Source organism: Caballeronia sp. ATUFL_M2_KS44 (assembly GCF_023630965.1).
GTDB lineage: Bacteria > Pseudomonadota > Gammaproteobacteria > Burkholderiales > Burkholderiaceae > Caballeronia > Caballeronia concitans.
Genome location: NZ_JALQEA010000062.1, coordinates 227,017 through 284,048 on the forward strand (window position 1 = coordinate 227,017; position 57,032 = coordinate 284,048).

The following is a 57,032-nucleotide window of genomic DNA, read 5'->3' on the forward strand; positions in this document are numbered from 1 at the left end:
CCTTAGCGATGAGCCGATGCCCTTCGCTGCATGTGCCGCGCATGCCGAGCGTGTCCCACGTCCCGCGCTGTTCCAGCGTGCAAGTCTCGCGCGGAGCCACGATCAACACCTGATCGGACGCCGGTGCATCGGGATGGCGGCGCGCCGTCACCAGAATGCAGTCCGCGTAATTGCCGTACGAGATGGTGGTCGCGAGCTTTTCGATGGTGAACGCATCATCGACGAGATCGACGGCGCAGGCGCTCGTGCGCATGTTGCCGCCAATCGTCTCTTCGGACGTCGCCGATGCGAGCAGCAACTGCTCGCTCACCATGCGCGCGAGAAAGTCGCGTTGCCACGGCACGTTCACGCCATGATCGACGATGCATACGACCTGGCTCTGATGCATCGCGTAGATCATGGCGGCGGAAGCGCAGCCTCTTGCAAGCGTCTCGCACAGGCGCGCGACGCCGCTGAGCGTCAGGCCATCGCCGCCATGAACGGCCGGGACCATGGCGGAGAAGAGCCGCTCGGCGCGCATGGCGGCTATCGCTTCGGCAGGAAAGCGTGCATCCTTGTCGACTGCATCCGCATGCTTGGCCGCGATTGCCGCAACGCGATGCGCGGCTTCCAGCAACTCGGCTTCGCTGCGCGGGGCTGCGCTGCGATCGGCTTGCGCGAGTTGCGACGCTTCCAGTTCCTGCGTCGCGGCGTTCATGCTGCCGCCTGCGAACGACGCAGTTCGTCGACGGCTGCGGCGAGCGAATCGACGCTGGAAAACAGCCGGCGCGTGAGCATGTGATCGGGAATCTCGACGCCGAACTCATCTTCGATTGCGAGCATCACGTGAACCGTGGCGAGCGATGAGAGACCGGCGGCGTAGAGATCGTCGTTGTCGGAGAGTGTGTCGACGGGCACGTCGAGGCGTGCGGACTCGGAAAGGATGCGGCGCAATTCAGTTTTCATTTGTGTCGGTTTCCCTTGTACCTGGCCAAAGCGTTTCTGGCCAATCGGGTTCGAAACGGGTCTACGTTTCAAGGGCCCTTTAAGGTTATTTAGGCCGGGGTGTACAGGTGGTGGTGATTCGCTCAAAGAATTGTTTAGGCTCGAAGAGCCCTCGCACGCACCGTCGAGGTAGTTTTATCGTATTTAACGAATTAAAAGGGGTAGCCGTCCGTGCGATGGCGCACGGTGGTCCTTCATGAGCGCTGCGTCTTGCCGGACGGACTTCTTCGCAACGCTTTGACGGAAATCGCCTTGGCTTCGAGTCGGTTATTGCACTGCGCTTTTTTCCGCTGCGCTTGGAGTAAGTTGCAATTCTGATATGCGCATTGAAGGTAAAATGAAATGTGCGAGAAACAAACACTAAAGGAAGATTATCGACGCGCGAATAACGGCGAATGACTCTCGCTAGCTATTCAAAGACGGCGTCTGAATTTTCTGTACGATGAACCACACAGGGAAAGAACAATTGATGAACCGACTCATTCAAGCCATTGCGTTCGCCGCGGCCAGGCATTGCAACCAACGACGCAAGGATGCGCAGGCATCGCCCTACATCAATCACCCGATTGCACTCGCAAACGTGCTGGCCAATGAAGCCGGCGTGACGGACGAGGCCGTGCTGATCGCGGCGATTCTTCATGACACGGTCGAAGACACCGACACCTCTGCCGCCGAACTCGCGGAGATTTTCGGGGAAGACGTCGCGCGGATCGTGATGGAAGTGACCGACGACAAGTCCTTGCCGAAGGCCGAACGCAAGCGCCTGCAAATCGAGCACGCGGCGCATGTCAGCGATCAGGCCAAGCTCGTCAAGCTCGCCGACAAGATCTGCAACCTGCGCGACATCGTCGCCATGCCGCCTGCGGATTGGGATTCAGAGAGGAAGCAGGACTACTTCAACTGGGCCAGGCGCGTGGTCGATCCAATGCGCGGCGTTCATCCCGTGCTCGAAGCGATCTTCGATGCAGCCTACGGCGAAGGCAACGTTCTCGTCTGAACGAAGGTCCGGGAGGGTCACGAAGGAACGCGCACGAAACCTGCTGAGGAGAACTCGCGGCGGCGGGACCGTGCGAAGCAGGACGCCCGCTGGCTGAACCGCCGCGCGCGAACCATTTGCATGCGGCATTTTGCACGCTGCATGCAGAATGCCATGAGTTCGCGGCGACTGACCTTATCGATCAAGAGAGGAGTGAAATGAGGAAAAACAGACTGACGTGGCTCGTTGTACTGGCGGCAGGCGCAACGCTGTCTTCGGGTGTCGCAATGGCACAGGCTGGCGGCGGGAACGGCAATGGCGGCGCGGGCGGTGGTAATGCGCACGGCGCCGCGACCGCCGCACCGACGGTCGGCGGGGACAATACGTCGACGCCGGGAAGCACGCATAAGGGCGGCTTCCACTTCAAGCACAAGAAGAAAGCGAAGCCGGCGGAGACGGCGCCGCAGTAAGCGCGTGTTTGACAGCCCGATGGTTCAGGCTACCGGGCTTTCCACGTCGATGTCGTCGGTGCCGAGTCGCGAGAAGATGTCGCAGACAGCGCGCATCTCGGCATCGTCGCGGATGCTGACGATCACTCGCGTGATGCCGGCGCCGCTGCAGTCGTCGGAATCGTGCAAGCCGTCGCGTGCGAAGGAGGGAAGAATGTCGTCGCCCGACGATTCGACATCGAAAGGCGCGTCATACGGATCGGCAACGCCGAGGTGCTCCGCGACGATCCATTGCGTCGGCGAACTGGCGCTCAGTGCAATCGACATTTGGAAGTCGGCGAAGCCGCTCATGCTCGCCACGCGGATTCGGTCGGTCGCTATGCCTTCCGCCCGCAGATCTTCGAGTGCTTCGTCCAGTCTGCGTGAACCGCAGAACGCCCCGGTTACTTCTCGCATCATTGCTCGTCTCCTTCCAGGCCAGGGGCGTCCGCGCTGTGCTCGGCCCGCGTGGCTTCTTACGAAATCTCTGCTGCTGTCTTGCTGTATTGCTTCAGGCATGCCGCTTCGGCATTAAGTCAAAACGAGCCGACTATTGCCGTTTTCAAAACGGCTGCGAACACGACTTCATGCGGTACTTGAACTCTACGCCGCACCGCGTCGTGTATCAACGAATTGTTCTTTGCATGCAATCGTGTGATCAATAAAAGACCGGGTATACGATGCAAGCAAGGGCCACGCATCGATAGTCGTCGTACAAGCTTCGTCGCGCCCTATAATGGGCCATCAGCATTCAACCCATCGGCTCTTCAATGTCTCCAGCACCCGCAACCGGCGCGCTTCGCCGTTCCCGAAACCTGACCGAAGAGGTCGTCGCCGAACTGTCCGAGCGCATTCGCTCCGGCGCGCTGCAGCCCGGCGACAAGCTGCCGACGGAATCGGAAATCATGGCCCAGCTCGGCGTCAGCCGAACCGTCGTGCGCGAGTCGATCTCGCGGCTGCAGGCGGCGCGGCTCGTGCAGACGCGTCATGGCATCGGCACCTTCGTGCTCGAAGCAAGCGATCAGGACCGATTCCAGATCGATGCCGCCGGCGATCTCACCGTGCGCGACGTCATGGCGATCCTCGAACTGCGCATCAGCCTCGAAGCCGAAGCGGCGGGCCTGGCCGCGATGCGCCGCACCGACGACAACCTCGCGCACATGCGCCGCGCGCTCGACGAGTTCGAGCGGCACATCGCGGAAGGCACCGGCAACGCGGTGGCGGCCGACGTCGCGTTCCACCTCGAACTGGCGAAGGCGACCGGTAATCGCTATTTCCACAGCATTCTGAGTCAGCTCGGCAACACCATCATCCCGCGCACGCGCGTCAATTCGGCCGCGCTCGCGCATAACGATCCGGGCAGCTATCTGGACCGCGTAAATCGCGAACACGAAGATATCTACGACGCGATCGAGCGCCGGGACGCCGAAGCCGCGCGTGCGGCGATGCGCATGCATCTGTCGAACAGCCGCGAGCGGCTGCGGCGGGCGCAAGAGGCATCGTCGAAGGCGTCGGACGCAACCTGATCCGCGCCGTTCTCCGCTTGTAAGGCGAGGCATTTGCTAAGTGCATTTTGCATGCAGCATGCTGCGTGCAAAATGCGTAGCGACCCTTGGCCCAACAAAGGAGAACACCGGATGCACTGGATCGACCCCGACTGTCTGCCCGAAACGCGTGGCGCCGTCACGCATTTCCTGATGAACCCGCATGGCGAACTCGACGGTTTCGTCTTCGGCCAGTCGCGGCAAGTACATTTCCCGCCGCATCTTTCGAAGCAGGTCGCGCGTCGTATCGCAATCGGCGATACCGTCACGGTGCGCGGGATCAAGCCACGCGGCGTGGACATGATCGCGGCCGTTGCCGTGACCACGAAAGATGGCCGCGCGATTATCGATGAAGGTCCGGACCACGATGCGAAGCATCGCCATGCGGAAGTCGTGCAGCGGGCGATGGAAGCATTCGGCGAAGTACGGCTTTCGTTATACGGTCCCAAAGGCAAACTGCGCGGCGCCTTGCTCGACGATGGCACGTCGCTGCGCATGCCGCCTCATGCGGCGGAAGCGCTTGCCGACTATCTCGTGCCCGGCGCGCATGTGCATGCGTGGGGGTACGGCGTCAAGAATCGGCATGGGCGGTGTATCGAAGTCGATGAGATTGCGCATCTCGTCGACGAAAGCGAAGTCGAGGAGTGAGTTGAAACGGCGTGACGTCGATTCTAAAGATGAAACGATCACGCCGGTTGATTCAGAATTTGAATAAAAAAGAATCGAAGTAGGTTCCGAGGGACACATGGCCATGCACACCGGCCACGTTTCAAGCCAATAATTTTGAAGTCGTCTAGCATTTCACCTGCGCAACGCAACGTTGCATATGGCGCTATTTCGCCAGAATTCTGATATCCGTATTCTTCTCCCGTCGCTTCCCGCAGTTCGCCGTAGACGTCACTCGCCACGAAGGTGGCGGCTGTAACAATCGCGCCGGATGATGATGGCCGGCTCTGCCGTATTGCCCGATACCGTCGAAAAAGGAGAATTCCATGCCGTACGTCACAACGAAGGACAACGTCGAGATCTTCTACAAGGACTGGGGCCCGAAGGATGGCCAGCCCATTGTCTTCCATCATGGCTGGCCATTGTCCTCCGATGATTGGGACACGCAGATGCTCTTCTTCGTTCAGAAGGGATATCGCGTGATCGCGCATGATCGACGCGGTCATGGCCGTTCGTCGCAAGTCTCCGATGGTCATGACATGGACCACTATGCAGCCGATGCTTTCGCTGTCGTCGAAGCGCTCGATCTGCGCAATGCGGTGCATATCGGTCATTCCACCGGCGGCGGCGAAGTGGCGCGCTACGTGGCCAAGCATGGCGAGCCGTCCGGACGTACCGCGAAGGCCGTGCTCGTCAGCGCGGTGCCGCCGCTCATGCTGAAGACCGAGGCGAATCCGGAAGGTCTTCCCATGGAAGTCTTCGACGGTTTCCGTAAGTCCGTTGCCGATAATCGCGCGCAGTTTTTTATCGATGTTCCGGCGGGTCCGTTCTACGGCTTCAATCGTCCGGGCGCGACCGTGCATCAAGGCGTGATTCAAAACTGGTGGCGACAAGGCATGATGGGCAGTGCTAAGGCGCACCACGACGGCGTCACGGCATTCTCGCAAACCGATCAGACGGAAGACCTCAAGTCGATCACGGTGCCGACGCTGGTTCTCCACGGCGAGGACGACCAGATCGTACCGATCGCCGATTCGGCACTCAAATCCGTCAAGCTGCTCAAGAACGGGACGCTCAAAACTTACCCCGGCTTTTCGCACGGCATGTTGACGATCAATGCGGATGTGCTTAACGCCGACTTACTCGCATTCGTGCAGTCGTAGGTTTTTCAAATAAAAACGCCGATGGACATCACTCACGCGATGTCTATCGGCGATTCTCTCCGGCGCGCCATGCGTCAAGCCACGAGCCTAAAAAAATTGCTCACGCCAGGAAACTCACGAATGCGGGCGATGCGTTTCCTGTCCCTTGCCGATGACAGGCAGCGCGTCACTGCTTGCTTGAGCGAAGAAGATCGTCATTGCAACGTACTCGGCGTCTTCCGCGCCACACACGGGGCATGTCTTGACTTTGCGATCCTCGCTATCGAGAAAATACAGCTTGCCGCAATGGACACAGTTGATGACCATGATCGTTACTCTCGACTACACCATCATTTATAGGCCCTTTAGCTGACGGGAAAGGCGTACGCTAAGGATGGGTTCTGTCTTGTCGTAACGCAAAGAAGCGGCTTGAAAGAGAACAACATTGCCGGGGCTAGCGTGAAAAGAGCCGCTTGAAACTGGCGACGACGCCATGAGAGGAGCAATTCTTGTGCATGCTTTCGCGCTTCGTCCAACGTTTCGTGCGGCCGTCGTCGCGGCAGGGCTATTCGTGCTCAGTGCATGTCAATCGTCTGCACAAATGTCGGCGGCGCGCGCGTATCAGTTGTGTGAGTTGCGCGAACTGGAAAGCGTGGGCTATCAACCCTGGGAAGAGGACTTTTATTATCCGCGCAACCTGCAGGCTGCCGAGGCTCGACTAGAGGCGGCCAAGCGTGCGCGCGGACTCGAAGGCGTCGATACGTGCGCCGGTGCTCATTGACGTCGAGTGACATCGCTCACGCATGAACCGCGAGATAAGCGTGAATCTGTGCGACGACAGCCGCGCCTTCGCCTACAGCCGACGCCACGCGCTTGATCGATCCGGAACGCACATCGCCAATTGCATATACGCCGGGAATACTCGTTTGCAATGACATTGCGCGGGCGTCGCTGCCGGGAACATCGGCACCGGTCAGTACGAAGCCCTTAGCGTCGAGCGCGACGCCGCATGTCTTGAGCCAGTGCGCCCTCGGCTGCGCGCCGATAAAGACGAACAGATGATGCGTATCCAGTGCGTTTTCGATGCCATCTTTACCGCGATATCGCACACGTTCGAGACGGGCATCGCCATCCAGCGAAGTCAGCGCCGTGCCCGCATGCAGCGTCACGTTCGGCAATCCCGCGATGCGTTCGATCAGATAGTGCGACATGCTGTGCTTCAAACTCGGACCGCGAAAAAACATGTGAACATGCTCCGCGTGCGACGCCAGAAAGACCACGGCCTGTCCCGCCGAATTGCCGCCGCCGACGAGCGCGACCGGCTCCTTGCGGCAAAGCCGCGCTTCGATCGGCGTGGCCCAGTAATAAACGCCGCTGCCTTCGAAACGCGCGAGGCCATCGACATCCGGACGCCGATAATCCGCGCCGCTCGCAATGACCACGGTGCGCGTGGCGACGCGCCGGCCATCGCGCAGTTCGACGGCGAGCGGACCGGCATCGCAATGCAAGGCGTCGGCTTCACATGGAATGCCGATATGCGCGCCGAATTTTTGCGCCTGCACGAAGGCGCGGCCCGCAAGCGCGAGTCCCGTGATGCCGGTCGGAAAGCCGAGATAGTTTTCGATGCGTGAACTGCTGCCCGCCTGTCCGCCGGGCGCGCGGCAATCGATGCCCGCCACCGACAATCCCTCGGACGCCGCATACACGGCCGCAGCGAGTCCCGCCGGACCCGCGCCGACGATCAGCGTGTCGTACACATGCGCCGGATCGAACTCGGGAACGAGCCCGAGACACGACGCCAGTTGTCCTTCATCCGGATTGCGCAGCACCGTCCCGCTCGGGCAGACGACGAGCGGAAAGTCGTCGGGCTGCGGCGTGAGGCGTTCGAGCAGCGCGAGGGCGTCCGCGTTGTGTTCGGCATCCAGCGTGATGCTCGGAAAGACATTGCGGCTCAGAAAGTTTTGCAGCGACCGCAACCGCGCACTGCCCGATGCGCCCACCAGCACCACGCCATGTCCGCGTTCGAAGACGAGCACGCGCCGCAGGATGAGCGCACGCATGATGCGCTCGCCGAGATCCGCTTCGGCGACCATCACGGCTCTGAGCGCATCGGGGCGCAGGAGAATGGCTTCGACATCTTCGATCACATACGCATCGACGACGGCGGGCTTGTTCGACAACTGCGCGACATCCGAAGTGAATTCGCCGCGTTGCGTGTAAGTATGAATCACGCGTTCGCGCAGCAGACCCTCACGCGCGACGATTCTCACCTTGCCCGACAGCAGCACGAACGAGCCCAGGCAGAGACTGCCAGCGCGATACAGAAACGTGCCTTTTTCATGATGCTCCGTGTGACCGAAGCGCCGCAGCCGGTCGATGTCGGCGGCGGAGAGCACGGGAAACATCTGCGCGTATCGGGGATGATCGCGCACGCTGGCGTCTTCGAGGGATGCATCGTCGGATGCGGCTTCGCTTTCGGTCGAACGCATGCTCATGAAGGCTGTTCTCCGCCGATGAATGGGAGCAGCGCGCGTGAGTTTGAGTTGAAGCCGTTAATTCATCGTCGTTGCGACGAGCGCGCTTCCTCATCATAGGAGAGCGGTGGCCGAAATGTAATCCGCGTGAAAAGACGCGCTCGCATGAGTTGAAAGAATGCGCGATGCGCCGCTACTTCGCGCCCGTGCCCGACGCGCCCGACGATCCCGCCGATCCCGTTTTTCCGCGCTGACGCGCTTCTTCCTCGCGCTTCAGTTGGCCGGGCGGCGTGCCGGCTTGCGTCGCGCCGCCTTGACCGCCTTGCGGGCTCGCGCCCTGGCCGGCTTGTCCGGACTGCCCGCCGCGCACGCCGAAGCCTTCGTTGCGCTGCTGATTGCCGGGCGCGGCCTGCGCGCTCACGAGAGAAGGCGCGGTGGCGAAGGCGGCCGCAGCAGCAGCGGCCGAGAGCATCGATACGAAACGTCGCGTGCGCTTGCACATCATGGTTGACTCCTTGTTATGTCGATCCACGATGCACTGCAATGCGCATGCCGCCCGGCGCGACCGCGTTGTCGCATCACCACTCCACGCAGATCTTCCCGAAGTGCGAGCCGCTTTGCTGATGCCGGAACGCATCGGGCAGGGCATCGAAGGCAAACGTCCGGTCGATGACGGGCCGCACGCCGTTGCTTTCCAGCGCGCGCACGTAGTCCTGCTGATGCCTTCGGCTTCCGACGATCAAGCCTTGCAGCTTCGCCTGACGCGCCATCAAGAGCGATGTCGGCACGTTGCCTTCGCGGCCCGTCAGCACGCCGATCAGCGCGATATGACCGCCTACGCGCACCGCTTCGATCGACTGCGCGAGCGTGCCCGGCCCGCCGACTTCGATCACGTGATCGACACCGCGCCCGCCGGTGAATTCACGCACGGGTCCGGCCCATTTCTCGTGCGTGCGGTAATTGACGGCGTGATCGGCCCCGAGCGCCTTCGCGCGCGCGAGCTTCTCGTCCGACGACGACGTGACGATCACTTGCGCGCCCATCGCCTTCGCGATCTGCAACGCCGCAATCGATACGCCGCCCGTGCCGAGCGCGAGCACGGTATCGCCGGCCTTGAGCGCGCCGTCGACGACGAGCGCGCGCCATGCGGTGAGGCCGGCTGTCGTGATGGTGGCCGCTTCGGTGTGGCTCCAGCCGCGCGGCGCATGCGTGAAGGCGCCGGCCGCGCGCACGACGTGCATCGCCGCCATGCCGTCGATGCCGTCGCCCGGCGTGCCCGCGAAGTTGCCCACTTCCGCTTGCGGCAGGCCATCGGCCCACTGCGGAAAGAAGCACGAGACGACGTGATCGCCGGCCTTGAACTCGGTGACGCCATCGCCGACGGCTTCGACGACGCCCGCGCCATCGGACATCGGCACGCGGCCATCGGCGGCGGGACTCTTGCCGCTCACGACCAGCAGGTCATGAAAGTTGAGCGATGTCGCGTGCAATGCGACGCGAATCTGGCCCGGCCCGGGCGCGCCGGGATCGGGGATGTCGCGGATTTCGAGCTTGTCGAATCCGCCGGGCGCGCGGATAGCGAATGCCTTCATGAAGTTCTCCTTCGCCGGATGACGGCAATGAATCGGTCGATGTGCATGATGCATGCAAAATGCAAACGCCGCGTGCGTTGCAACCGGCGGACCCGCTCCATGCTGGCTCGATGCGCGCCCGGCGCACGCTCAACGCTTCTCGCTATCCAGATGCGCCATCTGCACGGCGGCGTAGCGGTCGCCGGATGCGGCGCCCTTCGGCACGGCCGATTCGATCGCGGCGAGTTCATCGGCGGAAAGCGTGACATCGAGCGCGCCCAGCGATTCGCTCAGGCGGTCGCGCCGCCGTGCGCCGATGACCGGCACGATGTCGTCGCCCTGCGCGAGCACCCACGCAATCGCGATCTGCGCAACGCTCACGCCCTTGCTTTGCGCAATCTGCGCGAGCGCATCGACGAGGGCGAGATTGCGTTCGACATGGCCGTCCTGAAAGCGCGGACTATGCGCGCGCCAGTCGCCCGCTTGCGCCGATTCCTTCGTCCAGTGTCCGCTGATCAGCCCGCGCGACAGCACGCCATACGCCGTGATGCCGATGCCGAGTTCGCGGCACGCGGGGAGAATCGCGTCCTCGATCCCGCGCGAGATCAGCGAATACTCGATCTGCAAATCGCATATTGAATGCACTTCGGCCGCCTTGCGAATGGTCGCTGCGCCCACTTCGGAAAGCCCGACGTGACGCACGTAGCCGGCCTGGATCATGTCCGCGATCGCGCCGACGGTGTCTTCGATGGGCACTTTCGGATCGAGCCGAGCGGGGCGGTAGATATCGATGTGCTCGACGCCCAGGCGCTGCAACGTATAGGCGAGGAAGTTCTTGACTGCGTTGGGACGCGCGTCGTAGTCGGTCCAGTTGCCACCCGGTTCGCGCATGCCGCCGAACTTCACGCTGAGAATCGCGGCATCGCGGCGCGACGGCGGCGCGGTTCTCAACGCCTCGCCAATCAGCAATTCGTTATGGCCCATGCCGTAAAAGTCGCCGGTATCGAGCAGCGTGACGCCCGCTTCGAGCGCCGCGTGGATCGTCGCGATGCTTTCCGCGCGATCCGACGGCCCGTACATGCCCGACATGCCCATGCAGCCCAGCCCGATGGCGGAGGATTGCGGTCCGGTCTTGCCCAGCGGTCGTTGTTCCATGTTCGATCTCCTTTCGAGGTTCCGGTTGGCCCGCATGTGCAGGCGTTGGATTGCATTATGTGTTCGAAATGCCCGTGCGATAATCCGCCTCAATTCGAATGGGCTGTGCGCCGAGGCGAACAATGAGCGAACCGGATGTCTCCGATCTCCACGCGTATCTCGCGGTGGCGCGCGCCCGCGGCTTTCGTCAGGCGGCGCTGTTGCGCGGCGTGTCGGCATCGTCATTGAGCGATGCGGTGCGCCGGCTCGAAGCGCGGCTCGGCGTGCGCCTTTTGAACCGCACGACGCGCAGCGTCACGCCGACCGAGGCGGGCGAGCGGCTGATCGAACGGCTCACGCCCGCGTTCGCGGAGATTGCGGGCGCGCTCGATGCCGTCAACGTGTACCGCGACAGTCCCACGGGCACGCTGCGTCTGAACGTGCCGACCATCGCGTCGCGCGAAATTCTTCCCTCGATCATTCCGCGCTTTCTCACCGCGCATCCGGGCATCACGCTCGAAGTCAGCGCAACAGATAACTTCATCGATGTGCTCGCCGCCGGTTTCGATGCGGGCATCCGCTACGACGAGCGTATCGAGCGCGACATGATCGCGGTGCCGATCGGTCCGCGCACGCAGCGCTTCGTCGCTGCTGCGGCGCCGGCTTATCTCGCTCTGCATGGCGAGCCGAAGCATCCGCGTGAGTTGGTGAATCACGCATGCATCGGGCATCGCTTTGAAAGCGGCGTGCTCGCGTCGTGGGAATTCAAGCGCGGGGACAAAGTCATGCGCATTGCGCCGCGCGGGCCGCTGGCGACGACATCCATTGAACTGAGCCGAAGCGCCGCGCTCGCGGGACTCGGACTCACTTATACGTTCGAGGAATTCGTGCGCGCGGAAATCGAACGCGGCGCGCTCGTTCCGATTTTGAAACCGTGGTGGCAGAGTTTTCCGGGGCCGTCGCTCTATTACCCGAGCCGCGCGCATATGCCGGGGCCGCTGCGCGCATTCGTCGATTTCATTCGTGCGGAGAATGCGCGTGCGTGACGAAAGAAGCGGCTCGTCATCGATTGAAGATGACGAGCCGCGTCGTATCGATGCTCGCGCTCAGGGCGCGTCCGTGCCGAGTTCCACGCGTACTTCGTCGACGGACACCGCGTCGCCGCTCGGCGAATTCAGACCGCTGATGCGCACGAACGAGACCACGATCTGACCTCCATTGCCGAGACCGCCGCGCGCGAGTTGCTCGGTCACGTCGTACGAGAGCATGTTCATGCGGTGATGCTTCATCGTCGAGATCTCGAATGCGCCGACCGTGCCGACGAAGTGATCGGCCTTGACCGAATCGACATCGCCGGTTGCTGGCAGATTCACATAGACGTTATAGAAGAAGCCGCCGTTCTGCGCCGCTGCCGAAAGCGCGATGCCATCCAGCACGAGCTTCACGAAACGAAACGATGCCTTTCCCGGCGCCACCGCTTGCGGCGTCTCGAGCGAATCGCCGGGGCTCGCCGCCGGCGATACAGCGAGCGTGTCCTTCAGCGACGTCGCGTTCGACGACGATAGTGCAATGAGCGCGCTCACGGACGCATTGCCCAGACGCACGCCCTTTGCGCCGCCCAGCGAACGGCGCGTCGATGAAATGCTGCGGCCCGGGCTCGATGTGAAGTTGCCGACCGGCGGACGCCCGCTTATCGCCGATATCTGCGCCTGTACTCGCACGATTCCTCCCCGTTGCGCCTGTGGCGGCAGCGTCTTCGGCATGGTGTCGTTGGCGTAGTCGTAGCCGAGACCCGCCACGGTGCGCGTCTTGGACTTCGCCATGGTGAGGCCGCTCGCATACGTGAAGCTGCCGTTCCAGTAGCTATTGCTGGCCGCAGGCACCTTGCTCGTCGAACGAAGCTCCCATGCGTTCCATAAGCGGTCGATATTGCAGTGATGCAGATAGAAGATCGGATCGATCGGCGCGGTCGAGATATCACCCATGTAGCTGCCGATGATGTCGTGCACCGGATTGTGCGGTGCATTCTCCAGCTTCGTCTCGAAAGCGTTCTTGGTGCCGCGCTGCATGTTGACGACGGTCGAAGCGAACGGGCTCAGATCGAGCGCCTGATACACATTCGTATTCTGCCGCGATACGTAAAGCGGATTGCCGCTCGCGGTGTCGGTGAATTCAGATGGAATGACCGGATACGTGTAGTAATCCCAGTAGGGAAGGGTGAGTCCCGTATCTCCCGAAGTGGATTTCAACTGCTGTTCAAGATAGTAAATGTATCCGCGATGCCACGCCATGAAGTACGGTTCGGCATGCGGGCAATAATTGAGGTGAACGTTGACCCAGTATTGCCACGATGTGGGCGAGTTGGCATTGGTCACGCCTTTCATCGTACGCACGGCGTTGAGAAACGATGCGTAGTGGGGCGTCGATTTGAACGCTTGCCATTCGAGCCGGATGACCGGAGTGACGGCAGCGCCGAGTTCTGGAAAGGATGCGAGCGCGAGCGCTGACGCCGTTCCCTTGACGAACGCGCGCCTTTTGAGTGAAGTGGATTCCATACGGAGCCTCGTGAACGTGGAAAGGCCAGGTGGAACGAGCGACTGGCTTGCGCTGCGATGCCGCAAGGGCGGCGCAGCGGTGGTGCCCTCCACAATGAGCAGATCAAGTATGGACGAGGTTACCTAACATTCAATCCACTACTTAGAATAGCGAACGAAATTGTGTGTGCTAGCGTACAAACGGATTTCCGAACGAACGTTCTTCGTGAGCAATACGGGCAATCCACTATTGAATCATGAACGTTTCGTATTCCAGCATCTCCAGCTTGCGGTCGAGCCACGCGAGACTGACGAGCAGCACGATCAGCAGCGAGCCTGCAAAGCCGTATCCGTACCACCCGGGGTTTGCTGCAAGCGTCGCGCCCGTCAACACGACATTCGATACCACGAACAATGAAACGAACGCCAGCACTACACGGCGCTTGTCGAGATAGAAGAACACATTGATCACACCCATGAAGAGCACTTGAAGGCTCGCGGCAATCACATCGATATAAAGCAGCGGCGAATACAGCGCCGAGATGCCGAGCCATCCCAGCAGCGCCGTGCTGACCGCAAAGAGCAATAGTGCCGCCGTCGCCTGCACCTTGACGATTTCGTATAGCCCATTGCGCAGCGCTTCCACCATTGCATTGCGCATGCGTTCGATATGCTGCAACGAAGCGCCTTCGCGCACCGCGCCATAGAACGCATCGTAATACTCGACGAAGTCCGTCTCGATGCGCATCAGAAACACCGCCATGCCGGGAATGATGGCCAAGTACGCGAGAAACACAGGGATGTCGTAGATGATCGATGCCCGTAGCGGACCGATCACGTCCTGTCCCGTACCCGGCGCGTACCAGAACATGAATTTGTCGATCCAGATGGCGAGGTTGTAGAGAAAGCCCGTCGCCATGAGTGTGGGATAGCGATATCGCTTCGAGAAGAATTCGAACGAGATGAAACGTTCGCTCGTGTAGTCGCGATAGATCAGCGTCAGCAGTCCCGCGAGCAGCACCGTTTGCCCGAACACGAAGCCGCCGAGCAGTCCCGTCAGTCCGAAGATGTTGAGCGTGATGGCGGCGCCCGCCGTCAGCGTGTAGCCGACGAAAAACACCCACAAAATGGACGTGTACTGCTTCATGCCGGAGAGGAAGATGGTCGCGAGCCAGATGTTGCTCATCACGACGAAGCCCGCGAGCATCAGCATTCGATATGCGGCGGACTGCGCCGGAAACAGGAATACGGCCGCGAGTCCGCCGAGCACGATGGCGGCGATTGTCGCGACGAGCGCCGCGCCGTGATAGTTCGGGAGCACCATGTCGCCGCGCTTTTCGAACAAACGATCAGACGTGAAGCGCGTGAAGCCGAGTTGCAGCGGTCCGGTCAGCACGAGCGAGAGCGATATCAAATAGGTGACCGATACCTGGAACTGTGTGATGAGTCCCGTCGGCAACACGAAGGGCAGGCTCAGAATGCCGATCAACAACATGCCGATGATCGACAGAATCCACGGTCCCGCGCTGATGAGCCCCGCATATGCATACGCCTGCATGAGGCCGACCAGCGTGTCGCGCCGAAGCATCTTGCGCAGTTCGAAGCCGATTCCCGCCATGACGATTCCCCTGCCTCTCGTGGTTCGGTTATTCGGTTATTCGCGGCCAATGAGCCGGTCATACAGCGTGCGATACGCGCCCACCATCCGTTCCTGCGTGTAGAAGCGTTCGACGCGCGCAATGCCCGCCGCTTGCGCCGCGCGCCAGTTGTCTTCGTCGAGCAGATCGAGCGCGGCATCGGCGAGCGCGAGCGGATCGGCAATCTGCACGACGCGGCCTGCGGCCCCGAGCGCCGCGTCATCGCCGGGCAAGCCATAGATCAATTGCCTGCACGAGCCGACATCCGTCGTCACCGAAGGCACGCCTGCCGCGAAGCCTTCGAGTACGACGAGCGGCAATGCTTCGGATATCGAACTAAGTATGAGAACGCCGCACTTCGGCAGCAGCTCATCGATCTTCTGGAAGCCGAGAAACCTGACCTTGCCCTGAAGCCCGAGACTTTCGACGAGACTGCGGCATTCGCGGGCGTATTCGATGTCCTCGTCTTCGGGGCCCGCAATCCATGCTTCTGCATCGGGCTCCTTGCGCACGACCGTCAACATGGCGCGAATGAAGGTCTTGATGTCCTTGATCGGCACCACGCGGCCGATGAGGCACAAGGTCTTCGGCACGCCCGACGCGCGCTTGCTGCGTAGCGCCGAAAGCCTCGGCAGGTCGACGCCGTTCGGTATGCTCGCGGTCTTTTGCGCGGGCGCGCCATCGGCGACCTGTCGCTGACGGTTGCCTTCATAGAGCGCGATGATGTCGTCGGCGGCGTCGTAACACACGCGCCCGAGCGTCTCGAAGAAGCGCACCCATAGATCGCGGAAGTAGCCCACTTGCGAGACATCGCGCTCGAAGATGCTGCGGTTGTCGCGTATCCACTGGCTCTGGAACAGATCGATCTTCCGTTCCTTCGTATAGATGCCATGCTCGGATACCAGCAGCGGCCGCCCGGTCCGAAAGTGCGCGAGCGCGCCGAGAAAGCCCGCATATCCCGTCGATACCGTGTGATACACGCCCGCATCGGGCAGTCCGTTCGCGATGCGTGCAAGCAGCCATAGCGGCTTGTGCATCACGCGCACGGTCCAGAAGTAATCGACGAACGAAGGGTCTGTGCAGCGCTCGCGATACTGCTGCGTCACGTAGTTCCATGCCTCGCGCGAGTAGAGGAATTCGCGCTCGGACAAGCGCCCATCCGGTGCAAGGTCTCTCAGCATGTCGCGCAGCATGGAACCCGCGGCGGCGCGCATCGCGGGATTGCGCATGGCTTCGTGAAGCTCCGCCGATTGCGCGAACGCCATGCGGTCGCCCCGACGCTTCGCGGCTTCGGGCGCGGCTTCGAAGTCATAGAGAAAGTGATTCTCCTGATGCACGACGTTGTCGGGCAATGCATACGACGCCTTCGGATAGTCCTGCGGACGGCTGCCGAGAAAACACAATGCAAACGTGAGATCGGGAAACGCGCGGATCATCTGATTGACCCAACTGGATACGCCGCCGCTCACATACGGGAACGTTCCTTCGAGCAACAGCACGACATCGGCGCGCGGCGCTTTGGGCAAGTCCGTGCTGAGCGCGGGCCACGCCTTGTTGATGGGCATATCGGCAACGGTGTTCATGTCGAGCCTTTACGAAGCGTGGCGAGCGAACCGCGCCAATAGTCGAGCACGGGCCTCATGACGGGAAGGATCGCGGACGGGCTCATCTGTGCGAGCAATGTCTTCACGCGCGCGAAATCGCCCCGCAAATAAGCGGCTTCCGCGAGATAAGGCAGCATGCGATCGCGTGCGAAGCCTTCCTCGATCGCGCGTTCGAGCAAGGTATCGGCGGCGTCGAGATCGCCGCGATCCAGTGCGAGCCTTCCGCGCATGCGCCACAGCGCGGCCTCGGACGGTTCGATGTCGAGCGCGGCGGCGGCGTAGGCATCTGCCTGATCGGCTGCATTGCGGTAGACATCGCCCTGAACGAGATGCGCGTAGATGAGCTCGCCATAGAGTTCGGCGAGCGTCTTGTTGACCTCGTGACGTTCGCTCGGCGAAAGCCCGGTCGCGAGCTTCGGACGCTCGGCCAGAATGCGCTGCGTGAGCTGCTTCTCCTGACTGTCGAGCATGCCGTAGGCGAGCAGGCGGATATCGTCGAGCGGATCGGCCAGCATGCCGCGCAAAAGCGGACTGATGGTGTGCGCGGGCATGGACTGCATCGCGAGAAGGGCGGTCATGCGCAACGACGTGATGCCTTCGGCGTTCTGCAACTCGGCTTTGAGGCGCGCGCCGCGTCCGTATGAAACGTGCGGGATCAGATGCGTGGCGAACTCCGGCTCTTCGACGTAGGCGATGTCCCTCGCGAGCACGCGGCGCGGCAACGCCACCGCGAGCACCATCGCGCCGACAGAGGCCAGCACGCCGCCCACCGGCACTGCGAAATTAAGTAATCCGATATAAATCCATGCGCCTTTCGAGCGATAGCGACGCGGCAAGGTCCGCCAGCACGCAAACGCGATGAGCGCGGCTGCAACCGCTTGCAAGCCCAAGCATGAGAGCAGCACGCGCGTCGGGTCGCCGCCGCGCGATGCGAGCACGAACACCACCATCTGCACGACGACGCCAGCGAGCGCCGCCGGCCACGCAAGCGCGACGATGACGCGGCGCGCGGCGCGCTCAGTCTTCTGCATGACACAGCCTCAGGAAGTCATGAAGCGCGTCGACGGGTGCATCGGCGTCGAGATGCATTGCATGCGTCGCGACGTGTGCCGATTCGAAGTCCGCGCCGAACTGCGCGCGCAGGTTCTCTTCGATGCGCAACAGATAGCCCGCGACCGCGCTCTCGCCGGAGAGCGGCATCAGCGTGAGCACGACACGATGCTTCGGCGTCACGATAGGCCATTGCGCATCGAGCGAGCGCCGCATGCGCAGCACGTGTTCATGCAGCGACGCGCCGAACTCCGTCGTATCGAACACGAGCGCGACGAGCGACGACTCGACGCCCGTATCGCGCAGCAGATGAACGAGGCGTGCATAGTCGAGCGCGAAATCGTAGGGGCAGCGCGGGAACGCCTGGAGAATCGAGCGGCTGACTTCCGCATGACGCACGCTGTCGGCGTAATAGCCGCACAGCACGAGCAGGAACTGCAAGTTGTCGCGCGTCATTGCGAGAAACGGCATGCGCATGACCACGAGCAGCGCAACGTGCCGGCCGCCTGCATCGAGTAATGGCGCGACCGCGCGATAACGCGTGTTGGCATCGTTCGCATTCGCTTCGGGATGCGTCAGCACGAGCTTGTCGAGCGCCTCGCTGACGAGCGGATCGTTCGCATCGAGTTCGAAGGGCTCGCCCACGCTTGCAACGGGCGTATGCGCCACAGCGTTGCCGGTCCATGCAAAGAGACTCGCGGTTTCGAGCTGACACGCTTGCGCCGCAGTTTTCAAAAAGCGCGCGGCGCCTTGCAGCGGACCGTCGTCTTCGTCGTTGAGCGCGAGCGTGCGAAGCCGCGCGAGTGAGTCGCGCAACGTAGCGGGCCGCGCGAGCACATCCTGTTCGAGCCGTTCATGCGAGAGACGCAACAAGAACTGATTCTTCGTGAGGATCGATAGACGCTCGGCGAGATAGTCGTTGGCGATGCGCGCTTGTCGCTGACGGCCGATCCAGATATCGCCGAACTGACCGCACAACAGCGTGAGCACGAAGCCGCCGAAGAAGAAGCCGCCGGGAAACGGCAATGCGGCGTGGCCGTGCGCGCCGGGAAGCCATTGCGGGGCATACCACGCGAGCAGCAGCAAGAGAGCGCTTGCCGTGCCCGCGAGCGTGCCGTAACGCAGCGCGAAGACCACGGGCACGAGCCAGACCCATCCGAAGCCGGTGCGTACGAGCAAAGGATCGGCGGGATCGACGAAGCGGCACACGACGAGCAGCGCGATGGTCGCGACGACGACTTCCATCGCGATGAACGCAGCGCGCCTGCGCGAGATGTCCGATGGCGCGAACACGCGCGCCCATGGCATGTCGCGCGCGACGGACTGTCCGCTTTGCGCGGCGCGCGTGCGTCGCGATTTGGCGGCGTTGTCCGCATCGCCCGATGCTTTGCCCTTGCCTTCGATGGCGCGCATGGCAGGCTACTTCGTCAATGTGCCGAGAAGCTCTTTTTCGAGCTTCTGCGCGACGCCCGACAACGCATCGCGGCTCCATCCGGTGCGGCTGCCCGCTGCGCTCCAGACGACCTTGCCGCTCGCGACATCGACGACATCGAAGGTGAGACCCACGGCCGGCTCGCCATCCACGCCGACCTTGTAGCGCCATTCCGTCACCGTGCCGGTCAGCGCATAGCGCACGTTCTGCGAGCGCGCCCACGCAAGCGCTTTCGCGTTTGCATCGGGTTTTGCGGTGTCGAAGAGCGTTTCTTCGTCGCCGGTGTCGGGATAGCGCGTGACTTGCACGCCGCCCGATGCAAGCAGGCTCTGCGCAATCGCCGACGCGCGCAAGCCCGCTTGCGGCGTTTCCGTGCGATTGGCGATAGGCAGCACGGTCCAGCTCGCGTTTCTGTCGAGCGCGGCGGCGGCGCTATCGCTGCGGTCCACCACCGCGCACGCATTCAGCGCAAGTGCGATGCTTGCGGCGCTCAATATGAATCGTCGTGACGTTCTCATCGTTATTTCCTCTGCATGCCTTCGTGTATGCGCCATTAATAGAGCCAGCGATAGCGCACGCCATATTCCGTGAACGCCTGCGTGCGCCCGGCCGTCGCGCCCGCATGCTCGTAATAGACGAGCGCCTGGTCGTTGCCGAAGACGCTGCCCGCGAGTCCCACGCGCACTTGCGCGGTCCAGCCCTGGTTCGAATCGTGAAGCGGTCCTGCGGCGAAGAACGGTCGCCAGGCGCGGGTATAACCATCAGGAAGATCGCCGCCGAAAGAGAACAACACGCCTTCCTGTGTGAACGTTTGCGGCATGAACTGGCGCGCGGTCAGCGGCGTGCCGGCGGGCAACAGGCGCGCGAGTTGGCCGCCGGGATTGCCCGACGCGCTGTATTGCCCATGCGTCACGACGGCGCGAATGGTGTAGTCGGGATAATCGACGCGCAGCTTGTAGCCCGCATTGAAATCGACCACCGTGCCCGTGCCGAGAAACGACTTATCTTGTCCATGAAAGCGGTCGTATTCCACGCGTCCGCCCACGAATACATGCGGGTCCGGCCGATAGTTGAAGCCCACGCTCGCGAGATCCTTCATCCCGCCGACAATCAACTGACTCGTTTCCGTCGCCGCCTGATTGATGCCGAGCGCATAGTTGAATCCGATATTTCGTTGTTCGAACAAAGTGCCTTCGATGCGATACGTCGTGAAATCGTCGAGCGCATTGCGGCGGCCGATGCTCACGCGTTCCGTGTCGTCGAGTCCGAGATGCCGCCACGCAAGCGACAACTGCCGGTCGTGACGCGGCACGTTGACGAGCGTGGCGTCGCCGTGCTGATTGCGATCCGCGTAATCGAGCATGAGGGATTGCGTCGGCGACAAGCGCAGTCCCGCGCCGATACCCGTCTCCGTATAAGACAAGCCGCCCTGATCGACGACCCTGAAGTGCGGTGCAATCGCCTGTGCGTTACGCAGCAATTGCTCGCGCAGTATCTGATTCACGATTTCATCGTCGGGCAACGCGAACTGCTGTTCGTATGCATGCGTTTGCACGTCGCCGAAGCGGCCGGTCGCGGCTTCCGCATCGAGGCGATTCTGGCGCGGAATCCAGTCCGCTTCGGTATCGAGCAGACGGTCGAGCGTCGCGCGATCATGCTCGGCGAGCGCGATCGTCACTTCGGCATAGACAGGGCGCGTTGCACTGTCGATGTACTGGCGCAGCAGCCAGAGACTCTCGGCATCGTACGCGTCGTGGGATTGCAGCCAGCCGAGCGCGGCCTCGCGCGCCACTGCGGAATAGACGCGTTGCTTCTTCTCTTCGCGATGCGCGACGCTTTGCATCACGTCATCGGTCGATGCGTCGCTCGTCTGCCGAGCGCTGCCGTCATCGTTCACGTCCGCGCGTAGCAGCTCGATCAGCACTTGCCGCGATGCGTCGCCGCCCGCGAACGAATCGGTCAGTCCGACCATGCGCGCGCGCAGGTCTTCACGCTGCTCATCGTCGAGGCCGGCTGGCTGCTTGCCCGATGCACGCAGCGCCATTTGCTTGCGCCACACGGCGTTGCGCACGCGCCAGGCATCGTCGATACGGCCATTCAACTCGAGCGCATCCGCGTAGCCGAGCGCCCATAGCGGATCGTCGCGACGCGATGCAGCCTCCTTGTGCATCATGTGCAGCGCGCCGCGCGCGTTGCCGAGCCGCAGATACGCGGCCGCATAGGGCGCCCACAACGCGCCGTCGTGTTCGGCTTCGCGTGCGTGGCGCGCGAGCACGGCGCGCAGTTCCGCATTGCTGCCGCGCTCGTTCAATGCCCAGATCAACGCGGCGCGCGCTTCCTGATCGCCCGGTGCAATGGCGAGCGCCGCGCGCGTGTCGGCGAGCGCGCCATCGGGATCGCCTGCACGCCGTAGATACTGCGCACGCGCGAGAAGAAAGCGCGGGGAACGCTCCGCTTCCGCGCGCTCGGTGGGATCGAGCGATGCGAGCAATGCGCGAATGCGTGCGATTGCGTGAGCGCGCAGATAGTCGTAGATCGCGAGTTCGAGCAGGCGCTCGCGACCTGTCTGCCGATACGCGAATTCCGCGATGCGTCCTGCTTCCAGCGGCTCGTTTTCGTAGAGCGTGGCCATCGAAGCGAGGTCATCGGGCGTCGCCTGTCCGCCTTCGACGAGCGTGTCGTAGCCTTCGCGCGCCTTGCGGTCTTGCTGATCGAGCGTTGCGATCATCGCGTAGGAGCGCCAGAAATCGCCGTTTTGCGCGTTTGCACGGGACTTCGCGGCATCGAGCACGGCGAGCGAACGGTCGAAGCGGGCGCGTGTGTAATACATGAGGCTCAGCTTGAGCGCGTAGGCCGGATCCGGTCCGAACTCACTCATCAGGCGTTCATAGGTTTGCATGGCGAGATCGTCGTCGCCCTTGCGTTCGGCGAGCCGCGCATAGCGTTCCAGCACTGCACGCCGATACGCGCCGTGCGCGCGCGCTTGCAGAAAGCGCAAGGCGGCGTCGGGGTCGGCCTGGGCTTCGTATGCGGTCACAACGCGATCGAGCTGCTTCATATCGCCGGGCGCACGGTCGGACTCGTGGATGGCGGCGGCGAGCATCGCGTCGTTATCGCCCAAGGCGGGAGCGAGGCGTTCGACCTGCTTCCAGTATTTGTCATCGTTGTGCGCGCGCGCGAGCACGAGATAGTTCGCGAGCGCAATGTCCGGCGCGTGATTCCATTCGGCGACTTGTGCAAGGCGTTCGCGCCATTCGATCGACGACGGATCGCGATTCACCACGGTCTCTGCAATGCGTTGTGCCGCTGAAAGATCGCCGTTCGCGAGGAAGACCTTGAAGCCGAGTTCGTAGTCGGCGGTATCGGAAGAGTCCGTCGCGGCGATGCGTTGCGTGGACCCGTTATCGAATTGCGCGTCGGCGTTCATGCAAGTGCGCGCACAAAGCATCGCATGCGATGCCTGCTTCTTGCCGATGCGTTCGATTGCGTGCGCAGCAAATAGTGCATGACGTATGCCACTTTTTGCGCCATCGCGCGACGACATATCCAATAGCCGCTTTGCATACCGATCCGCGATATCCGGCCTTCCTGCCGCCAGCGCTAGCCTCGTCAGATAACGCAAGGTTTCGCGATCGCGTTCCAACGATCCGATGTGCGCCTCTGCAGCGGCGAGCGCATCGGCAAGACGATTGCCCGCCTGCAATGCCTGCACGCCCGAGAGAAACAAGCGCCGTTCGTCGTCGCGCGTCGCGGCATGCGTTTGCGCGGCGAAGAACGCATCGGCGGCGCCTGCGTGATCGCCCGAAGCAAGTTTGAGTTGCGCGCCCTGCACGAGCCAGCGCGATGCCTCATTCGGCTGCATTTGCGCGAGCCGCTCGTAATACCGGCCCGCGAGTGCGCCATCGTTCAACGCACGCGCCTTCGCCGCGAACGCTTCGAGTTGCGCCGCATCCCACGGCTTGTCGACGGCCTGCTTGAGCAGCGCATCGAGTTCGGCAAGCCGGGCGGCCCGCTTCGGATCGGCGGGATTCAATGCATACGCCTGCGCTTCGGCGAGATCGATGCGCACCTTCAGCGCGCGCGATTGCACTTCGGGATCGCCCGACACGGACAGCCGCGCGAGCATCTTGCGGGCATCGGCGATGCGTTGAACCTTCAGATACTCGCGCGTGAGTTCGCTCAGCACTTCGGCGTTATCCGGTTCGATGCGCAGCCACGCTTCGAGATACGCGACGGAAAGCGTATCGGCGCGATCGCCCTGAAGCAGCCGCTCGCGCAGACGCTCGCGCGGAAACGCGAGCACGAGCATGAGCATCACCAGCAGCCCGAAAGCCGCGATGACGAACGGCGAAAAGAGCCGCTGGCGATCAGGTTGCGCAGACGACATCGACATGGACGATATCCGGTCCGTTGCGAGTGAGTGTGCTCGGCGAATACACGCGCCGTCCCTGTGCGATGGCGGGCGCGATCGTGCGGCCGTTCGCCTTGACGATGCATGCGCCCGCGTGCGCATCGCCGCCGATGGCGAAGTGCGGCGCCACATGCGATGCGAGATCGAACGAAAAGCCCTGCGCCGTGCGTGCGAAACGATTCACGACGCCGTTCGCTTCAGCGAGGTAGGGCAGTTTCGCGGCGCGCGTTGCATCGATCACGCGAAAGCGCGCATCCGCGCCGCTCAAGTGGACATACACGCCGCCCGGTCCCGCGAGATAGCCGATCACGCCTTCTGCGCTCGCGAGATCGGGGACGCGTCCTGCGGGCAGCCGAACGGTGCGCAATGCGCCGTTGCCGTGAATGCGCCAGAAGCCGCCATCGCGCGACACTTCCATGCGCTGAAAATCCAGCACCTTTTGCGCGTATTCGGATGCATACACGGGCATCAACGGTTGCGCCGACAACGTGCGATACACATCCGACAGCGTCTTCACCGATGCGTACTTGGTGCCTGAAAACATGTGGTAGTAGACATCGACCGGCTTGAAGCGGATGGGCGTTTCGGTCATCTCGAACGTTTCGAGCACGCGCCGATAACCGTAGTACGGTCCCTGCCAGAGCGCGGTGTACGGCTCCTCGTTCTGATTCGGTGCGAACACCTGATAGAAGCCGTCCTTGTTCACGCCGAGCGGCGCAATGGCAGCCCAGCTCGGATATCGCTTCGTGATGAGCGTGTCGCCGCCGTTCATGTTGTAGACGCCTGCCTTGTCCGCCGCTTCGATGACGCTCGCGGGCACCTGACAGTCGCCGCTCCACAGCATTACCTTCACGCGCTTGCCGGCGGGCGCGAGTGTGTCGATATAGCGAATGGAACCTTCGATTTCGCGGTCCGTGTTGTAACGATAGCCGGGGATGTCGATGGACAAGCCGTTGTAGTTCGCGCGGCTGCTGCCCTCGGCGGTGTCGTCGCTGCTCGATTTGCCGAGGCCCGTCACACGCATCCACTGCAACGGATGCGTGTAGGTGTGGCTCGCCATCTCAACATTCGGTAGTGCGAACAATTCGCGCGCGATGGCCCGCAGGCGCGGCGCATCCTTCGGATAGGGGCCTTCGTCCGATATCTCGCCCTCGATGACCGATACAGTCGTCGGCAAGCCGAATTCGCGAATCACGCGATAGAGCGCATCGCCGGAATATTGCGGGGGCGTGGCCGTCGATGCCTTCATCTGTCCGCCGTTCACGTCGAACTCGGCGCGCGAGGCGAGACCGTCGCCGTCGATGTGCGTCATCAGAAGGCGTCGTCCGTTCTCCGTCGTCGGGTCGGGGGCGGGCATGTCGTCGGGCAAGCGCAGTGCCGCGCGAAAGAAGCGGATAGGTTGCAGAACCCAGCGCGCTTGATTGGCCATCGGCATGTCGAAGACCGCGAAGGGGCGCATCGCGTAGCCGCCCCACGGCGTGATCGCGGCGCCGTCGATGGTGAAGTCGTTGCCCGCATCCGCCGATGCGAGCCGCAGCAGCGAATGACTATGCTCGCCGGCGCGGACGTTGGCCGTATCGTGCGGATCGGGCTGCGGCTGCATTTCGAAGCCCATCATCGACGCATCCATCGATTCGACGCGCAATCGTTTGCCTGCACGCCCCGCAACGGGCACGAGATCGAGCTTGCGCGCGAGATCGCCGTTCACGTCGATGCCGAAGGTCGTCAGCATCGCGACGGGCGTGTGGTGATCGATCTGCGCTTCGAGCCAGTCGCGAAACGCCGACGCGTCCGGCACCGGATAGTCGAGCCACACGACGACGCCTGCATATCGATCCGACAAATCGCCTTCGGGAAGCGGCTTCGCGACATCCGCGAATTCGACGCGATAGCCGAGCCAGTTCAGCGGCATCGATACGTAACGCACGCCGGGCGTCACATTGAGATTGGCGCCGGGCTGAACGTCCTGCACGACGAGGATCGTGCGCGGAACGTTACCGCGTGAAATGCCTTGCGGCGCCGGCACGGTCGTGCGCGCGGGCCCCGTGCCGACGGTTTGCAGCGCGCCATCCGTCACGTACGGTATGAGTCCTTGCGCGCTGATCTTCTCGACGGCATCGCGGGCGCACGCACGATCGGCAGGCGCGCAGTAATCGATCGACAACACCGGCAAGCGATATTGCTCGCGCAGCGTGCGCGCTTGCGCGAGCAGCCACTGACGATCCGCTTCGGGCACGGCGACATAGCGCTTCTTCGTCTGATCCCATCCGCGATAAAGCGACTCGAACGCGACCGCATACGCAAGGTCGTGCACTTGCGGCATCAGTTCGAAACCGCGATTGAAGATGAGCCGCGCTTCGGGATAGCGCGCCTTGATCGCGCGAATGACCGCGACGACGCCCGCCTGCTGACGCGCGCGTTCGTCGTCCGTATGGGCGATCGACTGATATGAATCGAGCGTATCGAGAAAGAAGCCGCGATAGCCGCGCGCCCACAATGGCGCGATCGCATGGTCGACGAAGAACTGCGGCCAGCCGGGCGCCGATTGATCCACGATGCGCGAGGCCCACGCCGCGTTGCTCCCCTTGAGCCACGAAGACGGCATGTCCTTGTAATAAGCGCGCGCGGGCGTCACTTCGCCGACGCTCACATAAGCGAACCACTTCGACGGCGGCGAATCGGCGGCATGCGTGGATGGCATGAAGCCGCTGTCCGGTTCGACGACCACGGCATCGAACGCCGACAACTGGCCGAGCGGTACCGGCGCACCATAGAAGAGCGCGATGGACGGCTCGTGCGCGGGTTCATCGGCGCGCGCGGAGAGCGTCATCGCAAGCATTGCCGCGAGGATGGCCGCGAGGGATCGCCATATGCCGCCGTTGAAGGCGGACATCAGGCGTCGTGATCGCCGGCGCGGCGCTCGGCGGCCAAAGGGTATGCGTCGCGTTCCAATGGAATCTCGTCTCGTCTCATATCGTTGGGGCCTTTGCGGCTCTCTTTAATAGCGCTCGAACATGCATCGATGCACGCTCCGAGGCGCGAAGATTAATATGAGCAAACTCGATGCCAGCTCTCATCGTGCCGATAATGCGCGCCACCGCCTTCAAACTTACTCGGCCTTACAACGCAGCGTGTAGATCCGACATCATGAAGCGGACGTCATTTACCGATGACCATGCTGCTTGATGAAGACCATGAGCGCGGAAAACGCGGGCGGAACGGAGGGATCGGCGCATCCCAGTTCGGTGTTTCCGTCATCCGAAACGATCACGATGCGATAGGTTCGTCCATCCGGCACCGGTTTTTGCGCGGTTCGCGGCGCGGCGGCCGGTTGAGTGCGCGCGTCGGACACGAGGCGCGACAGCTCCTCGTTGTCCGCGGGCGACAACTCGCTCGCGTCGATGACGATGGGGCGCGCCAGGCCCGGAAAGAAACCGACGCCCCCTTCGATAGTGAGTTCAGCGCGCATCGGCAGCTCCTTCTGCATGCGATCCGAAGTGCAACCTGCCGTCAGATGGCAAGCGCAAACGAGCCCGGCGAATGCGCGGGCGGACAGACGCATGATACGCGCGGCCCGTCACAATACGCCGACCGTATCCCACGCCTTGCTGACCGCCTTCGATTCGGCGCTGTTCGCGCCATACAGCCGATTTGCATTGGCGACAGTGAGTTTCGCGAAAGTCTTGAACGTCGCATTGGGTTTGATGTGCGAATCATTCATCGTCTCATACCAGATGCGTCCGGCCTTGTCCCACGCATAACCGCCGATGTCGATCGCCGCGAGACAAAACGCGCGGTTCGGAATGCCGGAGTTGATATGAACGCCGTGATTGTCCTGCGCGGTCGGCACGTAATGCGCCATGTCCGCGGGTTGCGGGTCTTTGCCCAGAACGGGGTCGTCATAGGCGGTGCCGGGCTCTTTCATCGAACGCAGCCCGACGCCCTTGACTCCCTTCGCGAGCAGTCCCGCGCCGATGATCCAGTCCGCTTTGTCCGCAGTCTGTTTGAGCGCGTATTGCTTGATGAGCGAGCCGAACACATCGGATACGGATTCGTTCAGCGCGCCCGGTTGACCGGAATAAGCAAGCGCGGCCACGTGCTCGGTGACGCCGTGAGTGAGTTCGTGGCCGATCACATCGAGCGCCACGGTGAAGCGGTTGAAGAGCGTGCCGTCGCCATCGCCGAACACCATCTGCTGTGAGTTCCAGAACGCGTTGTCGTATTCCTGGCCGTAATGCACGGTGCCGATGAGCGGCATGCCTGCATCGTCGATCGAATTGCGGTGATAGATCTCCTGATAGAACTCGAAGGTCGCACCGAGGCCGTCGTAGGCTTCGTTCACGCTGACATCGCTGGACTTGGGCGAGCCTTCGCTTCGCACCAGCGTGCCGGGCAAGGTCTCGGTGTGACTGGCCGTGTAGATGGTTCGTTGAACGGAAGGCGCGGCGGCGACCGGCGCCACGGCTGCACCGCGTCCCGGTGCGAGCATCGCGGCCTGCACGGAGCGAATCTGCCGGAAGGTGTGGTCGGCGCTCAAGGTTTCGACGGCGAGCGAACGCTGTTGCGGTGTGCCGTTCTTGGCAATTTCCTTCAGCATATGCGGCGGAAGGATGCAGTAGATCGGATGCACTCGTTCATGCCGGTCGTGATTGCACATGGTCTTCTCCCTTGTTGAAGTGAGCGAGACGGCATTCGACGCGCGAGAAGGGCGGCTGTGTCGAACGATCGATCGATCGAACCGATCCCACGCGCGGCACTTCATCAGTGCCATCAACAACGATAGGTCATTCGCGCGCAATCGTCACATCTCACTGAACAGGCCAGACGACGCGCACGACGATGCTCAGCGTAAACCCCGCCAGGGCAAGTCTCTTCGCGTAAGAAACGGGTAAGCCCATGCATTTACCTTAGGCATCAGCGCACCACGGAAAAATATATCGGCATGCAATGCATGGGCGCGCATATCGACACTTCCCGGCAGGAGACGCCTATGGACATGCAGGTTGCAGACACCATCAAATCGAGCGCGACGTATCGCGAACTCGTTCGCAAACGTTCGACGCTCGGCTGGACGCTGACGGCGCTCGTGCTCGTCGTCTATTACGGATATGTATTGCTGATCGCGTTCAACAAGGACCTGCTTGCAGCGAAGATGGGCGCGGGCGTGATGACGTGGGGCATGCCGATCGGCCTCTTCGTGATCGTCTTCACCGTTGCGATCACGGGACTCTACGTGCGGCATGCGAATCGCACGTACGACGAACTCACTGACAAGATCAAGCTGGAGGTCGAATGAATGCTCGACATATTCTTGTCGCAAGCATATTCCTTGCGATATCGGCCAGTTCATTCGCGGCAGGCGGCGATCTAGGGCAAGCGGTCAAGCAGCCGACTAACTGGACGGCTATCTGCATGTTCATCGCGTTCGTGGTCGCGACGTTGTTCATCACCAAATGGGCCGCCAAAAGAACACGTTCGGCTTCCGACTTTTATACGGCAGGCGGCGGCATCACCGGCTTTCAGAACGGTCTTGCAATCGCGGGCGACTTCATGTCGGCTGCGTCGTTCCTCGGCATTTCCGCTGCGGTCTATACGAACGGCTATGACGGTCTGATCTATTCCATCGGCTTTCTCGTCGGCTGGCCGATCATCACGTTCCTGATGGCCGAGCGGCTGCGCAATCTCGGCCGCTTCACATTCGCCGATGTCGCGGCGTATCGCTTCAAGCAGACGCCGATTCGTGCATTCGCCGCGTCCGGCACGCTCGTCGTCGTGGCGTTCTATCTCATCGCGCAGATGGTGGGCGCGGGGCAACTCATCAAGTTGCTCTTCGGCCTCGAATACTGGATCGCGGTGGTGATCGTCGGTGCGCTGATGATGGTGTACGTGCTCTTCGGCGGCATGACGGCGACCACGTGGGTGCAGATCATCAAGGCGTGTCTGCTGCTTGCGGGTGCATCGTTCATGGCCTTCATGGTGCTCTGGCAATTTCACTTCAGCCCCGAAGCGCTGTTTGCCAAAGCGGTAGACGTGCACGAGAAAAAGACGTCGATCATGGGACCGGGCAACTTCATCAAGGACCCGATCTCCGCGATCTCTTTCGGCATCGCGCTGATGTTCGGCACGGCGGGCCTGCCGCACATCTTGATGCGCTTTTTCACGGTGCCGAATGCAAAGGAGGCGCGCAAGTCCGTGTTCTGGGCGACGACGTGGATCGGCTATTTCTACATTCTCACGTTCATCATCGGCTTCGGCGCGATCGTGCTCGTGAGCACCAATCCGGTATTCAAGGATGCGGGCGGCAAGCTGCTCGGCGGGACCAACATGGCGGCGGTGCATCTGGCTAGCGCGGTGGGCGGCAATGTGTTTTTGGGCTTCATCTCGGCGGTCGCGTTCGCCACGATTCTCGCGGTCGTCGCGGGGCTGACGCTCGCGGGGGCATCGGCGGTATCGCATGATCTCTATGCGACGGTGTTCAAGCACGGCAACGCATCGAGCAAGAGCGAACTGCGTGTTTCGCGCGTGACGACCATCGTGCTCGGCATCGTGGCAGTCGTGCTCGGCATCGTCTTCGAGAAGCAGAACATTGCGTTCATGGTGTCGCTTGCGTTCGCGGTCGCGGCTTCGGCCAACTTTCCGGTGCTGTTCATGTCGGTGCTGTGGCGCGGTTGCACGACACGCGGCGCAGCGGTCGGCGGCTTTCTCGGGCTGCTTTCGGCTGTGGTGTTGACGGTGCTTTCCAAAGCCGTATGGGTGGACGTGTTCCATTTCGCCGATGCGCCGTTCCCGTATGCATCGCCCGCACTCTTCTCCATGGCGATCGGCTTTGCAGGCATCTGGATCTTCTCGGTAACGGACAAGTCGGCTCGGGCGCGCATCGATCAGGCCGGCTTCGATGCTCAGACCGTGCGTTCGGAAACGGGCATCGGCGCAGTGGAGGGCGCGAGTCACTGAGTCCTTGCGGTTGCGCTGTCTTGCAGTCGCGGCGGGCGAATGCGTGCTCGCCGCGACTCAAGGAAATTCCTTGAGCGGTTATAGGTTTTTCATTATTTCCCTGAGCAATATGTCGTGACACCCTAGTCGAACGTTAGCGATTTTCTAAAGGGGAATCACATGTTCGAAGAGGAGAAGGAAGCGTTCGCGCGCGATGGCGTGGCAGTCCTGCGCGGCGTATTCAACGAGTGGATTCCAACGTTGCGCTCAGGCGTGGAAATGAATGTCGCGCAGCCGGGGCCTGATTTTCGCGACTATACAGCGGGAAAAGCCACGGGCCGCTTCTTCGGCGATTACTGCAACTGGCAGCGCATCGAGCCATTCAGACGCTTTGTCGAAGAGAGTGCCGCAGCGCGCATTGCACGCGAACTGATGCAGTCCGACCGTGCGCGCATCTTCCACGAGCATGTGCTCGTGAAAGAGCCGGGCGCCGACAAGCCCACGCCCTGGCATCACGACGAGCCGTATTACTGCGTGAGCGCGCGGCAAAGCGTCAGCATGTGGGTGCCGCTCGATCCCGTGCCGCGTGATACGTGCGTGGAATTCGTCGCGGGTTCGCATCGATGGGGCAAGCTCTTCAGGCCGCGCAAATTCACTGGCGTCGCTTATGATCGAAGTGTCGACGGTCTCGAAGACATGCCGGATATCGAAGCGCATCGCGAGGAATACGACATCCTCGGCTGGGACTTGCAGCCCGGCGATGCGATTGCGTTCAACTTCATGACGGTACATGGCGCGCCCGGCAATCGGCAGTCGGGCAACTCGCGCCGCGTGGTGTCGTTCAGATGGCTCGGCGATGAAGCCGTGTACGTCGATCGCGGAGGCGAAACATCGCCGCCTTATCGGCATCTCGCCGGACAGCTTTCGGCTGGCGATCCGTTGCCGGAAAAGGAGTTTCCATTCATCGGCTGATTGATCGTCAAGACCGGGCTTCAATAATTTCAGCCTGATACCATGAGCTTCCCGGTCTCTTTGAATCAGCGCACGCATGGCCACTTCCTACACGCTGCGTCAGCTCAAGTACTTCGTTGCGACGGTCGATCATGGAAGTGTCGCCGAGGCATCCCGGCAGCTTTATATCGCGCAGCCTTCGATATCGGCGGCGATCAAGGGGCTGGAGGAATGCTTCGGCATTCAACTCTTTATTCGAAGTCATGCACAAGGCGTTTCGCTGACGCCCGCCGGCGCGCGCTTTTATGAGCGCGCGAAGCAATTGCTGCGGAGTGCGCGCGCATTCGAGCAGAACGCACTGGCGGAAGCGGATGTGACGTCGGGCAGCGTGGATATCGGTTGCTTCGAAACGTTCGCGCCGCTTTATCTTCCATCGCTCATTCGCGGATTCAACGCGGTATATCCCGGCATTGAAATTCGCGTGCGCGACGGCGATCAGGACGATTTACTGCAAGGGCTCTTGAGCGGCCGCTTCGATCTCGTCATGGTCTACGACCTTCGTCTCGATGCGGCCATCGCCACGCATCTGCTCGCGAAGCCGCAAAGCCCGTATGTGCTGCTGCCGGCGTCGCATCGGCTTGCGGGCCAGGAGAAAGTCAGTCTCTTCGACTTGCACGAAGAGCCGCTCATTCTTCTCGATGTCGCGCCGAGCCGCGATTACTTCGTCGATCTCTTCAAGCCATTCGGCCTGACGCCGCGCGTCACGTTCAGTTCACCGTCGCTCGAACTCGTGCGCGGCATGGTGGGGCAGGGCTTCGGTTACTCACTGCTCGTCACGCGGCCGCCTTCGTCGCTCACGTATGACGGCAATGAGGTCGTGGCGAGTGAGATCGTGGAAAACGTATCGTGTTCGAGTCTCGTTGCGGCATGGCTCGAACGCAATCCGTTGACCACGCCCGCGCGGCTCTTTGTCGAATATGCGGAGAAGGCTTTTAGCGAACAATTCGGCCGATGATGTCAGGCAAGCGCCTGACTCGCGGCCGCCGCGCGAGCGCGCAGCCAGTTGATGCTTGCAAAGAGCAGCACGGCAAAGACAATCAGCATCGTCGCGACGGCGAGGATCGACGGGTCGATGGAATCTCGAATGCCGCTCCACATCTGCCGCGGCACGGTCTTCTGCTCAGGCCCGCCGATGAACAGAATGACGATGACTTCATCGAACGATGTGGCGAACGCGAACACGCTTCCCGTTGCAACGGCAGGCGTGATGAGCGGCAAGGTCACGCGCCTGAACGCGGTCCACGGCGATGCGCCCAGACCGGACGCCGCACGCAACAGGCTCTGATCGAACGAGAGCAGCGACGCCGTCACCGTGATGACGACGAACGGCGTGCCCAGCGCGGCATGGGCCAGCACGACACCGGGATATGAATTGACGAGGCCGAGCGGCGCGAAGATCAGATAGAAGCCCGCTGCCACGACGACGATCGGCACGATCATCGGCGAAATGATGATCGGCATGATGACCGAGCGCAATGGAAACTGCGCACGCGACAGTCCGAGTGCGGCGAGCGTGCCGAGACAGGTCGCGATCAGCGTCGATGCCGCGCCAATGCCGATACTGTTCAACAGCGCGCGCTGCCAGTCCGCACTCGTGAGCGCCTCCTGATACCAGCGCATGGAAAAGCCCTGCAACGGGTATGAAAAATACGAGCCCGAGTTGAACGAGAGCGGAATGATCGCGAGGATCGGCGCGATCAGAAAGAACAGCACGAGCGCGGTATGCAAGCGTACCCAGCGCGCGGCGATGCGTTCCGTGAGCACCGTGTTGCGTTTGTCTTGCATGAACGTTCCTTCGAATGCGAGCGCGTCAGCCGAAGCGCAGACGATCGATGCCCACGATGCGGTTGAACAGGAAATAGAAGATCGCCGTGAAGATCACGAGATACGCGGAGAGCGCACCCGCGAGTCCCCAGTTGAGTTGCGTATTCGTTTGTATCGCGATGAGCTGACTGATCATCTCGTCGCCTGCGCCGCCGAGCAGCGCGGGCGTGATGTAGTAACCCAGAGCGAGCACGAACACGAGAAAACATCCCGCGCCGATGCCGGGGAACGTCTGCGGCATGTACACGCGCACGAACGCTATGAACGGATGCGCGCCGAGTGATTTGGCCGCACGCACATAAACGGGCGAAACGCTCTTCATGACCGAATAGATCGCGAGAATCATGTAGGGCAAGAGCACGTGTGTCATGCCGATCAACACGCCTGCGCGATTGAAGATGAGCGGCACGGGATGCGTGGCGAGACCGAGTCCCATCAACAGACTGTTGATGACGCCGCCCGGCTGAAGGAGCACATACCATGCGGTGGTGCGTACGAGGAGCGAAGTCCAGAATGGCACGATCACGAAAAGCATCAGACGGTTACTGCTTTTTGCGGGAAGATTCGCGAGCAGCCACGCAACCGGGTAGCCGAGCACGAGGCATAGCAGCGTGACGGTCGCGCTGATGGAGACGGTGCGCACGAACGCATCGCGATACACCGCTGCATTCTTCGGCACCGATGCGATGGCACCTTGCGGCGTGACTTGCGCATCGACGGCGGTGAGCAGATAGTCCGGCGTCGGCGATGCAGCTGCGCGCTTGAGCAAGCGCCATATTTCAGGCGAGTTCCATCGTTCGTCGATGCCGATCAACGTGGGCTTCCATGCCGACGGTGCATCATCGCGAATGGCGCGCGCCGTGCGCATCAACAGGCTGCGAAACTCGGGTTGCGCGAAGTTGAGCCGACGCGCGACGTTGCCGAGCTGTCCGCTTTCACGCGCCTGCTTGAGATCGGACGCGAGCAGCGCAAAGGTCTTCTCGCCGGGCACGCCTTGACCGTCCCACGCATCCAGCGCGCGCGCAAGCGCGGGCATGCCGTCGGGCACCTCGTGGTTCTGCACGCTGCGCGCAAGGAGCAACGCGATCGGCGCAATGAACGTCGATAGCAGGAACACGATCAACGGCAGCGCAAGCAGCAGCGCCCGCATGGATGCGCGCCGTTGCGCCTTCTGATAGGACGCGCGGCCTTCGGCTCTCGTCGGAGTGCCTTCTGCCGATGCGTGCAGGTTGGTGGTCGCGGTCAAGGTGAACTCTCGCTGTGCAAGGACGTTACTGCGTCAGCCAGACCTGGAAGCGCTTGTTGATGGCGTCCGCGTTATCGGCCCAGAAGGTCGCATTGACTTGCAGCGCGCGCTTGAAGTTGTCGGGCGCGGTCGGCAGATCGGCCAGGCGCTGCTTATCGATGAGCGGAATGGCATCCTTGCGCGGCGGCGCATATGCAATGTACTTCGACAGATCAGCCGATGCCTTCGGCTGCGACTGCGAGACGATGAACTTCGCGGCCGTATCCGCATGCTTGGCGCCGGCCGGAATGCCCCACCATTCGAAGTCGTAAAGCTGGCCATCCCAGACGGCCTTGAACGGCTTCTTGTCGCGCTTGACGGCGTCGTCGATGCGCCCGTTATACGCTTGCACCATGACCACCGCGCCATCCGCGAGAAGCTGCGGCGCCTGCGCACCGGACTCCCACCACACGATATTCTTCTTGATGGTGTCGAGCTTCTTGAATGCGCGATCGACGCCGGCGGGCGTGCCGAGCACTTTATAGACGTCCTTGGGATCGACGCCATCGGCGATCAGCGCCCATTCCATCGATACCTTCGGCGACTTGCGCAAGCCGCGCTTGCCGGGGAATTTCTGCAAGTCGAAGAAGTCGTTGACGGTGGTCGGCGCGCTCTTGAGCTTGCTCGTGTCGTAGGCATAGACGGTCGACCACACCATGCTCGCGACCGCGCAATCCGTGATGGAACCCGGAATGAAATCACTCGTCTTGCCGAGTGAGTTCTTGTCGAATTTCTTCAGCAGGCCCTCGTCGCAGGCGGTAATCGCATCGTTGCTTTCGAGGTCCATCAAATCCCATGTCGTGTTCTTCGCCTGCTCCATTGCAGAGAGTTTGGCGAGGCCGCCGTCATACGATTCGGTGGAGAACGTGACGCCCGTTGCTTGCGTGAACGGATCGAACCAGGCCTTTTTCGCGGCGGCTTCGAAAGCGCCGCCGAACGTCACGACGGACAGCGTTTCCGCTGCCTGCGTGGTGACGGTGGCAAAAGCGAGTACGGCGAGTGCGGCGCATTGTGCTTTGATATGAGTGCGCATGTCAGTTGGCTCCTGCGGGTGCGGTCGTGATGATGGAAGGTGAAGGCGCGGTGGGAGATTGAATGGCGGGCGCGCTGCGGGGCGCGGCTGCCGCGAGAATCTTGCAGTCGTCATGACGCCAGGCGACGTCGATCGTGTCGCCCGCAGTGGGCAATGCATGGCGCTGCGTGTTCGGTACTTTCACGACGATGGAATCGCGCGAGCCGAGCGTCAGATGCACGCGATGATGATCGCCGCAATACACGAGTTCATCGACGCGCGCACGCACGACGTTGCACTGTTCATCGGCACGCGTGCCTTCGGCGGCCGGAATATGCGCGCGCTCGGGACGCAGCGCGAGCATCGCTTCATCGCCGGCGCGCAGGCCGTGTTCGCAGCGGCCGCGTATGGCGCTGCCGTCCGAAAGCGCGAGCGTGGCCCATTGTTCGTCCACGTTCACGACGCGTCCTGTTAATCCATTGTTCTCGCCGACGAAATTCGCGACGAACGCGTTCTGTGCGTTTTCATAAAGCTCGCTGGGCGTCGCGGCTTGCTGAATGCGTCCATCCGAAAACACGGCGACGCGGTCGGACATGGTCAATGCTTCGGCCTGATCGTGCGTCACATAAACGATAGTCAGCGAAAGCTCGCGATGCAGCCTCATGATTTCGTATTGCATGGTTTCGCGCAGGCGCTTGTCGAGCGCGCCGAGCGGCTCGTCCATGAGCACGACGCTCGGTTCGAACACGAGCGCACGCGCGAGTGCGACGCGCTGTTGCTGGCCGCCGGAAAGTTGCGCGGGGCGGCGATTCGCGAGATGCGGCAACTCGATCATGTCGAGTGCGCGCTTGACGCGCGTCTTTTGCTCGGCGCGGCTCACGCGTCGCACCGAAAGCGGAAACGCGACGTTCTCCGCAATCGTGAGATGCGGGAAGAGGGCGTAGTTTTGAAACACCATGCCGATGTCGCGTTGATGCGGCGGCTTGTCGTCGAGACGCTTGCCATCCAGACGAATCTCGCCATGCGTGGGCGATTCGAAACCCGCGAGCATCATCAGCGTGGTGGTCTTGCCGGATCCGGAAGGCCCGAGCAAGGACAGGAACTCTCCCTTGCGCACGTCGAGGTTCAGATCGTCGACGACATAATTCGCGCCGTCATACGATTTGCTCACGCCCGAGAACGAGATGAAGGAAGGATTTGACATCGTGATGGCGTCCTGTCTCTTTGATGCGGTATTCAAGGCGCGTCGATCTTGCTTGCCAGATAGCGCGCGAAGTCGTAATTGGGGCGCTCCAGATGGCTCAGATGCCCCGGTTTTGCAAGCGGCGCATGCACGCCGCGAAACACGGCTTCGACGCCGCGCTTGTCTTCGGCATTGACGTCGTCGAGTAACTTCTTGAGCGTCGCCATATGCGCGTTTGCTTCTGAATCGGCAATGAATTCGGGCGCAAGGCCACCGCCGAAACGAATATGCACCTGGCCGACACCTTGCGGCTGCAACACGAGATACCAGAAGTAACCGGGCGTCAGCGTGATCAGATGCGTCGGATAGATTGCAAGCAAAGCGGTCGTCTTGCGCCAGTGTCCGGTGAGGCGCATGTTGTCCGGATGCGCGTTTCCAATTGGCAAGCTCGCTTCTTTGGTGATCCAGTGATAATTAAAGGCTGGATAACCCGGCGGGCACTCCATTTCTTCGAGCTTCGAATGCGGACCGACTGTCGCGCGATGAAGCATCGGCAAGTGATAACTCTCCATGAAGTTTTCCGCGAGAATCTTCCAGTTGGTATTCCACACGTGCTCTTCATGGAAAGTTTCGATGTAGCCGGACATGCCGTATGCATCGATCAGTTCATCCAGCTTCGCAAGCTGCGCGCGAACGGGCGGGGCGCTCTGGTCGAGCGTCACATAGATCCATCCCTGCCATTCCTCGCAGCGGATTTGCGGCAGCTTATAGCTTTCCTTGCAGAAACTCTCTTGGCGATCCATCAGCGGTGCGCCGCGCAACGCGCCATCGAGCGAATAATTCCACGCGTGATATGGGCAGACGATGCGGCGCACGTTGCCGCGTCCTTCGAGCAGCACCGACATGCGATGCAGGCACACGTTGGACATCGCCTTCAGTTGCATCTGCTCGTCGCGCAAGACAACGATAGGCTGCTCGCCGATACGCGTCGTCAGATAATCGCCGGGCGCCTTGAGCGCGCTCGCGCGGCCCACGCACTGCCATTCATGCGCGAAGATATCGCGCTCTTCCAGAGCCAGAAAGTCGGGGGACGTATACACACCCGGCGGCATCGCGTGTGCGTCGCTGAATGAGCGTTCGCAACCGGTGCGCAGCGCGTCGATGAGCGCTTGCAGTGCGATCTTGCCTGCCGGGTCAGCCATGAAGCCCTCCTTCTTTCAATCCTTAGAGAGCGCGCCGACGCAAGTCTCTTGCATCGCGCTCCAACATGGTCATCAATCTATCAAGCCAAATTGCCAGCCAAAATATTGTTTTCGGATACAAAGCAAAGCTTTTTGCTATGCATGCAACTTTGAGCCTCAAGCGTCGAGGCGCAAGCGGCGGATATAGTTCTCGCAGAACGACGCGAAGCGATGCACGACCTGTCGCGGCTTCATCGTTTTCGATTGCGCGATGCCGAGCGTCGTCGCGTTGACGCTGTCCTTGAAGCGTTTAATCACGAATTCTTCGCCATCCACCGTGCGGTTCGACTTGAGCGGGAAATTGAGCAGGCTATAGCCCAGCCCGTTCGCCACCATGCCGCGCACCACTTCCGGCTGGGACGAGCGAAACGCGGGCACGGGCCGGCTGCCGACCGCATCGAAGAGCGCGGCGAAATATTCGCGGCTATGTGGAAGATCGAGCATCACGTAAGGCTCCGGCAATAGATCCGCAAGCGAGACCTTGCGTGCGCGGGCCAGACGATGCGTTCTCGGCAAGATCGCGTAAGGCGGCAGGGAAAGCAATGGCGTGAAGGCGATGTCCTCGGTCATGTCGAGGCTATACGTCAGCGCGATATCGAGTGAACCGTCCTGCAAACCGCTCAGCAATGCGTCCTGATGCGCCTCGACCGTTCTAAAGGAAATGCCGGAATGTTCGTCGGTGAAGCGGCTGATGAGGCCCGGCATGAGCGGCGGCGCCAGCGAAACCAGGCAGCCGAGCGTGATCGCGCCCGTCATGCCGCCGTCCATTTCCTTCGCGGCCATCTGCAACTCTTCGGCAATTTTCAGAAGATTGCGGGCTTGCCCGAGGAGGTCGCGTCCAGCCTGCGTGAGCGACAGCCCGCTTGCGTGATGCCGGATGAAAAGCTGCACGCCGAAGGACACTTCGAGATCCGCGAGCGCCGTGGAAATGGACGGCTGCGAGATGTGCAGCCGCTTGGCGGCGGCGGTGAACGAGAGTGCTTCGGCGGTAACGACGAAATAGCGCAACTGACGCAGCGAATAGCGCAAAGGGTGGCTTTCCATCGCCAATGACTCCGTGTTCGATGCCCTGAGTGAGTTTCATTGTGTGATGCTCAAAAATCCTTGCATAGCCAAATCCGATGCTAGGCATTTTTTTAATATATTTTTCGGATTCTCCAAGGACGCGTAGATTGCCACGCATGCAACCATGCTTTTCGTAAGGGACCTAGCCATGACAGTGGAAACTACGTCGATCGATACGCTCGTGGTGGGCGGCGGCCAGGCCGGCATTGCCATGAGCGAGCATCTGAGCCGGGCCGGTGTTCCTCATCTCGTGCTCGAGCGCGCGCGCATTGCCGAGCGCTGGCGTACCGGACGCTGGGACTCGCTCGTCGCGAACGGTCCTGCGTGGCACGATCGTTTCCCTAATCTCGAGTTTCCCGATTTCGATCCGAACGGCTTTGCGTCCAAGGAGCAAGTCGCGGAGTATTTCGTCGCTTATGCAAAGCAATTCGATGCGCCGATTCGCACCGGCATCGAAGTGAAGAAGGTCGTGCGCAATGAAGGCCGTCCGGGCTTTACGGTGCAGACGTCAGACGGCACGATTCAAGCGAGCCGTGTGGTCGTTGCGACCGGTCCTTTCCAGCGTCCCGTCATTCCGACGATTGCGCCGAAAGAAGAGCGCCTCACGCAAATTCACTCTGCCGACTATCGCAATCCGCAGCAATTGCCGGAGGGCGCGGTACTCGTGGTGGGTGCGGGATCGTCCGGCGTGCAGATTGCAGATGAATTGCAGCGCGCTGGGCGGCAAGTGTATTTGTCGGTCGGGCCGCATGATCGTCCGCCGCGCGCGTATCGCGGTCGCGATTTTTGCTGGTGGCTCGGCGTGCTCGGCGAATGGGACGCGGAAGTCATGCGGCCGGGCAAGGAGCACGTGACCATCGCGGTGAGCGGTGCGCGCGGCGGGCATACGGTCGACTTCAGGCGTCTCGCACATCAGGGCGTCACGCTCGTGGGACTCACGAAGTCATTCGATCACGGTATCGCCACGTTCCAGGCCGATCTCGCGGAAAACATCAAGCGCGGTGACGAAAACTTTCTTTCCCTATTGGATGCAGCCGATGCGTACGCGGCGCGCAACGGTCTCGATCTTCCGCAAGAGCCGCAAGCGCGCGAGATTCCATCGGACCCGTCATGTCTGACCAATCCGATACTCGAACTGGATCTTGCCAAGGCGAATGTCACATCGATTATCTGGGCGACAGGCTATGCAGTGGATTTCGGCTGGCTGCAAGTGAATGCATTCGACGACAACGGAAAGCCCAGGCATCAGCGCGGCGTGTCAAAGGAACCGGGTGTTTATTTCCTTGGCTTGCCCTGGCTTTCGCGGCGCGGTTCCGCATTCATCTGGGGCGTTTGGCACGACGCCAAGCATATTGCCGATCACATCGTGACCCAGCGCAAGTACCTTGCCTATTATGGTGCGCCCGGCGAAGCCAAGGAAAGCGGCGAGGGTGCAGGCGCACTCAAGGTCAGTGAGTTGGGCGTGAACTGACATTCGATTCATTCTATAAAGCCTCAAGGTGCATTGATGAGCCAACCTACTCACACGCGTATCCGCATGTTCAATACGAAGGATACGTATCTCAATCAGACGCTCGACAACGACCTATGCCAGGCCGTGCGCGCGGGCAATACGGTCTATGTGCGCGGCCAGGTCGGCACGGCTTTCGATGGCCAACTTGTCGGCCTCGGCGATCCGCGCGCGCAGGCCGAGCAGGCCATGAAGAACGTGAAGCAGTTGCTCGAGGAAGCGGGCAGCGATCTCTCGCACATCGTCAAGACGACGACGTTCCTCACCGATGTGCGTTATCGCGAGCCCGTGTATCGTGAGGTCGGAAAGTGGCTGAAGGGCGTGTTTCCCATTTCGACGGGACTCGTCGTGGTCGCATTGGGACAGCCGGAATGGCTCATGGAAATCGATGTGATCGCGGTCATTCCCGATGGATGGACGCCGCCTTCCGCTTAAAGGAGCGTAGATGACATTTTCGATCATCGGACGTTGCGAGAAAACGGGGCAGCTCGGCATTGCAATCAGTTCATCGAGTATCGCGGTGGGCGCGCGTTGTCCGTGGCTGCGCGCGAAGGTCGGCGCGGTCGCGACGCAGAACGTCACGCTGCCCGCGCTCGGGCCTTTGATTCTCGATCATCTCGATGCAGCGCTCGATCCGTCCGTGGCGCTGGAACGCGCGTTAGGCACGGATCAATGGAGCGATTACCGGCAAGTCACTGTCGTGGATGCGCAAGGGCGCACCGCATTCTTCAGCGGCAAAGAGGCGCTCGGAATCAATCATGCTTCTACGGGTAAGCAATGCGTCGCGGCGGGCAACATGCTGACGAGCATCGACGTGATCGAAGCCATGACGCCCGCGTTCGAAAATACGCCGGGCGCGCTCGCGGATCGCCTTCTTGCCGCGATGCACGCCGCCATGGCAAAGGGCGGCGAAGCGGGGCCCGTGCATTCGGCAGCGCTCAAGATCGTGGGCGATCAGGTTTGGCCGATCGTCGATTTGCGAATCGATTGGACGGACGACGATCCCATCGGCAAGCTGAATGATTTATGGCGAGCCTATGAGCCGCAGATGAAGGATTACATTACGCGCGCGTTGAATCCCACGGCCGCGCCGAGCTACGGAGTGCCGGGCGATGAATGAGACATCGAGCCGCGCGCTCCTCGAAAAACTGATTGGCTTCGCCACGGTGAGCCGCGATTCCAATCTGGAGATGATCGCGTTCATTCGCGATTATCTTGGCGAACATGGCGTCGAATGCGAACTGTTTTATAACGACGAACGCACTAAAGCCAATCTCTTTGCGACCATCGGTCCGCGCGATCGTGGCGGCATCGTGTTGTCGGGACATACTGACGTCGTTCCCGTGGACGGTCAGGCGTGGACCGTCGAACCGTTTCGGCTGAGTGAGAAACAAGGCCGCTTGTATGGACGCGGCACGGCGGATATGAAGGGCTTTCTCGCGTCGGTGCTGGCGGCGGTGCCCATGTTCGTCGAGCGTGAATTGAGATTGCCGGTGCATCTCGCTTTTTCATATGACGAAGAAGTGGGTTGCCTCGGCGTGCGTCCGATGCTCGCCGAACTCGAAAAGCGTCCGCACAAGCCGGTGCTTTGTTTGATAGGCGAGCCGACCGAACTCAAGCCGGTGCTCGGTCACAAAGGCAAGCTCGCAATGCGTTGTCACGTGAAGGGCGCAGCGTGTCATTCCGCTTATGCGCCTTATGGCGTCAATGCCATTCAATACGCGGCGCGGCTCATCAATCGACTCGAAGTGATTGGCGAGCAACTCGCACAGCCGCAACATCACGACGAGCGATTCGATCCGCCATTTTCCACCGTGCAGGCGGGCATGATAAAGGGCGGCCGTGCGTTGAACATTGTGCCGGAAGAATGCGAATTCGATTTCGAAGTGCGTGCGCTGCCAGGCTTCGATGCGCATCAGGTCGCCGATGATCTGAAGACTTATGCCGAAGCCGAACTGCTTCCGCGCATGCGCGCCGTCAAGCCTGATACCGGTATCAGGCTGCAAGCGCTCTCGGCTTATCCGGGATTGGCGACGCCGCCCGAGAGCGAAGCGGCACGGCTATTGACGCGGCTTTGCGGATCGGATGAATACGGCACCGTGGCGTTCGGCACGGAAGGCGGGTTGTTCGATCAGGCGGGCATTCCGGCTGTGGTATGCGGACCGGGCAGCATGGATCAGGGACACAAGCCCGATGAATTCGTGACCGTCGAACAACTTCATGCTTGCGATGCGATGCTGAAACGGCTGGCGGATTATCTCTCTCTAACGGATGCATGAAGTGGAGACGAGAAGTCACTCTAAAACTTCCGCAGACGGTCACGACATCGACATTAAAAGAAAGACCTGGTAAGCGTTGGTAAGCAGCGGCGAAAAGCGCGATCTCATTGCACGATCGCGCGAGTGTGCTCAGGACCACAATGCGATGGTCCCAATCCGAATGGATTGGTTTACTCAAGGAGCGCACGACATGAACGTTACCAGTCCTCTCGCCACGCACAAGGCGCAACCGAGCGCATCGACGCTGCCGATCAAACGCAACAACGAAACCACGACTGGCGAGAGCCCGGCCAAGTCGCAAACGACGCCTTCGAACCCGCCGCATCTCGGCAACAGCATCGACACGACGGCCTGATCGATTCATGCAGACGCGCTTCCTTTCCGCGCTGCTGCTGGCGATCGCCGCAGCATGTCCGTTCCTGCTCGAAGGCTGCGCGGTCGCCGCACTGCCTTGCCGTCTGACTTCCGCGACATTGAAGATCGTGCCGGTCGTCGGTCATGCCGCGGCCACGCCTTTCGATGCCTGCGCCGCTGCGATCGACTGACATGAAGATCGCTCTACGTCGCGTGGCCGTCATCGCAATGATGTTAGTGCCGTTGCCGGCACACGCGGATAAACCTTATGCCTTTCGTGGCCTGCCACTCGGCGTCACGCTCGATGATTTTCGCTCGCACGAGCACGCGCGTGCGCTTCCAGCGGGCAGTGTCGCCGTTTGCACGACCGATCCCGAAGCAAACTCACTCGGCATGGAACTGAGCGGCGCGGATAGTGTGTCCATTGCGTGCAAGTGGGCGCATCGGACAGAGGAAGGGTGGCGTCCATCGCAGGCGGTAGTGGATTGCGCGCCGTCTTACGACCACGTATTGCGCTTCGCCGCGATGCCGGGTGAAAGCGAGCCGCGTCTGTATCGCATGTCCTTCGTCTTCGATGCGCGTCTTGCCAGCGACTTCGCCGATGCGCTCGCATCGAAGTACGGCGCAAGCCGGCTCAAACGCGAGCACGGTTATACACGGCGCGTCTGGGAAAACGCGGCGAGCAGCATCACGCTCGAAGCGAACGAAGGCGCAGCGTCGGCGCGCGTGATCTATCGGCTGAAAGATCACGAAGCATGGCTCGCACGACTCACCGAACAATGGCGTGCCGCCGCCGATACGCCCTGACGGGAACATCACATCATGAAGCTTGCGCTCACTGCCTGCGCGACGCTCGCGCTTTGCGCGTGCTCGTCGTCCTCGTCTCCATCGCGTTCGATCGTCGAGATGCCGACGTTCGCGCCGAACGTTGCCCAGCCGGTCAACGTCAACACGCAAGGTGCGATCTTTCAATCCGGCAGCGCGAATTCGCTGTATGAGACGCCGCGCGCGCAAAAAGTGGGGGACGTACTCACTATTCGTCTCTCCGAGTCGTATCAAGGCAGTCATTCCGCCGATGCCAAAGCGAGCCGCGACAGCAAGATCAGCGCGGAGGCCGCGGACAAGAGCACGGGTGCAGCGGCGCGGCTCGCGCGGCTCTTCAACGTGGGATCGGCATCGACGAGCTTCGACGGATCGGGCAGCACGTCCAACGTCAGCGCGATGTCGGGCACGCTCGCGGTATCGGTTATCGGCACGCTGCCCGGCGGCAATCTGGTGGTCGCAGGCGACAAGATCGTCGCGATGGGCGGCAATCAGGACCGGCTTCGCTTTTCGGGTATCGTGAATCCTAAGGACGTCGAAGCAGGTAACTACGTTGCATCGAACAAGGTGGCGAACGCGCGTATCGAACAGGCAGGCGTGGGCATGCTCGCGGATTCGACCACGATGGGCTGGCTTCAGCGGCTCTTCATGAGCGTGCTCACGTTCTGAGCGGCATGATCAAAGCGGCGAGGCATGATCGGCCGCGCCGGGATCGCCGTGCGGCACGAAGATATAGCCTTGTCCCCAAACCGTCTGCACATAGCGCGGCTCTGAAGGATCGGTTTCGATCAGGCGACGCAGCCGCCAGATGGCGACATCGAGACTGCGATCGCGATGCACGCCGCTGCCGCGCATGCGTTCGTTCAGTTGCGCGCGCGTCAGCACGACCATTTCATGTCTGATGAGTATTTTGAGCAACGCGAATTCCGCCGATCGCAACGGCATGCGAACGCCTTCGCGGCGCAATTCGCGCGTCGTGAAGTCGACCTCGAACGGGCCGAATCGATACGCCGGCCGCATTTCAGGCGCACCGGGCGCATCGACATGACGGCGTCGCAGCACCGATCGGATGCGTGCGAGCAACTCGCGCGGATCGAAGGGCTTGGACATGTAATCGTCCGCGCCGAGTTCGAGGCCGATCACGCGGTCGATCACATCCGCACGAGCGGTCAGCAAAATCACGGGCACGTCCTCGCCGGAATCGCGAAGTTCGCGCAGCGCGCTGATGCCGTCCTTGCCGGGCATCATCACGTCGAGCACGACGATCGACGGACGCTCGGCCTCGATGCTGCGCTTCAACGCGGCGCCGTCGTGCAGCACCGACACGGCGAAACCGTGGGACTGAAGATATTCGCGGACGTGGTCGCGGACCACGTGGTCGTCATCGACCATCAATACATGTTGAGTCATGCGCGAAATTCTATGCGCGGCATCGCACGAATCGCGATACGTAATGCTTTCCAAATCTTTCCCGGTGATGCGCCGTGCGGTCTCGTAAGAAACCGTAACGCCGGGAAATCATGCAAAACATGCCTGTTTTGCAGGCTCGCCATTACAATTTCGGGATGACTATCTCGGTTCTCATTGTCGACGACGATCCCGTGGTGCGCGATCTGCTGCGCCAGTTTCTGCATGAGCGCGGCGTGCAGGTGTCGGTGCTGCACGACGGCAGCGGGCTTGCGCATCGGCTGGAACTGGAGCGGCCGTCTATCGTCGTGCTCGACATCATGATGCCGAACACGGACGGCCTGCGCGCGCTGCGCGATCTGCGCGCAAGGGGCGACGACATTCCCGTGATCTTTCTCACTGCGCGCGCCAGCGTGAACGACAAGATCGCGGGACTCGAATTGGGCGCGGACGATTATCTCGCCAAGCCCTTCGATCCGCGCGAGTTGCTTGCACGCATCGAAACCGTGCTGCGGCGCCGCGCGAATGTGCCGAGTCGTCCCGAGCCTTGCGCGCGTGAACGCGTGGGCCGCTTCGAGCTGGACTTCGTCACGCGTTCGCTGGTCGATGGCGACGAGCGCATCGCGTTGCGCGATAGCGAATTCGCGCTGCTCAAGATCTTCATGAAGCATCCGTACAAGGTGCTTTCGCGCGTGCTCATTCACGACCTGCTGCGCGGCGACGATCTCTCTTACCGCGATCGCGGACTCGACGTGCCGATCTGGCGTCTGCGCCGCATCATCGAGGACGATCCTTCGAATCCGCGTCATGTGCAGACCGTGCGCGGGCAGGGCTACGTGTTCGTGCCCGACATGGACGGCGCCGCGTTCGATACGCGCGTCGCGTGATGCCTATGCGAGCGGTGTTTCCGTGGCTGCGGTTTCGCACGTCGGGCGTATTCAACACGCTCTTCGGACGCACGGCGCTGATTTCGGTCATCGTGCTGCTGATCGTTCAGGGCGGATGGTTCGGCATCCTGATGAGTCAGGGCAGGCGCAACGAAGCCGATGGCTATGCGCGCGGCCTGCTGCTCGTACTCGAGGCGGCGCACGCGGACGTCGCGCTCGATGGCCGTCTCGCACACGCAATGCACGTGCATACCGTGCCGGTGTGGAACATGCCGAAGCCCGTCGAGCTGCGCTCGCCCAATGCGACACGGCACGCGCATCTCGCGCGCCAGCTCGAAGACGGGCTGCCAGCGGGCACGCAGATCGCCGTGGACACGGATGCGAACGACATGTCGCGCCTGTGGGTTCGCTATCCGTCGAGCAGCTTCTGGATCGTCACGCCCATTGACGTGCCGCATCCCGCGCCGTTCGTGCCGGAGTCCATCGTCATGTTGCTGGGCGCGGTGTTGTTGTCGCTCATTGCAACGTGGCAACTGCAACGGCCGCTTGCTCGCGTCGCACATGCTGCACGGCGCTTCGGCGTGGGCGACCGTCCCGCGCCCGTCGACGAACATGGCCCGCGTGAATTGCGCGAACTGATCGGCTCGTTCAATCAGATGATGCGGCGCATCTCGGACGCCGAGGACGACAAGACCGTGATGCTCGCGGGCGTCGCGCACGATCTCAAAGCGCCGCTTACGCGTCTGCGATTACGCGCAAGCGTGCAACAGGGCGATGCATCGAACGGACGCAACGACACGCTGCGCGATATCGACTCGTTGACGCGTATCGTGCAGCAGTTCCTCGAATTCGCGGGCCGTGCGCAGGCGGACAGTTCGGTGACCAGTGTCGATGCGTTTATCGCCGAGCAGTTTCCCGCACCCGATGACGCGGGCGATGCGCTCTTCGTGCTGTCGCTCGAAGCAGGCGACGCGTTCCGCTTGCCGCGCACGGTGATCGACCGGCTGATGACGAACCTCGTCGACAACGCGCTCGAACATGGCGAGCCGCCTGTGGAGATTCGCACCGCGCGCCTCGACGATGCATGGATCATCGAAGTGACCGACCATGGTCCCGGCATTCCCGAAGAGAGTATTGAAGACGCGATGCGGCCGTTCGTGCGGCTCGATCCCGCCCGTAACGGCGATGGTCATTGCGGCCTGGGGCTCGCAATCGTCGCACGCCTCGCACGCGAACTGGATGGGCGATGCGAGATCGGCAATGCGGTGGGCGGCGGCTTGATCGTGCGCATCGTCGTGCATGAGCGACATGGCCGTTCGCGCGCGCGGGCGCTGCGATCCCAAGACAATTAAAAGAACATGATCCTTACTTCATCAGCGATATCGTCTTCGCGTCGCGGTTTCTTGCGCAGCGGCGCGGGCGCCGTGCTGTTCGCGGGCGTCGGCGCGGGCCTGCTTTCAGCGTGCGGCGGCGGAAGCGCGAGCAGCATCGTGCCTGAAGCGCCGCGCCTCACGTCCGTCGAAAACTTTCGCGACATGGCCGGCACGGGCGACGGCTATCCAACCGCCGATGGCCGTCGTCTGCGGCGCGGCGTCTTCTATCGTTCGGGCGCGTTGAGTGCGGACGATGCGGACCTGATCGCGATTCAACGCTTATCGCTTCGTGCAATTCATGATCTGCGTACGCCCGATGAGACCGTCATTGCGCCGGATCGCATGTTGATGGGCGCATTGCGCGAGACGCATGAGATCGCGCCCATCGACGTATCGGCTGCGAATGTCGCCGATGCAAACACCGCACGCGCATGGATGATCGAGCGTCAGCGGCAAATGATCGAGCATCCGTCCGCGCGTGCGCAGTTCGGTGCGTTGCTGTCGCGACTCGCGCGTACGCCAGGGCCGCAAGTGGTGCACGGCGCGCTGGGCAAGGACAGAACGGGATGGGCGTCCGCGCTTGTTCTCGCCATCGCGGATGTGCCGCTCGACGTGATCATTCAGGACTATCTCGTGACGAACATCGTGGCGCAGGCGCAGATCGCAGCGCGCGTGTCGGCGCATGCCGCGCGTCTGGGCGTGGCGCAACAAGCCGTTGCGCCGCTTCATCAAGCGGAAAGCGCGACCATCGAAGCGGCCTTCGATGAAATGCAAAAGCGGTTCGGTACGTTGAATGACTATCTGACGCGCGGGTTGTCGCTCGAACAAAGCGATATTGCAATGCTCAACGCAAAGCTCGTGCAGTAGGCATTTTTCTTTGCTCGTCAGGCAAAAAAAGCCGGCTCGCCTGCGCCCGCAAGACGAGCCGGAAACGAGGACGTATCCAGAGGCGAAGGCAGAATAGCATCGCGTGTGGGCGAATCGCGCGTTCGGTAAGGCAAAGGAAGGAATCGACGCGGACGAACTATGTCCCGCGCGCCACGACCATTTTGTCGACGAGCGCATCCACCTTCTGCCGCGCGCTCGAAAAGCGATCGAGCGTATAGGCGTGCGCCTGATAGCGCGCCGTCACGAGCACGCGGCCCTGGCGCAGCAGCGTGAGATCGATGGCAGAAAGATAGGCTTCCGGGTCATCGCTGAAACTGGGGTTGGCCCAACTCGTGGTCGTGGAATAGACGAGCATCGCTTCGCAGCCGGGCGGGGACGTGCTGGGGTTATAGACCATCGAATCCACACCGCGACGCTGCAAGGCCATCTGCAACACCGGAACGAAATCGCCCGCCGAGACGGTCTGATTCAATTCGATGCATACCGACTTCAGCGACGCCGGCGCACCCGTCACAAAGTCGGGCGACGAGTATTTCGATGCGACCGACATGCTCGCCTGCATCAGAGAGCCGGCCGTATCGGCGGCGGTGAGCAATGTCCATGTGCAGCCTGACATCGCGCTCGCGCATGTCATGTATGCGAGGCATCGTAGAGCGTGCTTGAGCATGCCGGTTCGCTGAATCGTTTGCTTGCTTAACGTACTACGCGCAGGCGCAGTTCGGACGGACCGTCGATAGTCGCGGTCATGCTGACCCGTTGCTTGCCCGCTTCGTCGCGCACGATGAAGTGCTGACGCATCGCCGTGTTGACGTCGTGACGCACATCGGGGAAGCATGCCGCGATATCCGCGCCAAGCTCTTGCAAAGGATCGGCGACCACGCCATCCGCGCCCCAGTGCACTTTCCAGCGGCAATCGTAGACATGGCGGCTGCCACGGCACATACCCTGACCCGGCGATCCGGCCGGCATCAATGCAGGGCTCCTCCCGAGCGTGGCGAATGAATCCGTGGCGACGATGGTCTTCAATGCGGAGCAGACGTCCGGCAAATCTTCCGCCGATGCGTGCAGCATGGGCAGCATCAGCGCAACGCCTGCGAGCGCGGCGCGCAATGAGTGATGAAGAGAGTTTCGATGAATATGAGCGTGCATGAGCTGGATCGTTATCGTTGAGAAGCGTCCGCGTGCAATGCATCGGCATCACGCGGCGCGCATCGATATGTTCACTCCACACGTCGTTCATCAATGCGACGAGCATGCTTTGAAGTCGCGAAGTCCTTTCCAGTTGTTATCGCTTCTTTCCACGCATCACACGAACAAGGAAACGATCTTGCCGACGGTCACCGCCGCCGCGACCCATTTACCCGCGGTATAGAAGCCGTTGGTCTCGCTGCTTGGCGCATCGGGACTGTCGAGGCCGAGCGCGCCGCATGCGAACTGTTTAGCCGATGAAGCCGCGTCGTCGCTGGATGACGCATCGGCTTGTGCATCCTGCTGTGCCGCATCCGGAGCCGGGTCGCGTCGCGCGGGCGTGTCTGTCAGGCCCGCGTACGGGGATGAAGTCGAACTGCTGATCTGCATCGTGTGCCTCTTCGAATGACGGTTCTGCCAGTCCGGCATAACGGCGCACGATGGAAGCGCTTGAGCGTGTCGATCCTTCCGAAGTCTTACACGTTCACGCGGATTTTCCTGCTCGCGATGGCGGCTGGCACAAGCCGCATGTGAAGTCATCGCACAGGTGGCCGATGAAGCGGCCACCGCATCGCGTGCATGCGTTGAGATGGAGCACGCCGGCATCGAAGAAGCGCGGCAACGTCCATGCGCGCGTGAAAGAGAGCACCGCTTCTTCGCCATGCGCCTGCACCGTTTGCAGATAGAGCCGATAGCTTTCGATGAGCGCGCGAAGCGTGGGGCGTTCGTCGGCTTCGTCGATGAGCGGCTGCACGTTGCGGTAGATCGAATGAAAGAGCGAAGAGTGGACGTTCGGACGCCACGTCATGAACCAATCAGGGGAGAAGGGCAGCATGCCCTTTGGCGGCGATACGCCTCTTACTTCTTTATAGAGCTTGATAAGGCGATCGCGCGAGAGTTTCGTTTCGGCTTCGAGCAATTGCAAACGCGCGCCGAGGCGAATGAGTTCTTCGGCGAGGCGTATTTCACGCACTTCCGCGACGATGCTCTTGCCCGCCAAAGGCGCACGCACCGCGACGACGTTCAGAGCTTGCGCTTGCACGCTTCCTCCGCGAGAACGATAGAAGCATGCAGTTGCGAAAGCGGCTTGCCGTGCTCGCCTTCCGCCAATGCCGCAAGCACGGCCACATTATCGAGCCGCAATTGCCAGACCACTTCGGTGGATTCGGCGAGGCGTCGCGTTTGCGAGGGCGTCATCGTCGAGAGCAGCCGTGCCGAGGCTTCCGAAAGGCCGAGTCGATACATCGCCATGATGCGGTCTTCTTCGAGCAGGCGTCGCGCGAGCAACAGATAGGCGAGGTTCAGCTCGCGGATTTGCGCGAGGCTTTCCGGTACGTTCGTCATCGTTGACCTGTTGTCGATGATAAGACGGCGGGCGCATCGCCTCTCGCGCGATGTCCCGCCGTTGCTCACGAAGTCATCGCGTCATGCCTGACGCATTCGCGATCAGAAGCGATGACGCAGACCGACCGTCGCCGAGACCTGGCTGTTCGACGACGATGCCGACAAGCCGTTGATCGCCGCCGTGATGCCGGAATCGCCGACATCGCTCACGTGCTGATACACGCCTTGCAGATAGACGTCGGTGCGCTTCGAGAGCGCATAGGCGGTCTGCAGGCTGACCTGGTTCCACTTCGGATCCACGCCTTCGAGGTGGCCGTCGGTGAACGTGTACGCACCTGACAACGACCACGCGGGCGTGAGGTTATAGCGGCCGTTGACTTCGTAGTTCGTGAAGCGCGCGCTGCCGCCATCGAGTGCAATGCCGTTCGTCGTGCCCGATGCCGATGCGCCAATGCCCGTCGCGCCATCCAGACGCGTCTGCGTGAACACGAAGCCCGCTTGCGCCGCGCCGAACGCGTAGCTGATGCCCGCGCCGAAGGTGCGCTGGCGTTCCGCGCTGAAGGTGGCGTCGTCGCTGACGGCGCCGCTTGCGTTCAACGTCGCGCCGGCATTGTTCAATTGCATGTAGCTCGCCGCGACGTTCAACGGGCCATAGTTGTACGACGCGCCGACGCTGTATGCGCGATTGGTCGCGAAGCCGCCTGCATCGTTCGAGAAGCCGTACAGGCCGCCGAACTTGAAGCCGGCGTAATTCAGGCTTTGGTACTTGACCGAGTTGCTGATGCGGAATGAGTTGTCGAGGTTGTCGTTATCGAACGGATGCGCCGCTTGCGTGCCGCCGTATTGCGTGCCGGTGAGTGCGAGCGGGCCGAGATAGTCGACGACGGAATCGTACTGACGGCCGAGCGTCAGCGCGCCCGCCTGATCGCTCGACAAGCCGACGAACGCCTGGCGGCCGAATTCGCGGCCGTTCTGGCCGAGCTTGCCGTTCGTGATGTTGAAGCCGTTCTCGAGGGTAAAGATCGCCTTGAGTCCGCCGCCCAGATCTTCCGCGCCGCGCAGGCCCCAGCGGCTGCCGTTGACCGCGCCGCTCGTCGCTTGAACGTTGTGCGAGCCGCCTTGATTGTTCGTGTAGGTGAGGCCCGCGTCGATGAGGCCGTAAAGCGTCACGCTGCTTTGCGCGTGCGCTGCACCTGCGACCGTGGCGAGTGCGGTCAGCGCGGTGAGCGTCTTGACCGCATGAGAGGCGATGAATGATTTTTTCACTTGTAGTTCTCCAGGATGACTTGTGCGTCGGCCTGTGCGTCGCTCACGTGGATGCGTCGCGCGGGCCGCTTTCCGATCGATCTGTCGACGCATCGGAGCGCGGATTAAAGCACGGCGAATTGCGCGCATATCGGCTTGGCGCGGTCCCTTGGGTTACGGAATATTCCGTAAATATTGCTGGTCAGCGTGATAAAGGAAGTAATTGCAGGCTGCGCCTTGCTGTGCGCGCGAACGCAAAGCGGTGCCGCCCATTACACGCGGTAATTTCTTGAGCCAATGGGAAAGAGCTTTGTGGTCTGCGCGCGACATGGAGCCGCGCCTTACAGCGAAAACGGGTGCTTGCAAAGAGTCCGTAAACTCGCGCTGCTAGGATGACGGCTCCTTTCATCTCACACATCTCGAACTCATGAAAAAGGCCGTTCTTGCCGCTCTCGTTGCAGGCACCGCGTTCTTCGCTGCTGCGTCCGCTTTTGCAGCTCCGCATCACCACGTGGTGTGCCACAAGGTGCACGTTCATCATCATTGGGAACGTCACTGCAAGTAAGCGGTATTTGCTTGACAAGAGCCCCGTCGTGAACAACGGCGGGGTTTTTTTTATGCGCGCATCGCGGATCGGCAGGCCGCAATTAGTTAGGTATCCGATTCAATAGAGATTGTGTTCCCGCTGCGGCCAGCGTCACGCGCTCGCACCGCGATTCCGGTGCAAAGGTACAATCGTTCGCCCATTCCGCCTGCAATAAAAGCGCCCCACGCCGCCCCTCGATGACTTCTTCCAAAACTACCGATGCGATGCCGCCATTCCTGACCGGAGGTGGAAAATGTTCCGACATCATCGCGTCTCGTGACTGGTCGAAAACGCCGCTCGGCCCCATCTCCGCCTGGCCCGCCATTCTCAAGAACACGCTGTCGGTCATCATGTCGTCGCCGGTTCCCATCGTCACGCTGTGGGGCGAGGAAGGGGTCATGCTGTACAACGATGCCTACTCGGGCTTCGCAGCAGGACGGCATCCGGTGCTGCTCGGGTCGAACGTGCGTGAAGGATGGCCCGAAGTCGCCGACTTCAACGACAACGTCATGAAAGTCGGCCTGCGCGGTGGAACGCTGCGCTACGAAGATCAGGAACTCACGCTGCATCGCAGTGGCGCGCCCGAACAGGTGTGGATGAATCTCGACTATTCGCCCATCTTCGACGAAGCGGGTAAGCCGGTCGCGGTGATGGCCGTCGTCGTGGAGACCACCGCGAAGGTTCGCGCCAAGCGCGCGTTGCAGAACGACCGCGAGCGTTTGCGTCGCATGTTCGAACAGGCGCCGGGTTTCATCGCCATTGTCGGCGGGCCGCAGCATGAGTTCGAACTCGCGAACCCCGCGTATATGGAACTCGTCGGCAAGCGAGACCTGATCGGCCGCGCGGTCAAGGACGCATTGCCCGAAGTCGCGGGCCAAGGCTTCTTCGAATTGCTCGATGCCGCGTTCGCCGAAGGCTTGTCCACGACGCGTCTTGCAGAGCCGATCACGCTCGACCGGCAAGCCGGCATCGGAACGGAGACGCGCTATCTCGACTTCAGTTATCAGCCCGTGAGGGATGCGGCCGGCGAGATCGTCGGCGTGTTCGTGCAAGGCAACGACGTGACCGCGCACATCGAAGCCCAGCGAGCGGTGCGCGAAAGCGAAGAGCGCTTCCGTACGTTCGCTCAGGCGTTGCCGTGTCAGGTGTGGTCGGCGGATGCATCGGGACGTGTCGACTGGATCAACGAGCGAAGCTACCAGTACACCGGCATGCACGAAGGCAGTCTGCGCGACGAAGGCTGGTCGATGGTGACGCACCCGGAAGACATTCCCGGCGCGCAGGACTTGTGGAACAAAGCGGTCCGCGCGGAAGAGGCGTTCGAGAGGGAAGTCAGGCTGCGCAGCGTCAACGGCGTGTACCGGTGGCATCTGTGCCGCGCGCTTCCGGTTCGCAACGCTGACGGCGACATCACGCGCTGGATCGGCGTGAACATGGACATTCACGATCAGAAGACGGCGGCGCACTTTCTCGAACGCGTGAATCAGGACCTCGAGCAGAAGGTCGCCGAGAGCGCCGCGGACCGCGAGCGCATGTGGCGGCTTTCTACCGACCTCATGCTGGTCGCCGATATGAAGGCGTCGATCGTGTCCGTCAATCCCGCGTGGACCGATCTGCTCGGGTGGACCGCAGTCGAACTGATCGGGCAGTCGTTCATCAACCTCATTCATCTCGACGACATCGCGCCCACGCTCGATGAAATCCAGCGCCTCTCCGACGGCAACCGGACCATGAAGTTCGTGAACCGCTTTCGCCGGCGCGAAGGCGGATATTGCACGTTGTCGTGGACCGCTGTTCCCGACAACGGCTTCATTCACGCCGTGGGCCGCGATATCAGCGCAGACGTGGCAGCCGCCGAAGCGCTGCGGCAAACGGAACTCGCGCTGCAGCAGTCGCAAAGAATGGAGACCATCGGCAAGCTCACGGGCGGCGTCGCGCACGACTTCAATAACCTGCTTCAGGTGATATCCGGCAATCTGCAACTGCTGACGAAGGACGTGCAGGGCAACGAGAAGGCGGAACGTCGTCTGCAACAGGCGCTTGCAGGCGTGAATCGCGGCGGCAGGCTCGCGAGTCAGTTGCTTGCATTCGGACGCAGGCAGGCGCTCGAACCGAAGGCGGTGCGCCTCGCGCGGCTCGTCGCGGAAATGGACGACATGTTGCGTCGAAGTCTCGGCGACGCCATCGAAGTCGAAACCGTCACGAGCGGCGGACTGTGGAATACGTTCGTCGATCCGGGGCAACTCGAAAACGCCATCCTCAATCTGGCGATCAACGCGCGCGATGCGATGGAAGGCAACGGCAAGCTGACCATCGAAGTCGGCAACGCCTTTCTCGACGATACCTACGCCTATAGTCATCCGGAGGTCGAGCCCGGCCAGTACGTCATGATCGCGGTGACGGACACGGGCAGCGGCATGACGCCGGATGTGATGAACAAGGCGTATGAACCGTTCTTCTCGACGAAGCCCGAAGGCAAGGGATCGGGGCTCGGGTTATCGATGGTCTATGGCTTCGTCAAGCAATCCGGCGGACATATCAAGCTCTATAGCGAGCAGGGCCATGGAACCACGGTCAAGCTCTATTTGCCGCGCACGCTCGAATCGGAATATCAGCCCGTGATGGCCGAAGTGAGTCCCGCCGAAGGAGGGACTGAAGTCGTGCTCGTGGCGGAAGACGACGAGCAGGTTCGCACCACCGTCATCGAGACGCTCAACGATCTGGGCTATCGCGTGTTGCGCGCGAACGATGCGCTCAGTGCGCTCGCAATCGTCGAAAGCGGCGTGCATATCGACCTGCTGTTCACGGATGTCGTGATGCCCGGTCCCATGAAGAGCACGGAACTCGCGCGCAAGGCGAGAGAACGTATTCCGGGCATCGCGGTGCTGTACACATCGGGCTATACGGAGAACTCGATCGTTCACGGCGGCCGGCTGGATCCGGGCGTCGAACTGTTGAGCAAGCCGTATTCGCGTGAAGCGCTCGCGCGGAAGATACGCCGCGTGCTGGGCAATCGTTCGCCAAAGCGCGGCGATCCTCTTGGCGATATTCCAATCGACCGGGCCGTGCCGCATTCATCCTTCGGCATGCACGATGTCGAAAGCGGCGCAAACAAAGCGTCGCCGAAGCTGCACATTCTCTATGTGGAAGACGATGACCTCATTCGCGCCGTGACGGTCGAATTGCTCGAAACGTTCGGTCATGTCGTATATGAAGCGACGGATTCCGCTTCCGCGCTCGCGTTGCTCGACAAGCATGACGTGGACGTCTTGGTGACGGACATAGGCTTGCCGGACGTTCCCGGCGATGAACTCGCACGGCTTGCACGCGAACGACAACCGCACCTGTCCGTCATCTTTGCGACGGGTCAGAACGATGCGCCGCCTATCGAGGGCGTCGTGTTGCTGCGCAAGCCGTACGATACGGATTCGCTCGAGACCGCGCTTCGACGCGTGTTCGAGCCTTCATAAGCGACGTCCTCGACCGCGAGCCCTCGAGATGAAGGCTCGCGGCAACATCGCTATGCGGCCGCTCGATTCGTTCGATTGCGCACGTCGAAGCGATCGAGGTCCATCACCTTGACCCACGCTGCAACGAAGTCGCGGACGAACTTCTCCTCGGCGTCGTCGCTCGCATAGACCTCGCTCAATGCGCGCAACACGGCGTTCGATCCGAACACGAGATCGACGCGACTGCCTTTCCACTTGAAGTCACCCGTCTGACGATCGCGGCCTTCGAACTCATCGTCGGACAGTGCCTTCCACTCCGTCTTCATGTCGAGCAGATTGCGGAAGAAGTCATTGCTGAGCGTGCCGGGCCGCGCCGTGAACGATGCATGCGCGTCATGCTTCGTGCCGACATCCAGCACGCGCAGTCCGCCGATCAGCGCAGTCATCTCCGGCGCGGTCAAAGTCAGGAGCTGCGCCTTGTCGATCAGCAGATGCTCCG

General features: G+C 61.6%; 55 protein-coding genes (2 of these 55 only partly in view). 24 read left to right on the forward strand and 31 right to left on the reverse strand.

Going from position 1 to position 57,032, the window contains the following annotated elements; translation table 11 throughout:
* Window positions 1-697, reverse strand: partial view of an acyl-CoA dehydrogenase family protein gene (locus NCR39_RS27420; RefSeq protein WP_250455794.1) — the 5' portion only. Its footprint begins 569 nt before the window's first position; the window shows 697 of its 1,266 coding nt (coding positions 1-697); it begins with the start codon at window positions 695-697; its stop codon lies beyond the left edge, outside the window.
* Complete coding sequence (locus NCR39_RS27425) at window positions 694-945, reverse strand: acyl carrier protein (protein ID WP_250455797.1); 252 nt, start codon at window positions 943-945, stop codon at window positions 694-696. Before NCR39_RS27425 ends, NCR39_RS27420 begins: the two co-directional genes overlap by 4 nt.
* A 508-nt stretch (window positions 946-1,453) precedes the next feature.
* On the opposite strand from NCR39_RS27425, the gene NCR39_RS27430 reads away from it, so the two are divergent.
* Window positions 1,454-1,981, forward strand: coding sequence for an HD domain-containing protein (locus NCR39_RS27430; RefSeq protein ID WP_250455798.1), 528 nt, complete (start codon window positions 1,454-1,456; stop codon window positions 1,979-1,981).
* Window positions 1,982-2,178: 197 nt separating this feature from the next.
* Window positions 2,179-2,430 carry a hypothetical protein gene (locus NCR39_RS27435; RefSeq protein WP_250455800.1) on the forward strand — a complete coding sequence of 84 codons (252 nt, stop codon included), beginning with the start codon at window positions 2,179-2,181 and terminating at the stop codon, window positions 2,428-2,430.
* Window positions 2,431-2,454: 24 nt separating this feature from the next.
* Here NCR39_RS27435 and NCR39_RS27440 read toward each other — a convergent pair whose 3' ends face one another.
* Entirely contained in the window at window positions 2,455-2,868 is a 414-nt protein-coding gene (locus NCR39_RS27440) for a hypothetical protein (protein ID WP_250455802.1), read from the reverse strand.
* Window positions 2,869-3,218: 350 nt separating this feature from the next.
* On the opposite strand from NCR39_RS27440, the gene NCR39_RS27445 reads away from it, so the two are divergent.
* The 5 genes from NCR39_RS27445 (at window position 3,219) to NCR39_RS27465 (ending at window position 6,581) form a co-directional block, all read left to right on the forward strand.
* Window positions 3,219-3,974 (forward strand): FadR/GntR family transcriptional regulator, encoded by a 756-nt coding sequence (locus NCR39_RS27445; RefSeq protein ID WP_040052471.1) that lies wholly within the window; start codon window positions 3,219-3,221, stop codon window positions 3,972-3,974.
* A 111-nt stretch (window positions 3,975-4,085) separates the two neighbouring features.
* Window positions 4,086-4,640: a hypothetical protein gene (locus tag NCR39_RS27450; RefSeq protein ID WP_250455805.1), complete on the forward strand. Its 555-nt coding sequence runs from the start codon at window positions 4,086-4,088 to the stop codon at window positions 4,638-4,640.
* A 344-nt stretch (window positions 4,641-4,984) separates the two neighbouring features.
* On the forward strand, window positions 4,985-5,821 hold the full coding sequence (locus NCR39_RS27455; RefSeq protein WP_250455807.1) for an alpha/beta fold hydrolase: 837 nt from the start codon (window positions 4,985-4,987) through the stop codon (window positions 5,819-5,821).
* 21 nt (window positions 5,822-5,842) lie between these two features.
* Window positions 5,843-6,160 (forward strand): hypothetical protein, encoded by a 318-nt coding sequence (locus NCR39_RS27460; protein ID WP_250455809.1) that lies wholly within the window; start codon window positions 5,843-5,845, stop codon window positions 6,158-6,160.
* Window positions 6,161-6,311: 151 nt separating this feature from the next.
* Complete coding sequence (locus tag NCR39_RS27465; protein WP_250455811.1) at window positions 6,312-6,581, forward strand: hypothetical protein; 270 nt, start codon at window positions 6,312-6,314, stop codon at window positions 6,579-6,581.
* A gap of 16 nt (window positions 6,582-6,597) precedes the next feature.
* On the opposite strand, the gene NCR39_RS27470 is transcribed toward NCR39_RS27465, so the two are convergent.
* The 4 genes from NCR39_RS27470 to NCR39_RS27485 form a co-directional block, all read right to left on the reverse strand.
* Window positions 6,598-8,295 (reverse strand): FAD-dependent oxidoreductase, encoded by a 1,698-nt coding sequence (locus tag NCR39_RS27470; RefSeq protein WP_250455814.1) that lies wholly within the window; start codon window positions 8,293-8,295, stop codon window positions 6,598-6,600.
* Between the two features lie 172 nt (window positions 8,296-8,467).
* Window positions 8,468-8,779 (reverse strand): hypothetical protein, encoded by a 312-nt coding sequence (locus tag NCR39_RS27475; RefSeq protein ID WP_250455816.1) that lies wholly within the window; start codon window positions 8,777-8,779, stop codon window positions 8,468-8,470.
* Between the two features lie 73 nt (window positions 8,780-8,852).
* Window positions 8,853-9,866: a zinc-dependent alcohol dehydrogenase family protein gene (locus NCR39_RS27480; RefSeq protein ID WP_250455818.1), complete on the reverse strand. Its 1,014-nt coding sequence runs from the start codon at window positions 9,864-9,866 to the stop codon at window positions 8,853-8,855.
* 129 nt (window positions 9,867-9,995) lie between these two features.
* On the reverse strand, window positions 9,996-11,000 hold the full coding sequence (locus NCR39_RS27485) for an aldo/keto reductase (RefSeq protein ID WP_250455820.1): 1,005 nt from the start codon (window positions 10,998-11,000) through the stop codon (window positions 9,996-9,998).
* Window positions 11,001-11,122: 122 nt separating this feature from the next.
* Here NCR39_RS27485 and NCR39_RS27490 point away from each other — a divergent pair, with 122 nt between their 5' ends.
* Window positions 11,123-12,025 carry a LysR family transcriptional regulator gene (locus tag NCR39_RS27490; RefSeq protein ID WP_250455822.1) on the forward strand — a complete coding sequence of 301 codons (903 nt, stop codon included), beginning with the start codon at window positions 11,123-11,125 and terminating at the stop codon, window positions 12,023-12,025.
* 60 nt (window positions 12,026-12,085) lie between these two features.
* Here the strand turns inward: NCR39_RS27490 and NCR39_RS27495 are convergent, their stop codons facing one another.
* The 10 genes from NCR39_RS27495 to NCR39_RS27540 all read right to left on the reverse strand — a co-directional run bounded on the left by NCR39_RS27495 (window position 12,086) and on the right by NCR39_RS27540 (window position 28,304).
* Complete coding sequence (locus NCR39_RS27495; RefSeq protein ID WP_250455824.1) at window positions 12,086-13,534, reverse strand: tyrosinase family protein; 1,449 nt, start codon at window positions 13,532-13,534, stop codon at window positions 12,086-12,088.
* A 226-nt stretch (window positions 13,535-13,760) separates the two neighbouring features.
* The gene (pelG, locus tag NCR39_RS27500; protein ID WP_250455826.1) at window positions 13,761-15,131 is read right to left on the reverse strand and encodes an exopolysaccharide Pel transporter PelG; all 1,371 of its coding nucleotides are present in this window, start codon (window positions 15,129-15,131) and stop codon (window positions 13,761-13,763) included.
* 36 nt (window positions 15,132-15,167) lie between these two features.
* Window positions 15,168-16,715 (reverse strand): GT4 family glycosyltransferase PelF, encoded by a 1,548-nt coding sequence (gene pelF, locus NCR39_RS27505; protein ID WP_250455918.1) that lies wholly within the window; start codon window positions 16,713-16,715, stop codon window positions 15,168-15,170.
* Window positions 16,716-16,729: 14 nt separating this feature from the next.
* Window positions 16,730-17,704, reverse strand: a complete 975-nt coding sequence (locus tag NCR39_RS27510; protein ID WP_502800289.1) for a tetratricopeptide repeat protein — start codon at window positions 17,702-17,704, stop codon at window positions 16,730-16,732.
* Window positions 17,705-17,771: 67 nt separating this feature from the next.
* Window positions 17,772-19,217 carry a PelD GGDEF domain-containing protein gene (locus NCR39_RS27515; protein ID WP_250455830.1) on the reverse strand — a complete coding sequence of 482 codons (1,446 nt, stop codon included), beginning with the start codon at window positions 19,215-19,217 and terminating at the stop codon, window positions 17,772-17,774.
* A 6-nt stretch (window positions 19,218-19,223) separates the two neighbouring features.
* Window positions 19,224-19,754, reverse strand: a complete 531-nt coding sequence (locus NCR39_RS27520) for a penicillin-binding protein activator LpoB (protein ID WP_250455831.1) — start codon at window positions 19,752-19,754, stop codon at window positions 19,224-19,226.
* Between the two features lie 35 nt (window positions 19,755-19,789).
* Entirely contained in the window at window positions 19,790-23,629 is a 3,840-nt protein-coding gene (locus NCR39_RS27525; protein WP_250455833.1) for a tetratricopeptide repeat protein, read from the reverse strand.
* Window positions 23,604-26,540 (reverse strand): bifunctional glycoside hydrolase/polysaccharide deacetylase family protein, encoded by a 2,937-nt coding sequence (locus NCR39_RS27530; protein ID WP_250455835.1) that lies wholly within the window; start codon window positions 26,538-26,540, stop codon window positions 23,604-23,606. The genes NCR39_RS27525 and NCR39_RS27530 overlap by 26 nt, the downstream gene beginning before the upstream one ends.
* A 270-nt stretch (window positions 26,541-26,810) precedes the next feature.
* Entirely contained in the window at window positions 26,811-27,116 is a 306-nt protein-coding gene (locus tag NCR39_RS27535) for a protealysin inhibitor emfourin (RefSeq protein WP_250455837.1), read from the reverse strand.
* Window positions 27,117-27,224: 108 nt separating this feature from the next.
* A complete protein-coding gene (locus tag NCR39_RS27540) occupies window positions 27,225-28,304 on the reverse strand; it encodes a M4 family metallopeptidase (protein ID WP_250455839.1) in 1,080 nt (359 codons plus the stop codon).
* A 333-nt stretch (window positions 28,305-28,637) separates the two neighbouring features.
* Between NCR39_RS27540 and NCR39_RS27545 the strand changes: the two genes are divergently transcribed.
* The 4 genes from NCR39_RS27545 (at window position 28,638) to NCR39_RS27560 (ending at window position 32,546) form a co-directional block, all read left to right on the forward strand.
* A complete protein-coding gene (locus NCR39_RS27545) occupies window positions 28,638-28,943 on the forward strand; it encodes a DUF485 domain-containing protein (RefSeq protein ID WP_250455841.1) in 306 nt (101 codons plus the stop codon).
* On the forward strand, window positions 28,940-30,601 hold the full coding sequence (locus tag NCR39_RS27550) for a cation acetate symporter (protein WP_250455843.1): 1,662 nt from the start codon (window positions 28,940-28,942) through the stop codon (window positions 30,599-30,601). The genes NCR39_RS27545 and NCR39_RS27550 overlap by 4 nt, the downstream gene beginning before the upstream one ends.
* Before the next feature lie 159 nt (window positions 30,602-30,760).
* Window positions 30,761-31,552: a phytanoyl-CoA dioxygenase family protein gene (locus tag NCR39_RS27555; protein WP_250455845.1), complete on the forward strand. Its 792-nt coding sequence runs from the start codon at window positions 30,761-30,763 to the stop codon at window positions 31,550-31,552.
* A 76-nt stretch (window positions 31,553-31,628) separates the two neighbouring features.
* On the forward strand, window positions 31,629-32,546 hold the full coding sequence (locus tag NCR39_RS27560) for a LysR substrate-binding domain-containing protein (protein WP_250455847.1): 918 nt from the start codon (window positions 31,629-31,631) through the stop codon (window positions 32,544-32,546).
* A gap of 2 nt (window positions 32,547-32,548) precedes the next feature.
* Here the strand turns inward: NCR39_RS27560 and NCR39_RS27565 are convergent, their stop codons facing one another.
* The 6 genes from NCR39_RS27565 to NCR39_RS27590 form a co-directional block, all read right to left on the reverse strand.
* Window positions 32,549-33,376, reverse strand: coding sequence for an ABC transporter permease (locus NCR39_RS27565; RefSeq protein ID WP_250455849.1), 828 nt, complete (start codon window positions 33,374-33,376; stop codon window positions 32,549-32,551).
* A gap of 25 nt (window positions 33,377-33,401) precedes the next feature.
* Window positions 33,402-34,643 (reverse strand): ABC transporter permease, encoded by a 1,242-nt coding sequence (locus NCR39_RS27570; RefSeq protein WP_250455919.1) that lies wholly within the window; start codon window positions 34,641-34,643, stop codon window positions 33,402-33,404.
* Window positions 34,644-34,686: 43 nt separating this feature from the next.
* Window positions 34,687-35,733 carry an ABC transporter substrate-binding protein gene (locus tag NCR39_RS27575; protein WP_250455850.1) on the reverse strand — a complete coding sequence of 349 codons (1,047 nt, stop codon included), beginning with the start codon at window positions 35,731-35,733 and terminating at the stop codon, window positions 34,687-34,689.
* Window position 35,734: 1 nt separating this feature from the next.
* On the reverse strand, window positions 35,735-36,916 hold the full coding sequence (locus NCR39_RS27580; RefSeq protein WP_250455852.1) for an ABC transporter ATP-binding protein: 1,182 nt from the start codon (window positions 36,914-36,916) through the stop codon (window positions 35,735-35,737).
* A gap of 32 nt (window positions 36,917-36,948) precedes the next feature.
* Complete coding sequence (locus tag NCR39_RS27585; RefSeq protein WP_250455854.1) at window positions 36,949-38,097, reverse strand: SRPBCC family protein; 1,149 nt, start codon at window positions 38,095-38,097, stop codon at window positions 36,949-36,951.
* Between the two features lie 156 nt (window positions 38,098-38,253).
* Window positions 38,254-39,180 (reverse strand): LysR family transcriptional regulator, encoded by a 927-nt coding sequence (locus tag NCR39_RS27590; protein WP_250455856.1) that lies wholly within the window; start codon window positions 39,178-39,180, stop codon window positions 38,254-38,256.
* 169 nt (window positions 39,181-39,349) lie between these two features.
* Between NCR39_RS27590 and NCR39_RS27595 the strand changes: the two genes are divergently transcribed.
* The 8 genes from NCR39_RS27595 to NCR39_RS27630 all read left to right on the forward strand — a co-directional run bounded on the left by NCR39_RS27595 (window position 39,350) and on the right by NCR39_RS27630 (window position 44,835).
* Window positions 39,350-40,672: a flavin-containing monooxygenase gene (locus NCR39_RS27595; protein ID WP_250455857.1), complete on the forward strand. Its 1,323-nt coding sequence runs from the start codon at window positions 39,350-39,352 to the stop codon at window positions 40,670-40,672.
* A gap of 36 nt (window positions 40,673-40,708) precedes the next feature.
* A complete protein-coding gene (locus NCR39_RS27600; RefSeq protein ID WP_250455859.1) occupies window positions 40,709-41,146 on the forward strand; it encodes a RidA family protein in 438 nt (145 codons plus the stop codon).
* A 10-nt stretch (window positions 41,147-41,156) separates the two neighbouring features.
* Window positions 41,157-41,831: a DUF1028 domain-containing protein gene (locus NCR39_RS27605; RefSeq protein WP_250455861.1), complete on the forward strand. Its 675-nt coding sequence runs from the start codon at window positions 41,157-41,159 to the stop codon at window positions 41,829-41,831.
* A complete protein-coding gene (gene argE / locus NCR39_RS27610; protein ID WP_250455863.1) occupies window positions 41,824-42,990 on the forward strand; it encodes an acetylornithine deacetylase in 1,167 nt (388 codons plus the stop codon). The genes NCR39_RS27605 and argE overlap by 8 nt, the downstream gene beginning before the upstream one ends.
* 190 nt (window positions 42,991-43,180) lie before the next feature.
* The gene (locus NCR39_RS27615; protein ID WP_250455865.1) at window positions 43,181-43,345 is read left to right on the forward strand and encodes a hypothetical protein; all 165 of its coding nucleotides are present in this window, start codon (window positions 43,181-43,183) and stop codon (window positions 43,343-43,345) included.
* 7 nt (window positions 43,346-43,352) lie between these two features.
* On the forward strand, window positions 43,353-43,535 hold the full coding sequence (locus NCR39_RS27620) for a DUF6726 family protein (protein WP_250455867.1): 183 nt from the start codon (window positions 43,353-43,355) through the stop codon (window positions 43,533-43,535).
* Between the two features lies 1 nt (window position 43,536).
* Window positions 43,537-44,151 (forward strand): hypothetical protein, encoded by a 615-nt coding sequence (locus NCR39_RS27625; protein ID WP_250455869.1) that lies wholly within the window; start codon window positions 43,537-43,539, stop codon window positions 44,149-44,151.
* Between the two features lie 15 nt (window positions 44,152-44,166).
* Window positions 44,167-44,835 carry a flagellar basal body L-ring protein FlgH gene (locus NCR39_RS27630; RefSeq protein ID WP_250455870.1) on the forward strand — a complete coding sequence of 223 codons (669 nt, stop codon included), beginning with the start codon at window positions 44,167-44,169 and terminating at the stop codon, window positions 44,833-44,835.
* Between the two features lie 9 nt (window positions 44,836-44,844).
* Here NCR39_RS27630 and NCR39_RS27635 read toward each other — a convergent pair whose 3' ends face one another.
* Window positions 44,845-45,576, reverse strand: a complete 732-nt coding sequence (locus NCR39_RS27635) for a response regulator (RefSeq protein WP_250455872.1) — start codon at window positions 45,574-45,576, stop codon at window positions 44,845-44,847.
* A 155-nt stretch (window positions 45,577-45,731) separates the two neighbouring features.
* Here NCR39_RS27635 and NCR39_RS27640 point away from each other — a divergent pair, with 155 nt between their 5' ends.
* From NCR39_RS27640 to NCR39_RS27650, 3 genes are read left to right on the forward strand one after another with little or no spacing between them, the layout of a single operon-like run.
* A complete protein-coding gene (locus NCR39_RS27640; protein ID WP_250455874.1) occupies window positions 45,732-46,460 on the forward strand; it encodes a response regulator in 729 nt (242 codons plus the stop codon).
* Entirely contained in the window at window positions 46,460-47,812 is a 1,353-nt protein-coding gene (locus NCR39_RS27645; RefSeq protein WP_502800290.1) for an ATP-binding protein, read from the forward strand. The genes NCR39_RS27640 and NCR39_RS27645 overlap by 1 nt, the downstream gene beginning before the upstream one ends.
* A 51-nt stretch (window positions 47,813-47,863) precedes the next feature.
* Window positions 47,864-48,700: a tyrosine-protein phosphatase gene (locus NCR39_RS27650; RefSeq protein ID WP_250455876.1), complete on the forward strand. Its 837-nt coding sequence runs from the start codon at window positions 47,864-47,866 to the stop codon at window positions 48,698-48,700.
* 157 nt (window positions 48,701-48,857) lie between these two features.
* Here NCR39_RS27650 and NCR39_RS27655 read toward each other — a convergent pair whose 3' ends face one another.
* The 6 genes from NCR39_RS27655 to NCR39_RS27680 form a co-directional block, all read right to left on the reverse strand.
* Window positions 48,858-49,337 (reverse strand): hypothetical protein, encoded by a 480-nt coding sequence (locus NCR39_RS27655; protein ID WP_250455878.1) that lies wholly within the window; start codon window positions 49,335-49,337, stop codon window positions 48,858-48,860.
* A 77-nt stretch (window positions 49,338-49,414) separates the two neighbouring features.
* Entirely contained in the window at window positions 49,415-49,870 is a 456-nt protein-coding gene (locus NCR39_RS27660) for a hypothetical protein (RefSeq protein ID WP_250455880.1), read from the reverse strand.
* 156 nt (window positions 49,871-50,026) lie between these two features.
* A complete protein-coding gene (locus NCR39_RS27665) occupies window positions 50,027-50,299 on the reverse strand; it encodes a hypothetical protein (protein ID WP_250455881.1) in 273 nt (90 codons plus the stop codon).
* A 94-nt stretch (window positions 50,300-50,393) separates the two neighbouring features.
* The gene (flhC, locus tag NCR39_RS27670) at window positions 50,394-50,909 is read right to left on the reverse strand and encodes a flagellar transcriptional regulator FlhC (RefSeq protein ID WP_250455923.1); all 516 of its coding nucleotides are present in this window, start codon (window positions 50,907-50,909) and stop codon (window positions 50,394-50,396) included.
* 23 nt (window positions 50,910-50,932) lie between these two features.
* On the reverse strand, window positions 50,933-51,253 hold the full coding sequence (flhD, locus tag NCR39_RS27675) for a flagellar transcriptional regulator FlhD (RefSeq protein WP_250455883.1): 321 nt from the start codon (window positions 51,251-51,253) through the stop codon (window positions 50,933-50,935).
* A 102-nt stretch (window positions 51,254-51,355) separates the two neighbouring features.
* Window positions 51,356-52,519 (reverse strand): porin, encoded by a 1,164-nt coding sequence (locus tag NCR39_RS27680; RefSeq protein WP_502800288.1) that lies wholly within the window; start codon window positions 52,517-52,519, stop codon window positions 51,356-51,358.
* 762 nt (window positions 52,520-53,281) lie between these two features.
* Between NCR39_RS27680 and NCR39_RS27685 the strand changes: the two genes are divergently transcribed.
* Window positions 53,282-56,554 (forward strand): PAS domain-containing protein, encoded by a 3,273-nt coding sequence (locus tag NCR39_RS27685; RefSeq protein ID WP_250455885.1) that lies wholly within the window; start codon window positions 53,282-53,284, stop codon window positions 56,552-56,554.
* Window positions 56,555-56,604: 50 nt separating this feature from the next.
* Here the strand turns inward: NCR39_RS27685 and katG are convergent, their stop codons facing one another.
* A protein-coding gene (katG, locus tag NCR39_RS27690) for a catalase/peroxidase HPI (protein ID WP_250455887.1) crosses the window boundary here: on the reverse strand, window positions 56,605-57,032 show its final stretch. Its footprint extends 1,852 nt past the window's final position; only the last 428 of its 2,280 coding nucleotides appear in the window; its start codon lies beyond the right edge, outside the window; its stop codon occupies window positions 56,605-56,607.

Coding starts and splice junctions, on each gene's coding strand:
- NCR39_RS27480 (WP_250455818.1), bottom strand. CDS start 9,866: ATGAAGGCATTCGCTATCCGCGCGCCCGGCGGATTCGACAAGCTCGAA.
- NCR39_RS27515 (WP_250455830.1), bottom strand. CDS start 19,217: ATGCGCGCCATCGAAGGCAAGGGCAAAGCATCGGGCGATGCGGACAAC.
- NCR39_RS27620 (WP_250455867.1), top strand. CDS start 43,353: ATGCAGACGCGCTTCCTTTCCGCGCTGCTGCTGGCGATCGCCGCAGCA.
- pelG (WP_250455826.1), bottom strand. CDS start 15,131: ATGGCGGGAATCGGCTTCGAACTGCGCAAGATGCTTCGGCGCGACACG.
- NCR39_RS27605 (WP_250455861.1), top strand. CDS start 41,157: ATGACATTTTCGATCATCGGACGTTGCGAGAAAACGGGGCAGCTCGGC.
- NCR39_RS27440 (WP_250455802.1), bottom strand. CDS start 2,868: ATGATGCGAGAAGTAACCGGGGCGTTCTGCGGTTCACGCAGACTGGAC.
- flhD (WP_250455883.1), bottom strand. CDS start 51,253: ATGACGAACGTACCGGAAAGCCTCGCGCAAATCCGCGAGCTGAACCTC.
- NCR39_RS27655 (WP_250455878.1), bottom strand. CDS start 49,337: ATGTCAGGCTGCACATGGACATTGCTCACCGCCGCCGATACGGCCGGC.
- NCR39_RS27640 (WP_250455874.1), top strand. CDS start 45,732: ATGACTATCTCGGTTCTCATTGTCGACGACGATCCCGTGGTGCGCGAT.
- NCR39_RS27580 (WP_250455852.1), bottom strand. CDS start 36,916: ATGTCAAATCCTTCCTTCATCTCGTTCTCGGGCGTGAGCAAATCGTAT.
- NCR39_RS27525 (WP_250455833.1), bottom strand. CDS start 23,629: ATGTCGATGTCGTCTGCGCAACCTGATCGCCAGCGGCTCTTTTCGCCG.
- NCR39_RS27545 (WP_250455841.1), top strand. CDS start 28,638: ATGGACATGCAGGTTGCAGACACCATCAAATCGAGCGCGACGTATCGC.
- NCR39_RS27560 (WP_250455847.1), top strand. CDS start 31,629: ATGGCCACTTCCTACACGCTGCGTCAGCTCAAGTACTTCGTTGCGACG.
- NCR39_RS27425 (WP_250455797.1), bottom strand. CDS start 945: ATGAAAACTGAATTGCGCCGCATCCTTTCCGAGTCCGCACGCCTCGAC.
- NCR39_RS27475 (WP_250455816.1), bottom strand. CDS start 8,779: ATGATGTGCAAGCGCACGCGACGTTTCGTATCGATGCTCTCGGCCGCT.
- NCR39_RS27665 (WP_250455881.1), bottom strand. CDS start 50,299: ATGCAGATCAGCAGTTCGACTTCATCCCCGTACGCGGGCCTGACAGAC.
- NCR39_RS27550 (WP_250455843.1), top strand. CDS start 28,940: ATGAATGCTCGACATATTCTTGTCGCAAGCATATTCCTTGCGATATCG.
- NCR39_RS27445 (WP_040052471.1), top strand. CDS start 3,219: ATGTCTCCAGCACCCGCAACCGGCGCGCTTCGCCGTTCCCGAAACCTG.
- NCR39_RS27450 (WP_250455805.1), top strand. CDS start 4,086: ATGCACTGGATCGACCCCGACTGTCTGCCCGAAACGCGTGGCGCCGTC.
- NCR39_RS27625 (WP_250455869.1), top strand. CDS start 43,537: ATGAAGATCGCTCTACGTCGCGTGGCCGTCATCGCAATGATGTTAGTG.
- NCR39_RS27555 (WP_250455845.1), top strand. CDS start 30,761: ATGTTCGAAGAGGAGAAGGAAGCGTTCGCGCGCGATGGCGTGGCAGTC.
- NCR39_RS27585 (WP_250455854.1), bottom strand. CDS start 38,097: ATGGCTGACCCGGCAGGCAAGATCGCACTGCAAGCGCTCATCGACGCG.
- NCR39_RS27435 (WP_250455800.1), top strand. CDS start 2,179: ATGAGGAAAAACAGACTGACGTGGCTCGTTGTACTGGCGGCAGGCGCA.
- NCR39_RS27485 (WP_250455820.1), bottom strand. CDS start 11,000: ATGGAACAACGACCGCTGGGCAAGACCGGACCGCAATCCTCCGCCATC.
- NCR39_RS27630 (WP_250455870.1), top strand. CDS start 44,167: ATGAAGCTTGCGCTCACTGCCTGCGCGACGCTCGCGCTTTGCGCGTGC.
- NCR39_RS27455 (WP_250455807.1), top strand. CDS start 4,985: ATGCCGTACGTCACAACGAAGGACAACGTCGAGATCTTCTACAAGGAC.
- NCR39_RS27565 (WP_250455849.1), bottom strand. CDS start 33,376: ATGCAAGACAAACGCAACACGGTGCTCACGGAACGCATCGCCGCGCGC.
- NCR39_RS27510 (WP_502800289.1), bottom strand. CDS start 17,704: ATGGTGGTGTTCGTGCTCGCATCGCGCGGCGGCGACCCGACGCGCGTG.
- NCR39_RS27520 (WP_250455831.1), bottom strand. CDS start 19,754: ATGAGAACGTCACGACGATTCATATTGAGCGCCGCAAGCATCGCACTT.
- NCR39_RS27575 (WP_250455850.1), bottom strand. CDS start 35,733: ATGCGCACTCATATCAAAGCACAATGCGCCGCACTCGCCGTACTCGCT.
- NCR39_RS27490 (WP_250455822.1), top strand. CDS start 11,123: ATGAGCGAACCGGATGTCTCCGATCTCCACGCGTATCTCGCGGTGGCG.
- NCR39_RS27645 (WP_502800290.1), top strand. CDS start 46,460: ATGCCTATGCGAGCGGTGTTTCCGTGGCTGCGGTTTCGCACGTCGGGC.
- argE (WP_250455863.1), top strand. CDS start 41,824: ATGAATGAGACATCGAGCCGCGCGCTCCTCGAAAAACTGATTGGCTTC.
- NCR39_RS27615 (WP_250455865.1), top strand. CDS start 43,181: ATGAACGTTACCAGTCCTCTCGCCACGCACAAGGCGCAACCGAGCGCA.
- NCR39_RS27470 (WP_250455814.1), bottom strand. CDS start 8,295: ATGAGCATGCGTTCGACCGAAAGCGAAGCCGCATCCGACGATGCATCC.
- NCR39_RS27530 (WP_250455835.1), bottom strand. CDS start 26,540: ATGTCCGCCTTCAACGGCGGCATATGGCGATCCCTCGCGGCCATCCTC.
- NCR39_RS27535 (WP_250455837.1), bottom strand. CDS start 27,116: ATGCGCGCTGAACTCACTATCGAAGGGGGCGTCGGTTTCTTTCCGGGC.
- NCR39_RS27635 (WP_250455872.1), bottom strand. CDS start 45,576: ATGACTCAACATGTATTGATGGTCGATGACGACCACGTGGTCCGCGAC.
- NCR39_RS27660 (WP_250455880.1), bottom strand. CDS start 49,870: ATGCACGCTCATATTCATCGAAACTCTCTTCATCACTCATTGCGCGCC.
- NCR39_RS27595 (WP_250455857.1), top strand. CDS start 39,350: ATGACAGTGGAAACTACGTCGATCGATACGCTCGTGGTGGGCGGCGGC.
- NCR39_RS27685 (WP_250455885.1), top strand. CDS start 53,282: ATGACTTCTTCCAAAACTACCGATGCGATGCCGCCATTCCTGACCGGA.
- NCR39_RS27540 (WP_250455839.1), bottom strand. CDS start 28,304: ATGTGCAATCACGACCGGCATGAACGAGTGCATCCGATCTACTGCATC.
- NCR39_RS27590 (WP_250455856.1), bottom strand. CDS start 39,180: ATGGAAAGCCACCCTTTGCGCTATTCGCTGCGTCAGTTGCGCTATTTC.
- NCR39_RS27495 (WP_250455824.1), bottom strand. CDS start 13,534: ATGGAATCCACTTCACTCAAAAGGCGCGCGTTCGTCAAGGGAACGGCG.
- NCR39_RS27460 (WP_250455809.1), top strand. CDS start 5,843: ATGGACATCACTCACGCGATGTCTATCGGCGATTCTCTCCGGCGCGCC.
- NCR39_RS27600 (WP_250455859.1), top strand. CDS start 40,709: ATGAGCCAACCTACTCACACGCGTATCCGCATGTTCAATACGAAGGAT.
- NCR39_RS27430 (WP_250455798.1), top strand. CDS start 1,454: ATGAACCGACTCATTCAAGCCATTGCGTTCGCCGCGGCCAGGCATTGC.
- pelF (WP_250455918.1), bottom strand. CDS start 16,715: ATGCCCATCAACAAGGCGTGGCCCGCGCTCAGCACGGACTTGCCCAAA.